The sequence below is a fragment of the Rahnella rivi genome, from assembly GCF_019049655.1.
GTDB lineage: Bacteria > Pseudomonadota > Gammaproteobacteria > Enterobacterales > Enterobacteriaceae > Rahnella > Rahnella rivi.
This window is the reverse complement of the sequence record NZ_JAFMOX010000041.1, coordinates 1-57,671: the sequence shown is the minus strand read 5'-3', so window position 1 is coordinate 57,671 and position 57,671 is coordinate 1. Positions and strand designations below refer to the sequence as shown.

The 57,671-nt window shown below is 53.7% G+C and carries 53 protein-coding genes (1 of these 53 running past the window's edge); 40 read left to right on the top strand and 13 right to left on the bottom strand.

Features of this window, described 5'->3' with window-relative positions:
* Positions 1-2,061: the 3' portion of an autotransporter outer membrane beta-barrel domain-containing protein gene (locus J1779_RS02105; RefSeq protein WP_217202727.1), read on the top strand. Its footprint begins 1,092 nt before the window's first position; only the last 2,061 of its 3,153 coding nucleotides appear in the window; its start codon lies off the left edge, out of view; it ends in the stop codon at positions 2,059-2,061.
* A gap of 116 nt (positions 2,062-2,177) precedes the next feature.
* Positions 2,178-3,095 carry a LysR family transcriptional regulator gene (locus J1779_RS02100; protein WP_217202726.1) on the top strand — a complete coding sequence of 306 codons (918 nt, stop codon included), beginning with the start codon at positions 2,178-2,180 and terminating at the stop codon, positions 3,093-3,095.
* Positions 3,096-3,139: 44 nt separating this feature from the next.
* On the opposite strand, the gene panM is transcribed toward J1779_RS02100, so the two are convergent.
* A complete protein-coding gene (gene panM, locus J1779_RS02095) occupies positions 3,140-3,541 on the bottom strand; it encodes an aspartate 1-decarboxylase autocleavage activator PanM (protein ID WP_217202725.1) in 402 nt (133 codons plus the stop codon).
* 404 nt (positions 3,542-3,945) lie between these two features.
* Here panM and J1779_RS02090 point away from each other — a divergent pair, with 404 nt between their 5' ends.
* From J1779_RS02090 to ugpQ, 14 genes are all read left to right on the top strand, one after another.
* Positions 3,946-5,058: a branched-chain amino acid ABC transporter substrate-binding protein gene (locus J1779_RS02090; protein WP_056772160.1), complete on the top strand. Its 1,113-nt coding sequence runs from the start codon at positions 3,946-3,948 to the stop codon at positions 5,056-5,058.
* Between the two features lie 239 nt (positions 5,059-5,297).
* The gene (livH, locus tag J1779_RS02085) at positions 5,298-6,224 is read left to right on the top strand and encodes a high-affinity branched-chain amino acid ABC transporter permease LivH (RefSeq protein WP_056772157.1); all 927 of its coding nucleotides are present in this window, start codon (positions 5,298-5,300) and stop codon (positions 6,222-6,224) included.
* Positions 6,221-7,510 (top strand): high-affinity branched-chain amino acid ABC transporter permease LivM, encoded by a 1,290-nt coding sequence (locus J1779_RS02080; protein ID WP_056772153.1) that lies wholly within the window; start codon positions 6,221-6,223, stop codon positions 7,508-7,510. The genes livH and J1779_RS02080 overlap by 4 nt, the downstream gene beginning before the upstream one ends.
* On the top strand, positions 7,507-8,277 hold the full coding sequence (livG, locus tag J1779_RS02075) for a high-affinity branched-chain amino acid ABC transporter ATP-binding protein LivG (protein WP_013577465.1): 771 nt from the start codon (positions 7,507-7,509) through the stop codon (positions 8,275-8,277). The genes J1779_RS02080 and livG overlap by 4 nt, the downstream gene beginning before the upstream one ends.
* A gap of 13 nt (positions 8,278-8,290) precedes the next feature.
* Positions 8,291-8,992, top strand: a complete 702-nt coding sequence (gene livF, locus J1779_RS02070) for a high-affinity branched-chain amino acid ABC transporter ATP-binding protein LivF (protein ID WP_136376388.1) — start codon at positions 8,291-8,293, stop codon at positions 8,990-8,992.
* A gap of 131 nt (positions 8,993-9,123) precedes the next feature.
* Positions 9,124-10,311, top strand: a complete 1,188-nt coding sequence (locus tag J1779_RS02065) for an aminotransferase-like domain-containing protein (RefSeq protein WP_217202724.1) — start codon at positions 9,124-9,126, stop codon at positions 10,309-10,311.
* Positions 10,312-10,651: 340 nt separating this feature from the next.
* On the top strand, positions 10,652-11,266 hold the full coding sequence (locus J1779_RS02060) for a hypothetical protein (RefSeq protein WP_238485032.1): 615 nt from the start codon (positions 10,652-10,654) through the stop codon (positions 11,264-11,266).
* On the top strand, positions 11,253-11,513 hold the full coding sequence (locus J1779_RS02055) for a hypothetical protein (RefSeq protein ID WP_183850402.1): 261 nt from the start codon (positions 11,253-11,255) through the stop codon (positions 11,511-11,513). The genes J1779_RS02060 and J1779_RS02055 overlap by 14 nt, the downstream gene beginning before the upstream one ends.
* A gap of 3 nt (positions 11,514-11,516) precedes the next feature.
* Entirely contained in the window at positions 11,517-11,996 is a 480-nt protein-coding gene (locus J1779_RS02050; RefSeq protein WP_217202722.1) for an Hcp family type VI secretion system effector, read from the top strand.
* Between the two features lie 202 nt (positions 11,997-12,198).
* Positions 12,199-13,512 carry a sn-glycerol-3-phosphate ABC transporter substrate-binding protein UgpB gene (ugpB, locus tag J1779_RS02045; protein WP_183850407.1) on the top strand — a complete coding sequence of 438 codons (1,314 nt, stop codon included), beginning with the start codon at positions 12,199-12,201 and terminating at the stop codon, positions 13,510-13,512.
* 166 nt (positions 13,513-13,678) lie between these two features.
* Complete coding sequence (gene ugpA / locus J1779_RS02040) at positions 13,679-14,566, top strand: sn-glycerol-3-phosphate ABC transporter permease UgpA (RefSeq protein ID WP_056772129.1); 888 nt, start codon at positions 13,679-13,681, stop codon at positions 14,564-14,566.
* Positions 14,563-15,408, top strand: coding sequence for a sn-glycerol-3-phosphate ABC transporter permease UgpE (gene ugpE, locus J1779_RS02035; RefSeq protein WP_122096543.1), 846 nt, complete (start codon positions 14,563-14,565; stop codon positions 15,406-15,408). The genes ugpA and ugpE overlap by 4 nt, the downstream gene beginning before the upstream one ends.
* Before the next feature lie 6 nt (positions 15,409-15,414).
* Complete coding sequence (locus tag J1779_RS02030; RefSeq protein ID WP_217202721.1) at positions 15,415-16,488, top strand: sn-glycerol-3-phosphate import ATP-binding protein UgpC; 1,074 nt, start codon at positions 15,415-15,417, stop codon at positions 16,486-16,488.
* A gap of 2 nt (positions 16,489-16,490) precedes the next feature.
* Complete coding sequence (gene ugpQ / locus J1779_RS02025) at positions 16,491-17,231, top strand: glycerophosphodiester phosphodiesterase (RefSeq protein WP_420804199.1); 741 nt, start codon at positions 16,491-16,493, stop codon at positions 17,229-17,231.
* A 54-nt stretch (positions 17,232-17,285) separates the two neighbouring features.
* Here ugpQ and J1779_RS02020 read toward each other — a convergent pair whose 3' ends face one another.
* Positions 17,286-17,960 carry a hypothetical protein gene (locus J1779_RS02020; RefSeq protein WP_217202719.1) on the bottom strand — a complete coding sequence of 225 codons (675 nt, stop codon included), beginning with the start codon at positions 17,958-17,960 and terminating at the stop codon, positions 17,286-17,288.
* Positions 17,961-18,207: 247 nt separating this feature from the next.
* A complete protein-coding gene (locus J1779_RS02015) occupies positions 18,208-18,510 on the bottom strand; it encodes a DUF2756 domain-containing protein (protein WP_056772401.1) in 303 nt (100 codons plus the stop codon).
* Positions 18,511-18,712: 202 nt separating this feature from the next.
* On the opposite strand from J1779_RS02015, the gene J1779_RS02010 reads away from it, so the two are divergent.
* Complete coding sequence (locus J1779_RS02010; RefSeq protein ID WP_217202718.1) at positions 18,713-19,612, top strand: carboxylate/amino acid/amine transporter; 900 nt, start codon at positions 18,713-18,715, stop codon at positions 19,610-19,612.
* Here the strand turns inward: J1779_RS02010 and metR are convergent.
* Entirely contained in the window at positions 19,518-20,453 is a 936-nt protein-coding gene (gene metR / locus J1779_RS02005) for an HTH-type transcriptional regulator MetR (RefSeq protein ID WP_056772115.1), read from the bottom strand. The two genes, J1779_RS02010 and metR, sit on opposite strands and share 95 nt — an antisense overlap.
* A gap of 104 nt (positions 20,454-20,557) precedes the next feature.
* On the opposite strand from metR, the gene metE reads away from it, so the two are divergent.
* The 3 genes from metE (at position 20,558) to J1779_RS01990 (ending at position 24,847) form a co-directional block, all read left to right on the top strand.
* Positions 20,558-22,837, top strand: a complete 2,280-nt coding sequence (gene metE / locus J1779_RS02000; RefSeq protein ID WP_217202717.1) for a 5-methyltetrahydropteroyltriglutamate--homocysteine S-methyltransferase — start codon at positions 20,558-20,560, stop codon at positions 22,835-22,837.
* Positions 22,838-23,060: 223 nt separating this feature from the next.
* On the top strand, positions 23,061-23,825 hold the full coding sequence (gene budC, locus J1779_RS01995; RefSeq protein ID WP_217202716.1) for a meso-2,3-butanediol dehydrogenase: 765 nt from the start codon (positions 23,061-23,063) through the stop codon (positions 23,823-23,825).
* Between the two features lie 158 nt (positions 23,826-23,983).
* Positions 23,984-24,847 carry an AraC family transcriptional regulator gene (locus J1779_RS01990; RefSeq protein WP_217202715.1) on the top strand — a complete coding sequence of 288 codons (864 nt, stop codon included), beginning with the start codon at positions 23,984-23,986 and terminating at the stop codon, positions 24,845-24,847.
* A gap of 39 nt (positions 24,848-24,886) precedes the next feature.
* Here the strand turns inward: J1779_RS01990 and J1779_RS01985 are convergent, their stop codons facing one another.
* The 5 genes from J1779_RS01985 to J1779_RS01965 are packed head-to-tail and all read right to left on the bottom strand — an operon-like array spanning position 24,887 to position 29,847.
* Complete coding sequence (locus J1779_RS01985) at positions 24,887-25,231, bottom strand: PTS fructose-like transporter subunit IIB (protein ID WP_056772102.1); 345 nt, start codon at positions 25,229-25,231, stop codon at positions 24,887-24,889.
* A gap of 23 nt (positions 25,232-25,254) precedes the next feature.
* The gene (locus tag J1779_RS01980; protein WP_217202714.1) at positions 25,255-26,142 is read right to left on the bottom strand and encodes a [formate-C-acetyltransferase]-activating enzyme; all 888 of its coding nucleotides are present in this window, start codon (positions 26,140-26,142) and stop codon (positions 25,255-25,257) included.
* Entirely contained in the window at positions 26,108-28,405 is a 2,298-nt protein-coding gene (locus tag J1779_RS01975) for a formate C-acetyltransferase (RefSeq protein ID WP_217202729.1), read from the bottom strand. Before J1779_RS01975 ends, J1779_RS01980 begins: the two co-directional genes overlap by 35 nt.
* Positions 28,406-28,421: 16 nt before the next feature.
* Positions 28,422-28,751 carry a PTS fructose-like transporter subunit IIB gene (locus J1779_RS01970; RefSeq protein WP_122096552.1) on the bottom strand — a complete coding sequence of 110 codons (330 nt, stop codon included), beginning with the start codon at positions 28,749-28,751 and terminating at the stop codon, positions 28,422-28,424.
* A gap of 16 nt (positions 28,752-28,767) precedes the next feature.
* Entirely contained in the window at positions 28,768-29,847 is a 1,080-nt protein-coding gene (locus tag J1779_RS01965; RefSeq protein ID WP_122096553.1) for a PTS fructose transporter subunit EIIC, read from the bottom strand.
* 369 nt (positions 29,848-30,216) lie between these two features.
* Between J1779_RS01965 and ptsP the strand changes: the two genes are divergently transcribed.
* Both ptsP and fsa read left to right on the top strand, forming a co-directional pair.
* Positions 30,217-32,721: a phosphoenolpyruvate--protein phosphotransferase gene (gene ptsP / locus J1779_RS01960; protein ID WP_217202713.1), complete on the top strand. Its 2,505-nt coding sequence runs from the start codon at positions 30,217-30,219 to the stop codon at positions 32,719-32,721.
* Between the two features lie 11 nt (positions 32,722-32,732).
* Positions 32,733-33,398, top strand: coding sequence for a fructose-6-phosphate aldolase (fsa, locus tag J1779_RS01955; RefSeq protein ID WP_122096554.1), 666 nt, complete (start codon positions 32,733-32,735; stop codon positions 33,396-33,398).
* 106 nt (positions 33,399-33,504) lie between these two features.
* On the opposite strand, the gene J1779_RS01950 is transcribed toward fsa, so the two are convergent.
* Entirely contained in the window at positions 33,505-34,332 is an 828-nt protein-coding gene (locus tag J1779_RS01950) for a dienelactone hydrolase family protein (protein ID WP_217202712.1), read from the bottom strand.
* 159 nt (positions 34,333-34,491) lie between these two features.
* Between J1779_RS01950 and katE the strand changes: the two genes are divergently transcribed.
* The 11 genes from katE to tatD all read left to right on the top strand — a co-directional run bounded on the left by katE (position 34,492) and on the right by tatD (position 45,949).
* On the top strand, positions 34,492-36,774 hold the full coding sequence (katE, locus tag J1779_RS01945) for a catalase HPII (RefSeq protein WP_238485028.1): 2,283 nt from the start codon (positions 34,492-34,494) through the stop codon (positions 36,772-36,774).
* A gap of 256 nt (positions 36,775-37,030) precedes the next feature.
* Positions 37,031-37,792 carry a uridine phosphorylase gene (gene udp, locus J1779_RS01940; protein WP_056772087.1) on the top strand — a complete coding sequence of 254 codons (762 nt, stop codon included), beginning with the start codon at positions 37,031-37,033 and terminating at the stop codon, positions 37,790-37,792.
* A 136-nt stretch (positions 37,793-37,928) separates the two neighbouring features.
* Entirely contained in the window at positions 37,929-38,477 is a 549-nt protein-coding gene (locus tag J1779_RS01935; protein WP_371414319.1) for a DedA family protein, read from the top strand.
* Positions 38,478-38,634: 157 nt separating this feature from the next.
* Entirely contained in the window at positions 38,635-40,155 is a 1,521-nt protein-coding gene (gene rmuC, locus J1779_RS01930; RefSeq protein WP_122096556.1) for a DNA recombination protein RmuC, read from the top strand.
* A gap of 153 nt (positions 40,156-40,308) precedes the next feature.
* Positions 40,309-41,064 carry a bifunctional demethylmenaquinone methyltransferase/2-methoxy-6-polyprenyl-1,4-benzoquinol methylase UbiE gene (gene ubiE, locus J1779_RS01925; RefSeq protein ID WP_056772081.1) on the top strand — a complete coding sequence of 252 codons (756 nt, stop codon included), beginning with the start codon at positions 40,309-40,311 and terminating at the stop codon, positions 41,062-41,064.
* Between the two features lie 13 nt (positions 41,065-41,077).
* Positions 41,078-41,686, top strand: a complete 609-nt coding sequence (gene ubiJ / locus J1779_RS01920) for a ubiquinone biosynthesis protein UbiJ (protein WP_056772390.1) — start codon at positions 41,078-41,080, stop codon at positions 41,684-41,686.
* A complete protein-coding gene (gene ubiB / locus J1779_RS01915) occupies positions 41,683-43,314 on the top strand; it encodes a ubiquinone biosynthesis regulatory protein kinase UbiB (protein ID WP_056772077.1) in 1,632 nt (543 codons plus the stop codon). Before ubiJ ends, ubiB begins: the two co-directional genes overlap by 4 nt.
* 72 nt (positions 43,315-43,386) lie before the next feature.
* Entirely contained in the window at positions 43,387-43,656 is a 270-nt protein-coding gene (gene tatA, locus J1779_RS01910) for a twin-arginine translocase TatA/TatE family subunit (protein ID WP_056772075.1), read from the top strand.
* A gap of 3 nt (positions 43,657-43,659) precedes the next feature.
* The gene (tatB, locus tag J1779_RS01905) at positions 43,660-44,322 is read left to right on the top strand and encodes a Sec-independent protein translocase protein TatB (RefSeq protein WP_136374944.1); all 663 of its coding nucleotides are present in this window, start codon (positions 43,660-43,662) and stop codon (positions 44,320-44,322) included.
* Positions 44,323-44,324: 2 nt separating this feature from the next.
* Positions 44,325-45,092, top strand: coding sequence for a Sec-independent protein translocase subunit TatC (tatC, locus tag J1779_RS01900; RefSeq protein WP_056772070.1), 768 nt, complete (start codon positions 44,325-44,327; stop codon positions 45,090-45,092).
* A gap of 68 nt (positions 45,093-45,160) precedes the next feature.
* A complete protein-coding gene (tatD, locus tag J1779_RS01895; protein ID WP_217202711.1) occupies positions 45,161-45,949 on the top strand; it encodes a 3'-5' ssDNA/RNA exonuclease TatD in 789 nt (262 codons plus the stop codon).
* Between the two features lie 66 nt (positions 45,950-46,015).
* Here tatD and rfaH read toward each other — a convergent pair whose 3' ends face one another.
* The gene (gene rfaH / locus J1779_RS01890) at positions 46,016-46,504 is read right to left on the bottom strand and encodes a transcription/translation regulatory transformer protein RfaH (protein WP_122096578.1); all 489 of its coding nucleotides are present in this window, start codon (positions 46,502-46,504) and stop codon (positions 46,016-46,018) included.
* A 174-nt stretch (positions 46,505-46,678) separates the two neighbouring features.
* Here rfaH and pepE point away from each other — a divergent pair, with 174 nt between their 5' ends.
* The 3 genes from pepE to fre all read left to right on the top strand — a co-directional run bounded on the left by pepE (position 46,679) and on the right by fre (position 49,812).
* Complete coding sequence (gene pepE / locus J1779_RS01885) at positions 46,679-47,404, top strand: dipeptidase PepE (protein ID WP_217202710.1); 726 nt, start codon at positions 46,679-46,681, stop codon at positions 47,402-47,404.
* 167 nt (positions 47,405-47,571) lie between these two features.
* Positions 47,572-49,062, top strand: coding sequence for a 4-hydroxy-3-polyprenylbenzoate decarboxylase (gene ubiD / locus J1779_RS01880; RefSeq protein WP_056772062.1), 1,491 nt, complete (start codon positions 47,572-47,574; stop codon positions 49,060-49,062).
* Positions 49,063-49,110: 48 nt separating this feature from the next.
* Positions 49,111-49,812, top strand: coding sequence for an NAD(P)H-flavin reductase (gene fre, locus J1779_RS01875; protein ID WP_217202709.1), 702 nt, complete (start codon positions 49,111-49,113; stop codon positions 49,810-49,812).
* 126 nt (positions 49,813-49,938) lie between these two features.
* Here fre and fadA read toward each other — a convergent pair whose 3' ends face one another.
* A complete protein-coding gene (gene fadA / locus J1779_RS01870) occupies positions 49,939-51,102 on the bottom strand; it encodes an acetyl-CoA C-acyltransferase FadA (protein WP_056772057.1) in 1,164 nt (387 codons plus the stop codon).
* Positions 51,103-51,113: 11 nt separating this feature from the next.
* Positions 51,114-53,306, bottom strand: a complete 2,193-nt coding sequence (gene fadB, locus J1779_RS01865) for a fatty acid oxidation complex subunit alpha FadB (RefSeq protein ID WP_217202708.1) — start codon at positions 53,304-53,306, stop codon at positions 51,114-51,116.
* Positions 53,307-53,495: 189 nt separating this feature from the next.
* Between fadB and pepQ the strand changes: the two genes are divergently transcribed.
* The 4 genes from pepQ to hemG are packed head-to-tail and all read left to right on the top strand — an operon-like array spanning position 53,496 to position 57,488.
* Entirely contained in the window at positions 53,496-54,827 is a 1,332-nt protein-coding gene (gene pepQ, locus J1779_RS01860; RefSeq protein ID WP_217202707.1) for a Xaa-Pro dipeptidase, read from the top strand.
* Positions 54,827-55,438 carry an IMPACT family protein gene (locus J1779_RS01855; protein WP_122096563.1) on the top strand — a complete coding sequence of 204 codons (612 nt, stop codon included), beginning with the start codon at positions 54,827-54,829 and terminating at the stop codon, positions 55,436-55,438. Before pepQ ends, J1779_RS01855 begins: the two co-directional genes overlap by 1 nt.
* Before the next feature lie 37 nt (positions 55,439-55,475).
* Entirely contained in the window at positions 55,476-56,927 is a 1,452-nt protein-coding gene (gene trkH, locus J1779_RS01850; protein ID WP_056772045.1) for a Trk system potassium transporter TrkH, read from the top strand.
* A gap of 21 nt (positions 56,928-56,948) precedes the next feature.
* Complete coding sequence (hemG, locus tag J1779_RS01845; protein WP_056772043.1) at positions 56,949-57,488, top strand: menaquinone-dependent protoporphyrinogen IX dehydrogenase; 540 nt, start codon at positions 56,949-56,951, stop codon at positions 57,486-57,488.
* Positions 57,489-57,671: the final 183 nt, after the last annotated feature.

Below are 57,671 nucleotides of genomic sequence, written 5' to 3'. Positions count from 1 at the left end.
AGCTCAGATATTTATAATTCAGGCACCATTTCTGTGCTCGGTGAGGATGGAAAGTATGCTTTTGCTGGTAAGGATAATGTGATAACCACCAGTCTCTTTATCCTGGGGGGGGATTCGGCACAAAGTACAGATACCTGGACCAATACATCAACCGGGGTGATTACCGCCAGAGGGGGAACATCGGTCCTTTCAGATTTCGGTGGCAACATTGTTTATTCTGACCCACAGGCATCAGGATCTGCTCATGATCAGGGGACCATCAATGCGGTCAATGATGGCCTGATCGATTTCTCTCTGCTTAATTCGGTTAGCGCTAAACCAGATCTCATCTCTCCGAACACCCTGGCCGCAGTTTCATTAGGTAACAGCGCCGGCACGGTCAATACCTTTGTCAACAATGGCACAATGACCGTCAGCGGCGGTAATGCGGTGGCAATGTATGGTCAAAATAATACGACGCTGGTCAACAACGGGACGATCAATCTTGGCGATTCCAGCCTTTCTATCGCGGAAAATGGTACCGGGCTTGTGGCCTTTAAAGCGGTGGGCGACAACGTCACGGCCTATAACCAGGGCACGGTGAATATCAATGCCGACGGTTCCTATGTGTTTGACCGCGCAGGCAGCGCCACGGCGCATCTGGTGAATACCGGTGAAGTGAATGTGCGTGCGGGTGTGACGTCGTATGGGTTGGTGAAAGGCGAAGCCGGTACTGTTGTCGATACTACCTCGGTTTACCGCAGCACGGTCAGCAACTATACCGTAGGCACCACTGCCGCCGGCACGTCAGGGACAATGACGGTCAGCCATGCTGATTTGAACGACGTTTCTGTGGATACCGGTTTTACCTCCGGCACCGCCGCCCAGACTCAAACCTTCGACAATGTCTTTGTGGGTGAAGATATTCAGGGCGCGGAAAACATACAGTCAACCAGCGTCGTCTGGTCCGCCAGCGCGCAGACTGATCAGAGTGGCAACGTTGATGTCACGATGAGCAAAAACAGTTATCAGGACGTGGTCAGCAGTGATGCCAGCGCGCAGAACATGGCCGCCACGCTCGATGCGAACTACACCAACAACGCGTTGTATAGCAGCCTCAATCTGCAAACCGCGTCGGAAGTCGATAAAGCGATGCGTCAGCTTTCCGGCGTGGATGCCACCACCGCTTTCAAAGAGGCGCGAGTGCTGAGCCAGCGTTTCAATATGCTGGCCGATAACGCCATCGTATTGCCGTCAGGTTTTGGTTTTAATCTGGTGGATAAAAACGATAAACGCAGCGAACTGGGCAACGATACCCGTTATGACATGATGGCCCTGAGTCAGAGTTTTGACCTCAGTGCAGGCCAGAAGATGCAAATGCAGTACGGTATTGCGCGTCTGGACGGTAACGGCATCGATGGCAAAAGCAAAGCGGGTGATAACGGGTTGACCGGCGGTTACAGCCAGTTCTTCGGCATCAATCACAGCGTAGATTTTGGCAGTCTGAAACTGACCAACGCCTTGCGCTACGACGTGCATCAGCTGGAAAGTAACCGCAGCATCCGTTATTCCGGTGTTAACCAGACCGCCAGTTCTGACAACAGCCAGCAGTACATGGAATGGCGCAGCCAGTTCAGCAGAGGGTTTGACGTGGCAGAAGGTTTGAATCTGACCCCTTCTGTGGGCATGAAACTTCGCCACACCAATAACGATGCTTACAGCGAAAGAGGCGCGGGTGATTTCAATCTGAATATGGATTCCAGCAACGAAACGGCAGTAGATGCTGTCATCGGCGTTCAGATGAAATATGCGGCATCGAATGGCTGGGCGATGAATGCCCTGCTGGAAGGCGGGCCGAATCTCAGTTATACCCAATCTGCGCAGAAAGCCTCTTTGCAGGGCGCGAACAATGCCAGCTTTACCATGAACGACGATCAGCAGGGTGGTGGCTTTAATGGTGTCGCCAAAATGGGGCTGAGTTATGGCGGCAAGGCCGGCAAACTTGCCTTCGATGCTTATCAATGGAAAGAAGATGATATTGTCGATAAAGGTTTGTCACTAGGCTATCAATATAACTTCTAAATCATTTTATTAGTTCTTCAAAGCGGCCGCGAGGCCGCTTTATTCATCTTCTGTTTTCATAAAATGACATTGGTCATGGCGCTTAAAAGAGAGTCATTACCTGGAATGGAGTTTTCATGAGCATCGATAATATTAATAAGCTATACAGGAAATTTGATATAAACCTGCTTCCTTTATTTGTTTTACTTTTTGAGTGTGGCAGTGTAAGCCAAACCGCATCGCGTCTGGGGGTATCCGCTTCGGCAGTGTCGCAATCATTAAATAAACTGAGGGGATATTTTTTTGATCCGCTCTTTGTTCGTGATTGCCAGACGATGATACCCACGGACACCGCCAGACATTTATATTTCTTAGTGCATGATGATATGGTGAAACTGATTGAGGATATTGATCAGCTCCTTGATGCCAACGCTATTAAGAAACTGGTGATCCGCTGTTCAGATTATCTTTGTGTCAGATTATTTTCCGATATCTCAGACGTAGTGATGTCACAACACCCTAAATATCAGGTCATTCACGATTCGGCCTTTGAGAGGCCAGAGTCTGCAATGTCTTTTTCTGGCATGACTGAAGTCATTCTTGGTTTCACACCCTGTCAGGACAGTTCTTACGAAAATGTAAAAATAATGGATGAGGAGCTGTGTTACATCTGCTCAGATAATCATCCCCGCGTAAAAGATGTCCTGACAGAGGAGAACTTTCAGAATGAAGAATATATTGTATTTTACCGGATGAAGAATAAAGAAGATGAAATTGAAGGGTTCATTCCTAAGTCGAGATTCTTCAGTCTGCTGGAATATAATTCATTTATCACCTTGCTGAAAACGGTGGAAAACAGCGAATGTATTTGCATTATACCAAAATGGGTTTTAGACCATTTTAAAGAGATATTCAGTATTAAATGTATTGATTCGGTCCAAAAACTCCTGCCTTTACCCGTCTATCTGAGTTATCAGAAATCGATGGCGTCAGACCAAACGATTAAAGATATTCTCCGGCATTTTTCAACGCAGGCATTTGCAGGCGTGCTCTGACCCACCTTCCATTCCCTTACCAGGGAAAGTGCCTGTACCGGGCTTCAGTGTTTGCTGGGCCCCTGCAGGTTTTTTATCCAGAAGCCATTTTCATAGTGAAAACCACACGCCGTCATAAAGGCATCCAGCACGGGTTCCGGCTCGACTTTCATCGTCCAGCTTTTCACCTGCGGCAATTGCGCCTGCAAATCTTCCATCAGATATAACCCGACACCGCGACGGCGCGTCACTTCACGCACCAGCAGATCGCTGAGTTCACCCTGACTGCCGTTTAGCCGGATTTTCACGGCACCCAGAATGCGTTCATTAAACACCGCCGCAAACAGCGCACGATCATTTTGCAGGCTGGCTTGCCAGTCGTTTTGCGTTTGCTCAGGCCAGATTTTTGCCAGATCGATCAGGTCTTGTGCGCTGAGGGAGGTGAGTCTTTGAATCGTTAATTTCATGATGCGGAAGGTCTGAAAAAAGGAGGCGTGTAGTGTAGCGGATCCTGCTAAAAACCGGGCGTAACTTTTTTTGTACAGTAACAGCGCGAAAACTTTTTTGGCGATCCCTGTATAAGCGATAAATGTTGGCTTTAATCAATAATGCCAGCGTTTACCACTGATTGTCTGACAGGGAACCGATTTAATGCCCAGATAAAATTCTGTTTACACCTCATATTTCTGATTGTGCTATTTGATTTGCAGAAGAAAATTCCTGTTTAATGATATGAATTATAAAGTCTTATTCGAAAATAAGACGAAATAAGCCGGTAACTCGTTATTACTTATACTAAATTTCTTAAGTGATGACGTTTTGAACAGGCAAAGAAAGCGCAAACCACAACACACATCAACGGGGTAATCGGATGAAAGTAACAAAGGGTAAGATCTGGCTGGCAGGGTGTATTGCATTGGCAATGAGTCAGGCCGCGTTTGCAAAAGATATTAAAGTCGCCATCGTGGGCGCGATGTCCGGTCCGGTTGCCCAGTATGGCGATATGGAATTTACTGGCGCGAAACAAGCCATCGCTGACATCAACGCCAAAGGCGGCGTAAAAGGCGACAAACTGGTTGGCGTCGAATATGACGATGCCTGTGACCCGAAACAAGCGGTCGCCGTGGCTAACAAAGTGATCAACGACGGTATCCGTTACGTGATCGGCCACCTGTGTTCCTCTTCCACTCAGCCCGCCTCCGACATCTATGAAGATGAAGGCGTGTTAATGATCACACCGGCAGCGACCAACGCTGACCTGACCACCCGTGGTTACAAAATGGTGATGCGCACCACCGGTCTGGATTCCGATCAGGGCCCGACCGCTGCGAAATACATCCTCGACACCATCAAACCAAAACGTATTGCCGTGGTGCATGACAAACAGCAATACGGCGAAGGCCTGGCCCGTTCCGTACAGGACGCGCTGAAAAAAGGCGGCGGCAACGTGGTGCTGTTTGAAGGCGTCACCGCAGGCGATAAAGACTTCTCCACCCTGGTGGCGCGTCTGAAGAAAGAAAACGTCGATTTCGTTTATTTCGGCGGTTACTACCCGGAAATGGGCCAGATCCTGCGTCAGTCAAAACAGGCCGGTCTGAACGCGAAATTCATGGGTCCGGAAGGCGTGGGCAACTCCTCACTGTCTAACATTGCCGGTGATGCCTCTGAAGGTATGCTGGTGACGTTGCCAAAACGTTATGACCAGGTTCCGGCCAACCAGCCAATCGTTGACGAACTGAAAGCCAAGAAACTGGATCCAACCGGTCCGTTCGTCTGGACGACTTACGCCGCATTGCAGGCGCTGACCACCGGTATGGAACGCAGCGGCAGCATGGAACCGGCTGATATTGCTAAAAACCTGAAATCTGCGTCAGTGGATACCGTCATGGGCCCGCTGAGCTGGGATGATAAAGGTGACCTGAAAGGATTCGAATTCGGTATTTTCGAATGGCATAAAGACGGCACGTCTACCCCAATTAAATAAATGCCCGGCATCCTTCAGGTTGCAGGGGGTTGGCTGCACTCGCTCACCCGAATCACTGACTCATGTCAGCGCATCGGGACTCGTTCGATTGCCGCCTGCCTGCAACCAGAATGATTTTGGCATTGCTATGCAGTAGTAGCAGAACAGCGCATTACTCTGCCCGGCGTCTGGTGTTATATGAGGCGCCGGGTTGCAGTCTCAGCACAAGTTTTCAAACCCTTGATTAATAAGGATAGGGTATGTCAGAGCAGTTCCTCTATTTCACTCAGCAGATGTTCAACGGCGTTACGTTGGGCAGCACCTATGCGCTGATCGCCATTGGTTACACCATGGTTTACGGCATTATCGGCATGATCAACTTCGCCCACGGCGAGGTGTATATGATCGGCAGTTATGTCTCCTTTATCGTAATCGCCGCCCTGATGATGATGGGTATCGACGCCAGCTGGTTGCTGATCGGTGCCGGTTTTATCGCCGCGATTGTGATTTCCAGTGCCTACGGCTGGAGTATTGAACGCGTGGCGTATAAGCCGGTGCGTAACTCCAAACGTCTTATTGCACTGATTTCTGCCATCGGGATGTCTATTTTTCTGCAAAACTACGTCAGCCTGACCCAGGGCTCGCGTGATCTCGCCTTACCGAGTCTGGTGACCGGCCAGTGGACACTGGGCGAAGCTAACGGCTTTGCGGCGACCATCAGCACCATGCAGCTGATCATCTGGATAGTGACTTTTGTTGCCATGCTGGCGCTGACGCTGTTCATCCGTTATTCACGCATGGGCCGCGCCTGTCGCGCCTGCGCGGAAGATCTCAAAATGGCCAGCCTGCTGGGGATCAGCACTGACCGCGTGATCTCACTGACTTTCGTCATCGGCGCATTAATGGCGGCGGTGGCGGGCGTTCTCCTCGGTCAGTTCTACGGCGTCATCAACCCGTACATCGGCTTTATGGCCGGGATGAAAGCCTTCACCGCGGCGGTTCTCGGCGGTATCGGCAGCATTCCGGGGGCGATGATCGGCGGCCTGATTTTAGGCGTGGCCGAAGCGCTGACCTCGGCGTATCTGAGCACCGAATACAAAGACGTGGTGTCCTTCGCGCTGCTGATCGTGGTGCTGCTGGTACTGCCGACCGGTATTCTCGGACGTCCGGAGGTTGAGAAAGTATGAAGCGCCTGAATCTGTTAAATGCGCTGGTTTCCGCTTTCGTCCTGCTGGTGCTGGCCGCGTTCATCATGGGATTGCAGCTGAGCCTCGATGGCACAAAACTGGTGGTCAACGGGGCCGGTGAAGTGCGCTGGACGTGGATTGCCATCGGTTGTGCGATTGTTTTTGTGTTCCAGCTGTTCCGCCCGATGGTCAGCAGCAGCCTGAAAAAAATCTCCGGGCCAGGCTGGGTGTTGCCAAGCTTTGACGGCTCGACGCCGAAACAAAAACTGCTGGCGCTGGTGCTGATTATCGCCGCCATCGCCTGGCCGTTTATCGTCTCACGCGGGACGGTGGATATCGCCACGCTGACGCTCATCTACATCATGCTCGGCCTCGGCCTGAACGTGGTGGTCGGGCTGTCCGGCCTGCTGGTGCTGGGTTACGGCGGCTTTTACGCCATCGGCGCTTACACCTACGCGCTGCTCAATCACTATTACGGTATCGGGTTCTGGGAAGCGTTACCGCTGGCCGGTCTGGTGTCGGCGGCATTTGGTTTCCTGCTCGGATTCCCGGTTCTGCGATTGCGGGGCGACTATCTGGCGATTGTGACCCTCGGCTTCGGCGAAATCGTCCGTATCCTGCTGCTCAACAATACCGAACTGACCGGCGGGCCGAACGGCATCAGCCAGATCCCCAAACCGACGCTGTTCGGGCTGGAATTCAGCCGCACACCGCGCGACGGCGGCTGGGACACCTTCAGCAACTTCTTTGGCGTGGCCTACGACCCGAGCGACCGCATCATCTTCCTGTACATGGTGGCGCTGCTGCTGGTGATCGCCACCTTGTTCATCATCAACCGTTTGCTGCGTATGCCGCTGGGCCGTGCGTGGGAAGCGTTGCGTGAAGATGAAATTGCCTGCCGGTCGCTCGGGCTGAACCCGACCCGCATCAAACTGACCGCGTTCACCATCAGCGCCGCGTTTGCCGGTTTTGCCGGTACGCTGTTCGCTGCGCGTCAGGGCTTTGTCAGCCCGGAATCCTTCACCTTTGCGGAATCCGCTTTCGTGCTGGCTATCGTGGTGCTCGGCGGCATGGGCTCGCAGTTCGCAGTGATTCTGGCGGCGATTCTGCTGGTGGTTTCCCGTGAGCTGATGCGTGATCTGAACGAATACAGCATGTTACTGCTCGGTGCGTTAATGGTGCTGATGATGATCTGGCGTCCGCAGGGCTTGCTGCCGATGAAACGTGTCCATCTCAAACTGAAGCTTTCTAAGAAACAAATCGCGGATCAGGGGGAACAGGCATGAGCACGCAACCTCTGTTAGCGGTTGAAGGTCTGATGATGCGTTTTGGCGGCCTGCTGGCGGTCAACAACGTGGCGCTGAACCTCAACCAGGGCGAAATTGTTTCGCTGATCGGCCCGAACGGCGCCGGTAAAACCACGGTGTTTAACTGCCTGACCGGTTTCTACAAGCCGAGCGGCGGCACCATTAAACTGCGCGACCAGCATCTTGAAGGGTTACCGGGGCAGAAAATCGCCCGCATGGGCGTGGTGCGCACTTTCCAGCACGTGCGTCTGTTCCGCGAAATGACTGTGATTGAAAACCTGCTGGTTGCCCAGCATCAGCACCTGAAAAGCGGTGTACTGGCGGGCTTGTTCAAAACGCCGGGATTCCGTCGCGCTGAAGCGGATGCACTGGATCGCGCTGCCGACTGGCTGGAACGTGTCGGGCTGCTCGAACTGGCCAACCGTCAGGCGGGGAATCTGGCGTACGGCCAGCAACGCCGTCTGGAGATTGTGCGCTGCATGGTGACGCGTCCGGAAATCCTGATGCTCGACGAACCGGCAGCCGGCCTGAACCCGCGGGAAACCGAAGAGCTGAACCAGCTGATTGCCGAGCTGCGTAACCAGCACAACGTGTCGGTGCTGCTGATTGAGCACGACATGAAACTGGTGATGGGCATTTCTGACCGCATCTACGTGGTGAATCAGGGCACGCCGCTGGCGCAGGGCACACCGGCTGAAATTCGTAACAATCCGGATGTGATCCGTGCGTATCTTGGCGAAGGGTAAGGGACAGAACACGATGTTGTCATTTAATCAGGTATCCGCCCATTACGGCAAAATTCAGGCGCTGCATGAAGTCAGTCTGAGTATTAATAAAGGGGAAATCGTCACGCTGATCGGCGCGAACGGCGCGGGTAAAACCACGCTGCTCGGCAGTTTGTGTGGCGAACCGCGTGCGACGAACGGCTCGATCATTTTCGAAGGGCAGGACATCACCCGGTGGCAGACCGCCAAAATCATGCGTGGCGATATCGCGATTGTGCCGGAAGGCCGCCGCGTGTTCTCCCGCATGACGGTGGAAGAGAATCTGGCGATGGGCGGTTTCTTTGCCACACGCGACCAGTTTCATGCCCGTCTGGAGCGCGTATTTACGCTGTTTCCGCGCCTGAAAGAGCGCCGTGTGCAGCGTTCCGGCACCATGTCCGGCGGTGAACAACAGATGCTGGCGATTGGCCGTGCGCTGATGAGCCAGCCGCGTTTGCTGCTGCTCGATGAACCGTCGCTGGGGCTGGCGCCGATCATCATCCAGCAGATTTTTGACACCATCCAGCAACTGCGCGAAGAGGGGATGACCATCTTCCTGGTCGAGCAAAACGCCAATCAGGCGCTCAAACTCGCCGACCGCGGTTATGTGCTGGAGAACGGCCATGTGGTCCTGGAAGATACCGGTGCGGCATTGCTGGCGAACGAAGCGGTGCGTGCGGCCTATCTCGGCGCATAAATTGGCTTCGGATTTCAAAAATCTGTGATAAATCTATAAAACCGCACGGCTGGCGCTTTGCGGTTTTTATTTTGTCGATAAATTAACAACTCTTACATTCTTATAACTTGGCTACTCATCAGGAACATTTCATGAACACAGAAGGTTTACTCGCCGCCCGCATGGTCAGGCTCAAAAGCTCAGCCATCCGGGAACTGCTTAAACACAGCAAAATGGAAGGCGTTATTTCACTGGCGGGCGGTATTCCTTCTTCGGCGCTGTTCGATTTCGACGGCCTGCGCGAAGCCACGCAGCAGGCGATCACTGAACAGCCTGAGCACGCTTTCCAGTACGGTCTGACGGAAGGCAGCCATACGCTGCGTGAGCGTATTGCTGAGCTTTGTGCAGAGCGTGGTGTGGTTGCCGGTGCTGACGATATCGTGGTCACCGCCGGTTCCCAGCAGGCGCTGGATCTGGTGATGCGTGCCGTCGTGAACCCGCATGATATTTTCGTGGTGGAACGCCCGACCTATCTGGCGGCGTTACAGACGCTGGAACTGGCCGAAGCGCAGATCCTCTCCGTTGGCTCCGACGGCGACGGCATGATTGTTGATGAACTGGCTGAACTGCTGAAAACCCGCAAAATTAAAGGCGTCTATCTGGTGCCGACATTCGGCAACCCGAGCGGTGTAACCCTGAGCCGCGCCCGTCGTGAGCAACTGGTGAAACTGGCGGCACAGCACGAATTCCTGATTGTAGAAGATGACCCGTACGGCGAACTGCGTTTCACCGATGAACGCCAGCCGACGTTGTTTGAGCTGTCGAAAGCGTTGTTCGGCCACGCCGAGAACATCATCTATACCTCGACCTTTTCTAAAATTCTGGCGCCGGGTCTGCGTCTGGGCTGGGTGATCATGCCAGACTGGTTGCTGCACAAAGTCGCCATCATTAAACAGGCGGCGGATCTGCACGCCAGCGCGCTGTCACAGTCAATTGCCGAATGCTATCTCGGCCTGGGGCGTTTGCCTGCCCAGATCGAAACCATTCGTGCGGCGTACAAAAAGAAATGTCAGGTCATGGCTGAGCTGCTCGAGCGTGAACTGGGCGACGTGCTGACCTTCGAATATCCGAAAGGCGGTATGTTCCTGTGGGCGCGTTTCCGCGAGCCGCGCAACTGCGCTGAATGGATGAAAAAGACGCTGGAGCAGGGCGTGGTCTTTGTGCCGGGCGAATTCTTCTATGCCGATAATCCGGATCACTCGACCTTCCGTCTTTCCTTCGCGACCGCAACCGAAGAACAAATGCACGAAGCGGTGGCCCGCCTGAAACGCGCGCTGTAATTTCTCTTTATCGTATTCCCTGAGGCGCATCAGTAACCTGATGCGCCTTATTTTTTTGCTTCATCGCGTGGGTGTCCGGAAAAGTGGGATAATCTAAGGGTAACCCCCCATCGGCATAGATAGCCAAAGTCAGTGGCTACTGGTTCATATCTCTCCCTAATATTCAGCGATATAACACACGTTTAATGAAGAAGAATTGGAATTTATAATATCTTGTCATTAAACCATTTATGTATTAATGTTTTTTTTCAACACGAAATCAGGGAAGTATATCGTGGCAGACACCGATAATATTTCAAGTGATATAGAAGATATTGCGTATAGAATTTCAGACATCATCATGTCCCCCGCCACAATTACCGGATTAATTAATGGCGCACTTAGCGTTCCTTTGGATATGGGTTATCTGGCCCTGGGGTATTTTGATACAGACTCCCGCTTTGCACATCAGACACAGCGTTTCCGAATGGCTGAAGCAATACATAATGACATATTGAATTACAAACATATAACACATGCGGTAGGGATTATATTTAACGAATTCGATAAATATACCTCAGTAAATAAACAAAATAATGCCTATCGTGGTGTCGTATCTTCAGTGGCAGGGCGTTTAATTACCGCGAAACTAATTGCGGTAATCGGTGCTGCTGTGCTTGCGAGAGTGTCATTTATCGGTACCCAAAGTGCCAAAAACTGGATTGGCAGGGTGACGATGATTTTACTGATAGGGGGAATGAGTGAGCGCTCAATAAGAAAGTCAGAAAGCCTTGCCATCGAAGTCCCGGAGATTTACAGACTCCTTCGCCCACAGGATTATGACCTTACTTACTTTCTTTTTGAACCTGCGGTTAAACCGTTCATTGATGCGGTGCACATAGGTGCGACGCGCGGGCAGCCTGAATTTGACAGGATAATCGATGCTGTAGGGCGAAAACTGCATGTCACACAATAAACCGCTTCTGGTTGTTGCAAAAGGCGCTGCGAAAGGGGTGATATTTGCCGTCGTCAAAGTATGGGATTTTTTTGAATCCGTGCTTTTTGTTGGCGGGTTAATCGGATGCCTTATGCTGCCAGTTGTATGGCCTATGAAATTTGTTTATGCCGCAGGATGGCTGGTTTTTTTCTTCTGTGTATCAAAGTACATCGGAAAAATAGAAGGCTATAGGAAGAAAAACAGAAACGTTAAATTAAGGAAATAAAAAATGTCTAATCCTGCTTATTTGTGGTTAACGGATGAAAATGGTTCTCCTATTATCGGAAACTGTGATGTTCACGGGCGTATTGGCTCTATTGAAGTAAAATCACTTTCACATCATCTGACAGTTCCGACGGACAGGAATACGGGGAAATTAACAGGCACGCGTATTCATACGCCGATCCTATTCCAAAAGGAATTTGATCGCACAACCCCCATACTTTACCGTGCGATTAGTCAGGGACTCACGCTTAAATCCGCTGAATTAAAGATGTATCACACAGCAGATGCTGGTGCAGAAGCGGAGTATTTCAACATTCGCATGGAAAATGTGAAAATCACCGGCATTACTCCGAGCCTTCATCCAGATTCGGGAACAGGAACGCATCTGGAAAATATTGAAATTCGCTATGAGTCAATTCAATGGAAATATGTCGACGGAAACATAATATTTAAAGACAGCTGGAATGAACGCACCGTTGCATAACGCTAATAAGATAAGCCGTCCTGAAGACGGTTTATCATTACGCTTAACCGCCATGAACCTCATTTTCTGCCATCTGCCTGTCATCACCGCTTAACTTCCTCGTAACCTTATTGTCATTTTTCCGTGTCATTTTACCTCCCGACTCTACCCGGCATACTTCAGGCTGCACTTGCAGCACACCAGCAGAATTCAGGAGACAGGCATGTTCATCAACCTCAAAAAAACGGTTATCGGCACCGCGCTGGCGCTGGCTTTCAGCGCCAATGCTTTCGCTGTGACAGAAATTCCTTTCTGGCATTCAATGGATGGCGAGTTAGGGAAAGAAGTGAACTCACTGGCTGACCGTTTTAACCAGACGCACCCTGATGTCAAAATCGTGCCTGTTTACAAAGGCAAATATGACGAAAGCCTGGCTGCGGGTATCGCCGCGTACCGTACCGGTAATGCACCGGCGATTTTGCAGGTGTACGAAGTGGGTACCGCGACCATGATGGCCAGCAAAGCCATCAAGCCGGTCTACGAAGTGTTCAGCGATGCCGGTCTTAAGCAGGATGTGTCTCAGTTCGTGCCGACCGTTTCCGGTTACTACTCCGATTCCAAAGGCCGCCTGCTGTCCCAGCCTTTCAACAGCTCCACGCCGGTGCTGTATTACAACAAAGACGCGTTCAAGAAAGCCGGTCTGAACCCGGATCAGCCACCAAAAACCTGGCAGGACATGGCCGCCTACACCGAGAAATTGCGTGAAGCGGGCATGAAATGCGGATATGCCAGCGGCTGGCAGGGTTGGATCCAGATTGAAAACTTCAGCGCCTGGCACGGCCTGCCGATCGCCACCAAAAACAACGGTTTCGATGGCACTGACGCGGTTCTGGAATTCAACAAACCTGAACAAATCAAACATATCCAGATGCTGGAAGACATGAACAAAAAAGGTGATTTCACCTATTTTGGTCGTAAAGATGAATCCACCGCCAAGTTCTACAACGGCGATTGCGCGATGACCACCGCGTCTTCCGGTTCACTGGCTGACATCCGTCAGTATTCCAAATTCAACTACGGCGTAGGCATGATGCCTTACGACGCAGACATCAAAGGCGCACCACAAAACGCCATCATCGGCGGCGCAAGCCTGTGGGTGATGAACGGCAAAGACAAAGACACCTACAAAGGCGTCGCCGAATTCCTGCAATTCCTGACCACGCCGGCCATCGCTGCCGAATGGCATCAGAAAACCGGTTATCTGCCGGTGACCACCGCCGCGTATGAGCTGACCAAAAAAGAAGGCTTCTACGAGAAGAATCCAGGTTCTGACGTCGCTACCCGCCAGATGCTGAACAAACCACCGTTACCGTTCACTAAAGGCCTGCGTCTGGGCAACATGCCGCAGATCCGTACCATTGTGGATGAAGAACTGGAAAGCGTGTGGAGCGGTAAAAAAACGGCGAAAGAAGCACTGGATACCGCAGTACAGCGCGGGAACTTACTGCTGCGTCGCTTCGAAGCTTCTACTAAGTAAGTCGGCTACTGTGCATTGCCCGTCTGGATTGGGCAGTGCCTGCTCTCGTCATGGACGTTGTGTCCGCGCCGGGAGCTGTGCGCTGTCCGCACCCGGTCTGGCTTCGCTCGCTACGCCTCCTCCGGCGTAGCCTGCCTTTTGTCATCGCATTAACGAGTAAACCATCATGAGTTCACACCGTCCCGGTTTTGGTTGCAGCTGGTTGCCCTACGCACTGGTGCTGCCGCAGCTGTTAATCACCGCGATATTCTTCCTGTGGCCTGCCGGTCAGGCGCTGTGGTATTCGGTGCAGACGCTGGATCCTTTCGGCTTATCCAGTACCTTCGCCGGTCTGACAAACTTCACGCAGCTTTTTCAGGATCCGTACTATCTCGAATCTTTCTACACCACGCTGAAATTCAGCTTTATGGTGGCCTTTATCGGACTGGCCGTTTCGCTGTTTTTCGCGGCGCTGGTCGATCACGTGGTGCGCGGCAGCCGGATTTATCAGACGCTGATGATCCTGCCTTACGCCGTGGCGCCTGCCGTGGCCGCCGTCTTGTGGATGTTTTTATTCAGCCCCGGTCTGGGTCTGATCACCCATTTCTTAGGCTCGATTGGCTACAACTGGAACCACGCACAAAACAGCGGTCAGGCGATGTTCCTGGTGGTGCTGGCGTCGGTCTGGAAGCAAATCAGCTACAACTTCCTGTTCTTCCTGGCGGCGTTGCAGTCGATCCCTAAATCGCTGGTGGAAGCGGCGGCGATCGACGGCGCAGGCCCGGTACGACGTTTCTTCAATCTGGTGCTGCCGCTGATTTCGCCGGTGAGTTTCTTCCTGCTGGTGGTCAATCTGGTGTACGCCTTCTTCGATACCTTCCCGGTCATTGATGCCGCGACGGCCGGTGGCCCGGTGCAGGCGACCACCACGCTGATTTATAAAGTCTATCGCGAAGGTTTCTCCGGCCTGGATCTGTCCAGCTCTGCCGCGCAGTCCGTGATTCTGATGCTGCTGGTTTGCGGCCTGACGTTCATTCAGTTCCGCTTTGTCGAGCGTAAGGTGCGTTACCAATGATTGAAAACCGCAGAGGGCTGGATATCTTCAGCCACATCATGCTGCTGCTCGGCGTGCTGGTGATTTTGTTTCCGCTGTACGTCGCCTTTGTGGCGGCATCGCTGGATAACAAACAGATTTTTGAGGTGCCGATGACGCTGATCCCAGGCAGTCATTTATGGGAAAACATCAGCACCATCTGGACGCAGGGCGTCGGCAATAACAGCCCGGCGTTTGGCCGTTTGCTGGTCAACAGTTTTGTGATGGCAATCGTTATCACCGTCGGCAAGATTTCCGTCTCGATGCTGTCGGCGTTCGCCATTGTCTACTTCCGTTTTCCACTGCGTAACCTGTTCTTCTGGCTGATTTTCATGACGCTGATGCTGCCGGTGGAAGTGCGTATTTTCCCGACCGTGCAGGTGATCGCCAATCTGCATATGCTCGACAGTTACACCGGCCTGACGCTGCCGCTGATGGCGTCGGCGACCGCCACCTTCCTGTTCCGTCAGTTCTTTATGACCTTGCCGGATGAGCTGCTGGAAGCCGCGCGCATCGACGGCGCAGGCGCCATGCGCTTTTTCTGGGACATCGTTTTGCCGCTGTCGAAAACCAATCTCGCGGCGCTGTTCGTTATCACCTTCATCTATGGCTGGAACCAGTATCTGTGGCCGATCCTGATCACCAGCGATGCCTCGATGGGCACGGCGGTGGCGGGGATCAAAAGCATGATCTCCTCCGGCGACGGCTCGACCCAATGGAATCAGGTGATGGCGGCCATGATCCTGACCTTATTACCACCGCTGGCGGTGGTGCTCCTGATGCAGCGCTGGTTTGTGCGCGGCCTGGTAGACAGTGAGAAGTAAACCGAAATGGCAAATTTGAAATTACAGGCAGTGACCAAGTCTTACGACGGCAAAAACCAGATCATCCAGAGTATCGATCTGGACGTCGCCGACGGTGAATTTATCGTGATGGTCGGGCCTTCCGGCTGCGGAAAATCGACCCTGCTGCGGATGGTGGCGGGGCTTGAGCGCACGACATCCGGCGATATCTACATTAACGACCAGCGCGTCACCGAGCTGGAACCGAAAGATCGCGGTATCGCGATGGTGTTCCAGAACTACGCGTTGTATCCGCACATGACCGTGTTCGACAACATGGCGTATGGCCTGAAAATTCGCGGCTTCGGCAAAGCGCAGATCCTTGCCCGCGTTGAAGAAGCCGCACGCATCCTCGAGCTCGGCCCGCTGCTTAAACGCAAGCCGCGTGAGCTTTCCGGCGGCCAGCGTCAGCGTGTGGCAATGGGGCGCGCTATCGTGCGCGAACCGGCGGTATTCCTGTTCGACGAACCCCTCTCCAACCTCGACGCCAAACTGCGCGTGCAGATGCGCCTTGAACTGCAACAGCTTCACCGCCGTCTGCGCACCACCAGTTTGTACGTCACCCACGATCAGGTCGAAGCCATGACGCTGGCGGAACGCGTGATCGTGATGAACAAAGGCATTGCGGAACAAATCGGTACGCCGTCGGAAGTGTATCGCCGTCCGGCCAGCCTGTTTGTTGCCAGCTTTATCGGCTCACCGGCCATGAATCTGCTGCCCGGCCAGCTGACCAGCGACGGCACGTCGCTGGTGATGGAAGACGGTTTTGAGTTACCGCTGCCGGTTCCGCGCCCGGAATGGGGTGGCCGGGAGCTGACCGTTGGTGTTCGTCCTGAGCACATTCAGCTGACCGACGATCAGCAAAAAGGGATCCCGATGGTGCTTAACACGCTGGAACTGCTGGGCGCAGATAATCTGGCGCACGGCAAACTGGCGGGCAGCGGCGTTGTGGTGCGTTTATCGCATGAAGTGTTTCCGACGGCAGGCTCGCTGTTGCGCTTGGATTTCCCGGTGAAAGCGTTACACTTTTTCGATACTCAAACCGGATTACGGATGGAATGAACATGAAAGCCTGGCCTTACCCTCGCATTGTGGCGCACCGTGGCGGCGGCGCACTGGCACCGGAAAATACGCTGGCAGCCATCGACGTTGGCGCAAAATACGGCCACACCATGATCGAGTTTGACGCCAAACTGGCGCAGGGCGGGGAAATCTTCCTGCTGCACGACGATACGCTCAACCGCACCAGCAATGGCTGGGGCGTGGCGGGGGAGCTGCCGTGGGAAAAACTGCAACAGCTTGACGCGGGCGACTGGTACGGTGCCGCGTTTAAAGGCGAGAAATTGCCGTTGCTGGCCGAGGTGGCCGAACGCTGTGCGCGCCACAATATGATGGTGAATATCGAGATCAAACCGACCACCGGAACCAATGAGAAAACCGGCACCGGGGTGGCGCTGGCCGCCCGCGAACTGTGGAAAGATCAGGCCGTTGCGCCGCTGCTTTCCTCGTTCGAATTCGACGCGCTGGTCGCGGCCAAAAAAGCCGCACCGGAATTGCCGCGCGGTTTGCTGATTGACGAATGGCACGAAAACTGGAAAGCGCTGACCGATGAACTGGAATGCGTTTCCCTGCATCTCAACCATAAATTGCTTAACGAAGAGCGGGTCAGGGCGATCAAAGACGCCGGGCTGCATATTCTGGTTTACACCGTGAATAACCCGGAGCGCGCCCGCGAATTATTGCGCTGGGGCGTGGATTGCATCTGCACGGATAAGATTGATGTGATCGGGCCGGATTTTGTCTGATAACAAAAAATAAGGCGCGTTCATCGCGCCTTATTCATTTCACCGCAATAATTATCAGTGCTTCAGCAGGCGTGGAAGTTGGTTATCCAGTTCCAGCAGGCAGGAATCCATATATTTTTCGGTGGTTTTGGTGACCAGCGCATAGTTATTTGCCTGCCAGTCAGCAAGCGAAGCGGTCACGACAGTCGGCGTACATTCTGCAATAACCCAGGCGGAGAACATATTCGCATCTTCAGGTTTCTTGTAGAACTTAATGGTATAGCGCAGTTCATAATCAGAATTAGCGCTGGAGAGATCTTTATAAACCAGCAACCACTGTGCAGCCACAATATTCAGATTGTTTTTATACTGATAGCCGTTGCCGTTTTTTTCCAGCCATTTTGCGATGAGAGGCTTGGCTCTTGGCGTGAGGTAGTTTTTCGTGGGTTCTGGCAGGGCTTTGATCTCCGATCCTTTCAGGTTTTCCTTACTGAAGGAATTTACGGCAATTCCTCCGGCAAGCACGGATGTCAGAACATTCAGCCCCACGCCTGCCGCTGTGTAAGAGGGCGTCACTTCACGTAAATACATATCGGGCGAGCGGTTGTTATTCATATCTGCTGAAGCAAAACCAGAGTACAAGCCAACACTGCTGCCATTAGCGGCAGTGATTTTTTCAGATTGAGTCGTGGCACACGCGGATAATAATAAGCTTGCAGCGACGACGACAATCCCTGTTGAAACTTTCATGCAACAATTTCCCTTTTAGCTTTATAAAAATCTATCAATGCATCTTCAGGTATTAACCCTGTTTTATTCATTGTGTTGTTTCTGGGGCAGAACGACGTTATTCCTGTCGGCCAGGAAGATTAAAGCATTAATAAAAATATTAGGGAAGGCGTGATTTATTTAATGCGGTAATATTACCGGAGGTAAATAGTCGGGGAAGGCGAACGGCTTTTAAAAAACTAAGAGGCACTGAGTGCCTCCGGTCATATTACGGTGTCTGATTTAACTTCTGGTTTAACGTCTGGTTATTCTGCTGGATCTGCAACCGTTGCTGATTGCTCTGGATTTGCGATTTCAGCTTAAGCTGTTGCTGCTGCTGACTGCTGCGTAAATCCTGCTCCTGCTGGCGTTTCTGCATTTGCTGATTGTTCTGCTGCTGTTGTTGCATACGCTGTTGCGACGGGTTGGTCAGCAGGGGATCGTTAGCGTTGGGCACTTTGTCGGCGGCGCCCGCAGTGTGAACGGCAAGCAGCAATGGCAGTACGGCAATAATTCCATATAAGCGTTTCATCGGTTCATCCTCCATTTCCAGTCATCCGTTAAGTGTATGCCATCACACCCGACAGCGTGTCATTTGAGGGCACGTTTCCCTCAAAGCGTGGCATGCGTCTCGTTTGCTCTATAATTAAACAGACGTAAACCATCTTCACGCTTCGCGGTTTCCTTCATTCCGCTACAATCATCCATCTTTATCATTTTAGGGCTCAACTGCCGTGCCTTTACTCATTATCACCACCATTTTGTGGGCCTTTTCCTTCAGCCTGATTGGCGTCTATCTCGCCGGACAGGTCGACAGCGTATTCGCCGTGCTGGTCCGTTTAGGGCTGGCGGCGCTGGTTTTCCTGCCGTTTTTAAGCTGGAAAGGCCATCAGCTCACCACCATCTTGCTGTACATGGCCGTGGGCGCGATGCAGCTTGGCATCATGTATCTCATCAGCTTTGAGGCGTATCTGTACCTTTCGGTGCCGGAATTCCTGCTGTTTACCGTGATGACGCCGCTGTACGTCACGCTGATTTATGACCTGATCAGCGGGCGCAAAATCCGCATCGGCTATGCGCTCAGCGCGCTGCTGGCGGTGGCGGGTGCGGCGATTATCCGTTACGACCACATCAGTGAACATTTCATCATCGGCCTGCTGTTGGTGCAGGCGGCGAACATTTGTTTTGCCATCGGGCAGGTGGGCTATAAACGTCTGATGGAAACCCGTCCGGTGCCGCAGCACACGGCGTTTTCCTGGTTTTATATCGGTGCGCTGTTGTGCGCCGTTGTGGCGTGGTTCCTGTGGGGCAATCCGCAAAAACTGCCGACCACGGACCTGCAATGGGGCATTCTGGTGTGGCTGGGGATCGGCGCATCGGGGCTTGGGTATTTCATGTGGAACTACGGTGCGACGCAGGTTGATGCGGGAACACTTGGGATTATGAACAACTTTCACGTCCCGGCCGGGCTGCTGGTTAATCTGGCGATCTGGCAACAGCAGCCGCACTGGCCGAGCTTTATCGTGGGAGCCGCAGTGATTATGTCCTCACTGTGGGTACACCGGCGTTGGGTCGTGCCGCGTCGCGAACAAACGGCAGATGATCGCACGCGTGCTGCCGCGCCGAACGAATAAAGGCTTCGGTCACCGGCTGGCGCTGTTCGCCGTCACGCACGGCAGCGTACAGCCGGCTCCATAAGCCATCGCCCAGGGTTTTGGTCACGACCAGACCCTGGCGCTCAAAACTTTCCACCACCCAGTGGGGCAGCGCCGCAATCCCCATTCTCGCCGACACCATCTGAATCAATAACAACGTGTTATCGACATTTTTCAGTGCCGGACTGACGCCCGCCGGTTGCAGGAAATGCCGCCAGATATCCAGACGCTGCCGCTGCACGGGATAAATCATCAGCGTTTCACTGCTGAGGTCTTCCGGCGTGATGACCGGTTTCGCCGCCAGCGGATGATCCGGTGCCAGCACCAGACGCACTTCAAAATCAAACATCGGGGAATAATGCAGACCGCTGCGCGGCAGGATGTCGGAGGTTAAGACGATATCCAGCTCGCCCTGTTGCAGCGCGGGCTGCGGGTCGAAAGTCACGCCGGATTTGAAATCCATCATCACCTGCGGCCAGTTCTGATGGAAGTTATCCAGCGCGGGCGTCAGCCACTGAATACAGCTGTGACACTCAATCGCAATGCGTAACGACGCCTGATGCGGTTCATTGCATGCCTGCAACGCCTGCTGGATTTGCGGCAGCACCTGTTCCGCCAGATTCAGCATGATTTCGCCCTGCGGCGTGAACCGTAAAGGCTGACTTTTTCGCACGAACAACCTGAAACCGAGACGTTGCTCAAGGTCACTGAACTGGTGCGACAGGGCCGATTGGGTCTGATGAAGCTGTGAGGCGGCGGCGGCCAGTGACCCGGTGTTGCGCAGTGCTTGCAACGTTCGCAGGTGTTTCAGTTCGATCATGAGAGTCCTTCACTGTGTCATGAATAATTTGCGCTTGTGGAATATACACTACCTGCGGATTATGGATGTGTAAACATCTGGATGGCTAAACAGGAATTAAAAAGATGACGATACTGAATCACACTCTGGGTTTTCCACGCGTTGGTCTGCGTCGTGAACTTAAAAAAGCACAAGAAAGCTACTGGGCAGGCAATTCCACTCAGGAAGAACTGCTGGCCACCGGCCGCGAACTGCGCGCCCGTCACTGGAAACAACAAACTGAAGCTGGCGTGGATGTGGTGCCGGTGGGCGATTTCGCCTGGTACGATCACGTTCTGACCACCAGCCTGCTGCTGGGTAACGTGCCGGCACGTCACCAGAACGCCGACGGCTCTGTTGACCTCGATACTTTATTCCGTCTTGGCCGTGGCCGCGCACCGACCGGTAAACCGGCTGCCGCTGCGGAAATGACCAAATGGTTTAACACCAACTATCACTACATGGTGCCGGAGTTTGTGAAAGGGCAGAAATTCAAACTGACCTGGACACAACTGCTGGAAGAAGTGGACGAAGCGCTGGCGCTCGGCCACAAAGTGAAACCTGTTCTGCTGGGGCCGCTGACTTATCTGTGGCTCGGCAAAGTGAAGGGCGAACAGTTCAACCGCCTTTCCCTGGTCAACGACATTCTGCCGGTGTACCAGAAGGTGCTGGCGGAGCTGGCAAAACGCGACATCGAATGGGTGCAGATCGACGAACCGGCGCTGGTGCTTGAACTGCCGCAGGAATGGCTGGATGCCTGCAAACCGGCCTACACCGCGCTGGAACAGAGCAAAATCAAACTGCTGCTGACCACTTATTTCGACAGCGTCGGGCATAACCTCGACACCATCCGCCAGCTGCCGGTGCAGGGTCTGCACATTGACGCCGTTGCCGGTCGCGATGACCTGCAAACTGTGTTCAACGCGCTGCCTGAAGACTGGCTGATTTCTCTGGGGGTGATCAATGGCCGTAACGTCTGGCGTGCGGATCTGAGCACCTGGTTTGACCGTCTGAAACCGCTGGTGGCAGGCCGTAATGTCTGGATCGGCAGCTCCTGTTCACTGCTGCACAGCCCGATCGATTTAAGTGTCGAAAGCCGTCTGGATGAGGAAGTGAAAAGCTGGTTCGCGTTTGCCCTGCAAAAATGTGCCGAGCTGGCGTTGCTGACCTCCGCGCTGAACAATCCCACAGAGGAAGCGCAGCAGAAACTGGCACAATACAGCGCGCCCATCCGCGCCCGCCGTGAGTCCGCCCGTGTGAACAATACGGCAGTCACTCAGCGCGTGGCCGCGATCACCGGCGCCGATATTGAGCGACAGAACGTTTATACCCAACGTGCCAAAGCCCAGCGTGCCCGTTTCAATTTGCCTGCATGGCCGACCACCACCATCGGTTCTTTCCCGCAAACCACCGAAATCCGCGGCCTGCGTCTGGACTTCAAACAAGGCCGTCTGGATAACACCAAATACCGCACCGGTATCAGCGAGCACATTAAGCAGGCCATCAAAGAGCAGGAACGTCTGGGTATCGACGTGCTGGTTCACGGTGAAGCTGAACGTAATGACATGGTTGAATACTTCGGTGAGCATCTGGACGGCTTTGTGTTCACGCAAAACGGCTGGGTACAGAGCTACGGTTCCCGCTGCGTGAAACCGCCGGTGATTATCGGCGACGTCAGTCGTCCCGAAGCGATCACCGTTGAGTGGGCGAAATACGCCCAGTCCCTGACCGAAAAACCGGTCAAAGGCATGCTAACCGGCCCGCTCACCATTCTCTGCTGGTCCTTCCCGCGTGAAGATATCAGCCGTGAAACCATCGCCAAACAAATCGCGCTGGCGCTGCGTGACGAAGTGGAAGATCTGGAAAAAGCCGGTATCGGCATCATTCAGATTGATGAACCGGCGCTGCGCGAAGGCCTGCCATTGCGTCAGTCCGAGTGGAAGGCGTACCTGCGCTGGGCGGTGGATGCGTTCAAACTCAATGCCGCGGTTGCCCGTGATGACACCCAGATCCACACCCACATGTGTTACTGCGAATTCAACGACATCATGGATTCCATCGCCGCGCTGGATGCTGACGTAATCACCATCGAAACTTCGCGTTCTGATATGGATTTGCTGGAGTCATTCAAAGACTTCGAATACCCGAACGAAATCGGGCCGGGCGTCTATGACATTCACTCGCCGAATGTCCCAAGCGTGGAATGGATTGAAGATCTGCTGCGAAAAGCTGCGGACCGCATTCCGGCAGAGCGTCTGTGGGTCAACCCGGATTGCGGGCTGAAAACCCGGGGCTGGCCTGAAACCCGCGAATCACTGGAAAACATGGTCAAAGCCGCCAAACGTCTGCGCGCTGAGAAAGCCTGAAATAAAGAGTTGTTGTGTTGTTGCTGAAACAGTTGGGGCACTCCGGTGCCCCTTTTTTTTGGCGCTCATTCGTACTTTGTTACGACTCTCTCAGGCGGCGTCATACGGTGGCTGCGGGCTGATTAGCGGCCATTTTGGCGGCTCGTTTCCGCGCGAGGTGGCGTTGTCCGCTAGGCTTAAAGGACGTTTCATTCATTTCAAACATTTCAAACAGGGAGAGAACATGAAACGATTTACAGACAAAGTGGTTGTCGTGACCGGCGCGGGTTCAGGTATGGGGGCGGCAACGGCCCGGCGTTTTGCTGATGAAGGCGCGATAGTCGTGCTGGTTGGCCGAACCAAAGAGAAACTGGAGAAAGTCGCGAGCACGCTGAGCAGCACGCAATATTATATTCATCTGGCAGATGTTTCTTCGGCGCAGGACGTCGAGCGAATGGCGGCGGTCATCGGGGATAAATTTGGCCGCGTGGATGTGCTGGTGAATGGCGCAGGCGTGGTCGTCCAGGGGAAAGTGACCGAGGCAAGTCTCGAGGACTGGCAAAAAATTCTGGCCATCGACCTGAGCGGTGTTTTCTACTGCACGCGTTTCTTTATGCCCGCGCTGATAAAAAGCAAAGGCAACATCGTGAACATCTCATCCGTGTCTGGCATGGGCGGCGACTGGGGCATGAGCTTCTACAACGCGGCCAAAGGCGGCGTGACCAACTTCACCCGTTCGGTTGCTATGGATCACGGCAAAGACGGTGTGCGTGTCAACGCGGTTTGCCCGTCGCTGACCTTTACCGAGATGGCGGCAGGGATAAAAGACAATCAGCCTCTGCTGGATAAGTTTGCAGAACGCATCCCGCTTGGCCGTGGCGCTGAGCCGGAAGAAATCGCTGACGTGATCGCGTTTCTCGCCAGCCACGATGCCCGGTTTGTGACCGGCGTAAATCTGCCGGTGGATGGCGGCCTCAGTGCCTCTAACGGCCAGCCTCCGCAGGCATAACCGGCTGTGTCCGGTTCACCGGCGTGCGTCGACGGCCGCCGGTGAACCCTTTTCCCGTCAATGTTTTCCCGTCATTGTTCGCAAATCTGCGACTTCTTTTTCTTCCTTCCACGCAGGTTGGTTATCATGGTGTGATTCTGCAAACAGGTAGCACGACCATGACTCATCCTCTTTTTTCTGTTTTATCTCCGGTACTTGAAGCCACCAATGGCATCCGCCAGGTTTATTATGCGGGCAACCAGCATCCGGTTCCTGCGCTGGCCTATCAGGTCGATTTTCCGCGTCTCGAGCTGATTCTGGACGGCGAACAGGTAATGGAATGGGAGGACGAACAGGGGATGACTCAGGCGACGCTCTTGCAGGCGGGCGATGTGTTATATGTTCCGGCGAAAGGCTGGAACAGCCCCCGGTGGCAGATGCCGGTGCGCACGCTGAGTATTTTATTTGGCAAACAGCAACTGGGTTTTAGCCTGCTCCACTGGAATGGCGCAGGTTTTGATTCCAGCGAAAAGGGCAATATCGGCAGACGCGGCCCGCGCGTCGGGGCATTTATGTTGCAGGCGCTGAACGAGCTGGCGTGGCACAGAAGCGATCAGCAAACCGCGAAATTTTTGGTGAAAGGGCTGCTGAGCCATACGTTAGATCTGTTCAGCTCTTCGGTACAAACGGCATCGCGCAGCCAGGCTCTGTTCAGTGCCATCCGCCAGCATATCGAAGTCTATTTTCGCGAGCCGCTGACCCGCGATTCTGTCGCTAAATCTTTCTACATCTCGCCCAATTATTTATCGCATTTATTCCAAAAAAGCGGCGGCATCGGGCTGAATGAATATCTGAATTATGTCCGGCTGGAACAGGCGAAAAATCTGCTGAAAGGCTACGACATGAAGGTGAAAGAAGTGGCGCATGCCTGCGGATTTACCGACAGTAACTACTTTTGCCGTCAGTTTAAGAAAAGCACCGAACGTTCCCCGTCGGAATATCGTCGGCAATATCGCAGCCAGTTTGAGCAGGAACAGGCGTGATGTGTTTTGCGGTTTGCGGGCACCCTGGCGAAGGCAAGGTTACGGCAGGATGATGTGTGTACCCTGTGGCGAGGTGGCTATTTTCTTTACGGCAGTCATCACTTTTTCGGGTGTGCGTAAAAAGGTATGCATGCCTGTCTGAACGCAACGGCTGTGGGCAAAACGCTCGCGGTTTTCCAGTTGGATCTCGGTGATTAACAGAACAATATCGGCCTGAGCGATATCACTTTCTGACAGCATGTTTTCAATGCCCAGTGCGCCCTGCGTTTCCACTTTCACCTGCCATTTTTCCTGTGCGCTGAGCTTCTCAAGACGCTCTGCCGCCATATAAGTGTGCGCCACACCGCTGATACATGCGGTTACTGCAACCAGTTTGAGCGACATCGTATTTCCTCTGATCAAAAGTTTTACCCACCGAGCGTCACGTTATAACCGTATTTTTCGGCCATCGCATAAAACGGCGCAATAGTTGCGGCATCCGGCACCTTTGTTTGATGCATTGAATAGGTTTTATCCAGTAACGGATATTTCGCTTCACCGTATTTGTGGAAGGGTAAAAGGTGGATTTCAGTTAATTTGAAAGGCTTCAGGAAATCCAATATTTGTCGCATATTTTCAGGCGTTAACGTGAAGCCTGGGATCAGCGGAATCCGTGGAAGCAGCTTCACGCCGCGTTGTGTCAGCGCGGTGAAATTCTGCAACACTCTTGGCTGGTTCATATTGAGCACTGATCTTGCCAGCGCGGGATCCATCATTTTGAAATCATACAACACCTGATCGCAGTGATCGGTAAGCGCAAGCAGATGATCCAGCGGCGCATCGCCCGCCGTTTCGATCGCCGTCGAAATGCCCAAAGCCTGCAACTGCCGGAGTAACTGACCGGCAAAAGCATATTGCATCAACACCTCGCCACCTGACAGCGTGACACCGCCGCCCGACGAACGGAAAAAAATCTCATCTTTGAGCAGACGCGTCATTAACGCCGGCAGCGTAATGTCTTCGCCGACATATTCCATTGCGCCACTCGGGCATTCGTTCGGATCCTGCAAACAGGTGCGGCAGTTCAGGCATTTCGCCTGCCGTTTGATGACCTGAATACGTGGCGACATTGATTCAGGGTTGGCGCACCACGGGCAGCGGTGCGGGCAGCCTTTGAAGAAAACCAGGGTACGAATACCCTGGCCGTCATTGAGCGAAAAGCGCTGAATATTGAAAATGCGCCCGCGCCTTTCCGGCTCATTCAACACAGGGATCTGCATATCATAACTGGTGTGCGGTACGGCCGATAATGTCATCCTGAATCTCCCTCGACAGTTCGACAAAGAACGCGCTGTAACCCGCCACCCTGACGACCAGCCCGGCAAAATCCTGCGGACGCTTTTGCGCTTCACGCAGTTGTTCAGCGTTCACCACGTTGAACTGTATATGCTGTAGTTTCAGTCGGGTAAAGGCGCCAAGGAAATCCGCCAGTTTGTTCAGCCCCTGCTGACCTTCCAGCGTGGATGGCGTGAATTTCACATTCAGCAACGTCCCGTTAGACAGCAGAGTGTTATCGAGTTTGCTGACCGATTTCAGGACGGCGGTCGGCCCTTGGTGATCTTGTCCCAGCATCGGGGAAAGGCCGCCGTCGGCAAGTTGCTCACCGGCGAACCGTCCATCGGGCGTTGCACCGACCACGGCACCCAGCGGCACATGTGCTGACACCGTGTAAGAACCCGGAGTGAACTGGCCGCCACGCGGGTTGCGGTATTGCTCGACCTCTTTGCAGTAATAACGCAGTAAGTCGGCACTGATTAAATCCACTTCATCAACGTCGTTGCCATATTTCTCGAAGCGGTTGATGAGCCGGGCGCGGATGGCGCGGCCCTCTTCACTGGCAAAGTTCTCTTTCAGCGAAGCCAGTAGCTCATCAAACGTCAGACGTTGCTGGTCAAACACCATGCCTTTGAGCGCGTGCAGGGAATCGCTGAGATTCGCGATACCAATGCCCTGAACCCCCGAGAAGTTGTAGCGCGCACCGCCCTCAGTAATGTCTTTACCGCTGTTCAGACAGCCTTCGATAAACGAAGACAGCAGGGGAACCGGTGCCCAGTCACGGTGGCCGATGTCACAGATATTGCTGCCCTGCGCCATCAGCCGGACGTAATGGCTGATTTTCTGGCGGATCTGCTCCACAAGTTCGGGATAAGTCATTGCCGCATTGCCTTCATTTTCGTGCAGCGTCAGTTCCATGACTTTCAGCAGGTTAAACATCGCGATGTCATGCAGGCCGTATGTTTTTCCCGGAATCGATAATTCGACACAGCCCACCACGGCGTAATCCCGCGCGTCTTCAAGCGACACACCGCGGTTAAGGAAGGCAGGCACCACGACTTCATCATTAAAAATTTGCGGAATACCGGTCCCCATTCGGATGGTTTCGGCGGTTTTCAACAGGAACGGGCGGTCAATCAGTTCATTGACCCGAACCCCGAGATTCGGCTGCGGCAGGCAAACATTCTGGTAGGCATCCAGACAGAGGAACGACAGCACATTGACGGCGCTGCGGCCGGTTTCTGTCAGGCCACCGAGTAAAATGGTGTAACCGGTCGGGAAACCGGCGAAGTAACGGGCGCTGGAGGCGGAGCGTAACAGTACGATGTCATTGCATTTCACCCACAGACTTTCCAGCAACTCTTTAAGAAACGCCGGGGATTCGCCGTGTGAAAGGGAATGCTGGTAGAACGGCAGCATGTACTGATCGAAGCGGCCAAGTGACAATGAACTGGCGTTGGATTCGTACTGCAAAATGATATTCATGTACCAGAACAGCTGGCAGGCCTGATAGAAATCCTGCGGCTTATTGCCGGAAATATGGCGCGAGACGTGAGCGATACGCACCAGTTCCTGTTTTCTTGTGTCGTCCTGACAGCTTTCCGCCATCTCTTCAGCCAGTGCGGCGTAGCGCAAAATATGCCGTTGCGCGGCCTTAAGCAGAATCAGCGCCGCTTGATAAAAGGCGTTATCCGGCGCCTGATCATTGAGCTGCACAAGTTCAGCCACTAAATTGTCCAGACCCGAATTAAGCAGGCGCGGGTAATCAATAATGATGTGCCCCTGGCCTTTATCGGTCTGATTAATACTGAAAATCTGGGTCCGGGTGGCCGCCGTGACCTCTTCCGGCATCTGGCTGTTGATGAAGTCTTTCATTGAGCGCGATTCCCAGTAAGGGAAAAGCTGCCCGCGATAGATCTGTTTATCTTCCCCGGAAATAGTGAAACGGTCCTGCGGACGGGTGGAAAACGCGTCCAGCTCTTTGAGCAGCCAGTAAGGGTCCATTTCAGGAGAGATGATCCCCGCACGCGGTTTGACCGTTCGGTTACCGGCAATCAGCTCGTCTTCACGCAGGGCAATCTCAACGTTATCCATAATGTATGCCGTGGCTTTAGCACGGCGCACAAGAGTCAGTTCGCCCTCCGTGCTGCGGTGACTTTCGGTATACAGCAGGGCACGTTCCAGCGAGATTTCACGCGGGCTGGCGAACAGTGCGGCTTTTAGTCGTTCGGTGCGGGACGTCATCATATTCTCCTTGTGATCAATCCGTGACGGCAGCTTTAGTCAGGTGTGCTGCGATTTTTTCCATAATGGCGTCAGCGCGTTTTACTGCGTCACTGATGCCTACGCGAACGGTGACTTTGCCTTTAAAGCGCTCTTCAAATTTGATGCCAATATCTTTGGTCAGGATCACGATGTCGGCGGCAGCGACGTCTTCGGCGGTCAGTTCGTTCTCCAGACCGATTGAGCCCTGAGTTTCCACTTTGCATTCCCAGCCTTTGGCTTTCGCTGCGCGTTCGATGGCCTCTGCTGCCATGTAGGTATGGGCAACGCCGGAAGGGCAGGCGGTAACAGCAATAATTTTGGTCATAGTTAATTCCCTGATGTCAGTTAATTTCGAAGTCTAAGTCCAGGTCAGATTCCTGATGTGTCTTGTTGGATTGCTTTTTGGCCGCCAGATATTTCAGCAGATTGAGACAAAGGGCGGTGACGACCATGCCGACCAGCAGCGCGCCGATGTAAGCAAATTTGCCCTGAACGACAGGCAGCACGATCAGCCCGCCCCATCCCGCGTAGCACTCTGCGCCGAGCAGGGCGGCGGTCACCGCGGCACAGGCAGAACCGAACATGATGGAAGGAATAACGCGCAGCGGGTCGGCAGCGGCGAAAGGAATCGCGCCTTCAGTGATGCCGACGCAACCCATCAGCATGGCCGCTTTGCCGGCTTCACGCTCCTCGGTGGAATAATACTTACGGCCAATCAGCGTTGCGAAACCTACACCGAGCGGAGGTGTAGCGATGGCAACCGCCGCAATGGCGACCACCGTATACACACCCTGCGCCACGCAAATCAGCATAAAGGCGTAGGCAACTTTGTTGACCGGCCCGCCCATATCGAAAGCCAGCATCAGGCCCATAATGATGGCGAGTACCACAATGCTGCCCTGCTGCATGCCTTGCAGCCAGTGGGTGAGCGAGGTGGTCAACAGCCCGACAGGTTCGCCCAGCCCCCACATCATGATCCCCGCCGTCAGCAACGTACCGACGATCGGGATCACGAAGATCGGCATCACTGAGCGCAGGATCTTAGGAACCGGGATCTTCTTGAGATAGAAAACAATGATGCCGCCCAGCAGGCCCGCAATGATTGCGCCGAAAAAACCTGCACCAAAAGAGGCGCCGACCCAGGCACCGATGGCCGCAGGAGCCAGTGCAGAGCGATCGGCAATGGAATACCCGATGTAGGCAGCCAGAAAGGGCACCATCAGGGTTAAACCGGCGACGCCGATATCAAACAGCTTTTTGAGATTGGGATCGGTCAGAGGGTCCGGAACGGCGCCTTTACCGTACAGCATGACGGAGATGGCCAGTAAAATGCCCCCCGCGACGACAAAGGGGATCATGTGGGAGACGCCAGTCATCAGGTGCTGACGGGTATTTTTTAGAATATTGAGCAAGTCTTTCATGATTGGCTCCGGAAACGGCTGGTGTCGGGCTTAACGATCGCAAATATCAGGGCTGATTAACGAAAAAAGCCCAGATACTGAAAGGGTATCGACGACAACAATAGGCTGACGACCGTGGCGCTAATAGTGGACAAAATTGTGTTTTACTGGACTTTTGTAATGTTCGATTGAAAATGCGAGCAGGTTCAAATAACCCGAATAAACCTCAGAATCCTCAACCCCTGTACACTGTGAGCTGCCTCGCAAAAAAGCTCATACATTACATTTATCCAGTGTTTGCCATTTTTGTCTGGTAGCCAGCGGGCGCTTGCGGCTCTTATTCTGCAACAGCCGGTAAATTTCACCGGAATCTGGGATGAGGATTCAGAAATGACCAAGAAGTTGAGCTTCACCTGCGTACTGGTAAATGGGGTTCACGCCCGTCCGGCGAGCCATATAGAAACGTTGTGCAATGGATTTACCGCAGCGTTTCAGTGGCATAACACCCGTACCGGCCGCACCGCTGACGGTAAAAGCGTGCTGTCGTTGATCGGCGCAGATATTTTGCTTGGTGATGAATGCCACATCACGGTCGAGGGAGCGGATGAAGACGCCGCCCTGGCCGCTCTCACGCATTTTATTGAACACACATTTCCACTGTGCGATGAAGCCCTTCCTGAACACCCGGAAAATGCAGAGCTCGAACCGCTTCCTGAATCCTTAGCGCATCTCTCGCCGGTGGTTTACCGCGCCCGTTCGGTCAGTGAAGGCTGTGCATCGGGCAGGCTGATTACCCTCTCAAACGTGAATCTGACGGCGCTTACCGATTTGCCTGAGTCACAGGGTAAGGATAAAGAACAAAGTCAGCTTTCCGCCGGGCTGGCGCAGCTTGAAAAATCCATTGAATTACAGCTGATGGAGGGCAGCGGCACCCTCACCGCCGTGCTGGAGGCTCATCGCTCTCTGCTGCGTGATAACAGCCTGCGCGATGCGCTGCTGGGCCATGTCATGGAAGGTAAGAGCTGCGCGCAAAGTATTGTGGATACCGCCGCACATTTCAGTGCGCAACTGGCACAATCTTCCAGCGCCTACTTACGTGAGCGCGAACTGGATATTCGTGATGTCAGTTTCCAGTTGCTGCAACACATTTACGGAGAAGCGCGTTTCGCTCCCCAGCAAACCCTCAGCGAAGCCAGCATTTGTCTGGCCGACGAACTGACGCCAAGTCAGTTTCTCGAACTGGATAAAAAATATCTCAAAGGCCTGCTGCTTGGCAGCGGCGGCAGCACGTCTCACACCGTCATTCTGGCGCGGTCGTTCAATATCCCTGCGCTGGTGGGCGTCGATCCCGAGCCTTTGCAGGCGTATCTGGGACAGGAAGTGCAGATCGACGGCGATCTGGGGTTGATCGCCTGTGCGCTGACGGAACCTGTGCAGCGCTACTATCGTCAGGAGCGGGCGGTGCATCAGGTACTGCGCCAGCAGCAGAGTGAGTATCTTGATAAGCCGGGTTACACCGCTGACGGCGTTCGTCTGGAAGTGGCGGCAAATATTGCGCACTCGGTTGAAGCCAGCGCGGCCTTTGGCAACGGCGCCGAAGCCGTCGGGCTATTCCGTACAGAAATGCTGTATATGGATCGCGCCAGTGCGCCCTCTGAAGATGAGTTGTACAACATATACTGTCAGGCGACGGAAGCGGCTAACGGCAAAACCATTATCGTGCGTACGATGGATATCGGCGGTGATAAGCCGGTTAATTACCTGAACATTCCCGCTGAAAACAACCCCTTCCTTGGCTATCGCGCCGTGCGTATCTATCAGGAGTTTTTACCGCTGTTTCACACGCAACTGCGCTCGATCCTGCGTGCTTCGGCGCACGGATCGTTGAAAATCATGATCCCGATGATCTCATCAATGGAAGAGATTTTGTGGATCAAAGATCGTCTGGCGGAAGCCAAACAGTCGCTGCGCAGCGAGCAAATCCCGTTTGATGAAAAAATTCAGCTGGGGATCATGCTGGAAGTCCCTTCGGTGATGTTCATCATCGATCAATGCTGCGAAGAGATTGATTTCTTTAGTATCGGCAGTAACGACCTGACGCAATATTTGCTGGCGGTTGACCGCGACAATGCCAAAGTGACCCGCCATTACAACAGTCTGAATCCGGCGTTTCTGCGTGGCCTCGATCATGTGGTGCGTGAAGTCCATCGCCACGGTAAATGGATTGGCCTGTGCGGTGAACTGGGGGCAAAAGGCTCTGTGCTGCCGTTACTGGTCGGTCTGGGGCTGGATGAAATCAGTATGAACGCGCCGTCAGTTCCGGTGACCAAAGCGCGGCTGGCAAAACTCGACAGCCGCGAATGCCGCCTGCTGCTTAACCGCGCCATGCAGTGCCGTACCTCGCTGGAGGTTGAACACCTGCTGGCGCAGTTCCGCATGACCGCGAACGACGCGCCGCTTATCACGACAGAATGTGTGGCGCTGAACAGCGACTGGCGCAGCAAGGAAGAAGTGATCAAAGGCATGGTTGATAACCTGATGCTGGCAGGCCGATGCCGCTACCCGCGCAAGCTTGCCGCAGACGTCTGGGCCCGTGAAGCGGTATTTTCGACAGGACTCGGTTTTGGTTTTGCTATCCCGCACACCAAATCTGAGCACATCGAACAGTCGACCATCAGCGTGGCAAAACTCAAGGCACCGGTGCAGTGGGGCGATGAAGAAGCGCAGTTTGTGATCATGCTGACGCTGAATAAACACGCTGCCGGTGACCAGCACATGCGGATTTTCTCTAAACTGGCGCGCCGGATTATGCATGACAGTTTCCGGGATGCGTTGATGCATTCGACCACGGCCGCGCACATTGAAGCGTTGCTGAAACAAGAGCTTGAACTCTGACAGGAGATGGCATGGAACTCTATCTGGACACCGCGGATATAAGCGCAGTCAAACGTTTATCCCGTATTTTACCGCTGCAGGGCGTTACCACTAACCCGAGCATAATCGCTAAAGCGCGCACCTCCTTGTGGGAGGTCTTACCGGCGCTGCGTGACGCGCTCGGTGGCGAAGGAAAACTGTTCGCTCAGGTACTGGCGAATCAGGCCGACCGAATGGTGGAAGAGGCGGAGTTACTGCATTCCCGCGTGCCGGGGCTGATTGTGAAGGTGCCGGTCACTGCCGAAGGGCTGGCGGCGATTAAAATTCTGCGTACCCGTAAAATTCCGACGCTGGGAACGGCCGTGTACGGCGCAGGGCAGGGGCTGCTTTCCGCCCTCGCCGGTGCAGAATATGTCGCCCCCTATGTCAACCGGCTGGACGCTCAGGGCGGTGATGGCATTGCGATGGTGACGGAGTTGCAGCAATTACTGACGCTTCATGCGCCGCAGGCCAAAGTGCTGGCGGCCAGCTTCAAAACGCCGCGTCAGGCGCTGGCGTGTCTGCTGGCGGGCTGCCAGTCGATCACCCTTCCGGTGGATGTGGCGGAGCAGTTTATCAGCGCACCGGCGGTTCAGGCGGCAGTTGTGGCGTTTGAAGAAGACTGGCAGGGCGCGTTCGGTGTGAAAACGCTAAGCTGAGTTGCTCAGCATCTGAGACAGCATTTCGCGTAAAAAAGCCCGACAGGTCAACCTGCCGGGCTTTTTATCATTTTTTAACGGCTGAGAAATCTACTTCACACCGGTCTTATTTCACGCCGTACTGTGCAAAGAAATCCAGCATCCGCTTCCAGCCATCGGCGGCGGCTTCAGCGTTGTAGCTCGGGCGGTAATCGGCGTTAAACGCGTGTCCGGCGTCCGGATAGACAACGATTTCCGCATTGGCATTGGCTGCGCGGATGGCCTGACGCATGGTTTCAATCGTCTCCAGAGGAATGCTGGAGTCTTCCCCGCCATATAACCCCAGAACCGGTGCATCCAGCGCCGCAGCGCGATCTACCGGCTGCATCGGGCTGGTCAGCGTTTTGTCACCGACCAGTTTGCCGTACCACGCCACACCCGCTTTCAGCTGCGGATTATGCGCCGCGTACAACCAGGTTATACGGCCGCCCCAGCAGAAACCGGTAATGCCTAATTTTGTGATATCTCCTCCGTGCTGAGAGGCCCAGTGTGCCGCGTGGTCGAGATCGGAAAGCACTTGCTGATCCGGCACTTTGCTCACCAGTTTGGCAAACAACTCGCTGATTTCAGTGTAATCACGCGGATCGCCCTGACGGAAATAGAGCTCCGGCGCGATAGCCAGATAGCCCTGTTTCGCCAGCCGGCGGCAGACATCCTGAATATGCTCGTGCACACCAAAAATCTCCTGCACCACCAGAACGATAGGCAGCTTACCGGTGAAATTTTCCGGACGGGCGAGATAGGCGGGCAGGTCTTCTCCCTGCGAGGGAATGGTGGTCTGGCCGGCGTGCAGGCCATCGGTATCAGTGTGAACGGTGGTTTCAGCCACCGGCGTTACGGCCGGTGCAAAGCTGGTCGGAGCCTGTTTCAGGGGGAGGATTTCGTCGTTTTTCATTGGAGTCTCCATACAGAAAATTTGCGCGATGGATTAAAACTATAGCCGGAAAGCCGCAACAGCAAGGCAGATGAGATGTTCTATAGTTAAAAGTTAGTGAGGAAAAATGTCACGGAAGACCTAAAGAACGCCTTAAACGTCTAGCTGGAGTCTTGTTCAATGTCGAAATTACCTTCAAAAGTGTCCAAAAAGAGTGAGTCAAAACCGGTAAGCCGCGCCCCCGCCACGGGCATTAAATCCACAAAACCCGGCCTGGGTGATCTGGCACCTGCCGACAGTGCTTATCAGCCATCGCCACAACCGACGCCACCGGGCAAAGAGCCCACGGCCTCCGGCAGCGCGAAAAGCCCGCAAAATACCAATGCCAAACTCGATGCGCTGGAGCGGCATCGTAAAAATGGTGAGAAGCAGCCGCTGACCACCAATCAGGGGACGAAAATCTCTGATGATCAAAACTCGCTGAAAGCCGGAAGCCGTGGTCCGACGCTTCTGGAAGATTTTATTCTTCGCGAGAAAATCACGCATTTTGACCACGAGCGCATTCCCGAACGTATCGTTCATGCCCGTGGCGCTGCGGCACATGGCTATTTTCAGCCGTACCGCAGTATGAAATCTGTCACCAAAGCCAGTTTCCTCTCTGATCCGAAAAAACAAACCCCCGTGTTTGTGCGTTTTTCTACCGTGCAGGGATCACGCGGCTCTGCGGATTCTGTCCGCGATATTCGCGGCTGGGCCACCAAGTTTTATACCGATGAAGGCATTTACGATCTGGTCGGCAATAACACGCCGGTATTCTTCATTCAGGATGCCCACAAGTTCCCGGACTTTGTGCATGCGGTGAAACCTGAACCCCACAACGAAATCCCGCAGGGTGCCAGCGCGCACGATTCCTTCTGGGATTACGTCTCGCTGCAACCTGAAACGCTGCATAACGTATTCTGGGCAATGTCCGATCGGGGGATCCCGCGCAGCTATCGCACGATGGAAGGCTTCGGGATCCACACTTTCCGTTTTGTGAATGCGAAGGGAAAATCCACGTTTGTCCGTTTCCACTGGAAGCCACTGGCAGGTAAAGCGTCGTTGCTGTGGGATGAAGCGCAAAAACTGGCCGGTAAAGATGCGGATTTCCATCGCCGTGACTTATGGGAAGCCATTGAAGCCGGTGATTATCCTGAGTATGAGTTGGGTGTTCAGCTGATCCCGGAAGAAGACGAATTCAAATATGATTTTGATTTGCTCGACCCGACCAAACTGATCCCGGAAAAACTGGTGCCGGTGCAGCTTATTGGCAAGATGGTGCTAAACCGTAATCCGGACAATTACTTTGCCGAAACCGAGCAGGTCGCCTTCCACCCCGGCCACGTCGTACCGGGCATTGATTTCACTAATGATCCGTTGTTGCAGGGGCGGCTTTTTTCGTATACCGATACGCAAATCAGCCGTCTGGGCGGGCCAAATTTCCACGAAATTCCGATTAACCGGCCAACCTGTCCGTACCACAATTTCCAGCGTGACGGCATGCACCGCCAGGATGTTGATACCAATCCGGCGAACTATGAGCCGAATTCCATTAACAATAACTGGCCGAGAGAAACCCCACCGGCAGCATCGGGCGGCGGGTTTGAAAGCTATCCTGAACGCATTGATGCGGAAAAAGTCCGCCAGCGCAGTGAATCGTTTGCCGAGTTTTATGCGCAGCCGCGCCTGTTCTGGCTAAGTCAGACGCCGGTGGAGCAGGAGCACATCGCAGGCGCTTTCTCGTTTGAGTTATCCAAAGTTGTGCGGCCTTACATCCGCGAACGTGTTGTTGATTTGCTGGCCCGCGTCGATCAGTCTCTGGCCCAACAAGTGGCGAAAAATGTCGGCATTACGCTTTCGCCGGACACGCTGAAAATCAAACCGCCAAAACCGGTAAATGGTCTGGAAAGCGATCCTTCTCTCAGCCTGTATGCCAGTGGCAAAGGCGTGATTAAAGGGCGTCAGGTTGCGCTGTTATTAGGTGACGGTGTCAATGCAGCGGATGTGCTGGAAACCTTGCAGGCGCTTCAGGCCGTTGGCGTTCACCCTAAACTGCTGGCCAGCCATTTAGGCACGGTCACGGCCGATGATGGTTCGACATTGCCGATTGATGCAACGTTTGCCGGTTCGCCGTCGATCACGGTTGACGCAGTGATTGTGCCGCACGGGCATATCGACGCATTGCTGATGAGTGGGGATGCGCGGCATTACGTCCTTGAAGCCTATAAGCATCTGAAAGTTATTGGCCTGAGCGGTGATGCGCGACGCTTCAAATCATTGCTGGGGCTTAAAGATGATGTGGCGGAAGAGGGGATCATTGAAGGCGAAAAAGCGGAAGGTGCCTTGCTGAAAGCCTTTGTGAAAAACTTAGCGAAACACCGGATCTGGTCACGCAGCGCTGCGGCAGATTCTGTTCCTGCCTGACAGGTTAACCCGCACCCGGCAGGCAGAGCCTTGTTATAAGGCAATGCCTGCTTTTTTATGCCTGCCACGAAAACAGACCGTTTAAAAATTCGTCTTTTTCGCTGTTATTTGTGACTGGCATCACAAATTAAATGTATGCGTTATTCTTGTTGTTACATCATAGTGACGGCCATCACGAAATAACGTCACAATGTTCAGTACAGTTGCCGGGTGTTCCTCCTGCCAATTTATGACCTTACACACAGAGGAGTTTGTTATGTCTCAGCCTGAAGTTTTCCATCTTGGCCTGGCCAAAAAAGATTTAAACGGCGCGACGCTGGCGATTGTACCCGGCGACCCTGAGCGCGTTGAGAAGATTGCCAAACTGATGGAGAACCCGGTTCGCCTGGCTTCCCACCGCGAATTTACCTCATGGCGCGCTGAGCTTGACGGCAAATCTGTGATTGTCTGCTCAACCGGTATCGGGGGTCCTTCCACCTCTATCGCGGTTGAGGAGCTGGCACAGCTCGGCATCCGTACCTTCCTGCGCGTCGGTACTACCGGTGCCATCCAGCCACACATCAGTGTGGGCGACGTGCTGGTCACCACCGCCGCCGTTCGCCTTGATGGCGCGAGCCTGCACTTTGCACCGATGGAATTCCCGGCAGTGGCCGATTTCGCCTGTACCACTGCGCTGGTTGCTGCGGCTGAATCTGTGGGTGCACAAACTCACATCGGCGTGACCGCTTCTTCTGACACCTTCTACCCAGGCCAGGAGCGTTATGATACTTACTCTGGCCGCGTGGTTCGTCGCTTTAAAGAATCGATGAAAGAGTGGCAGGAAATGGGCGTCATGAACTATGAAATGGAATCTGCCACCCTGCTGACCATGTGTGCAAGCCAGGGCCTGCGTGCAGGTATGGTTGCCGGTGTCATTGTGAACCGTACGCAGCAGGAAATTCCTGATGCAGAAACCATGAAAAAGACAGAAAGCCACGCGGTTAAGATCGTGGTAGAAGCCGCCCGCCGCCTGGTCTGATTTTACCGTTCTCAAACAAGATATCACCCCGATGGGCTGCCTCTGGCGGCCCATTTTTTTGCCCATTGCCGATGATCTGTTAAGGTCATGTTAATAGTGAATCTGGAATACTGTCTTTCATTCCGCCTCCGCTTTCATGAAAAAAGGAACTGCATTTTTGACTGTTAACGACATTCTTGATTACACCACCACTTTCATCCGCGCTCATCAGGTATGGGCTGCGCCGATTGTTTTCTTTCTGGCGTTCGGTGAGTCGCTCGCTTTCCTGTCATTGCTGCTTCCGGCAACCTTCATTTTGCTCGGGCTCGGCGCACTGATTGGCGAAACCGGTATTCCTTTCTGGCCCATTTGGGCGGCAGCGGCAGCCGGGGCGTTCTTCGGCGACTGGCTCTCCTACTGGGTCGGTTCCCATTATCAGGATCGCGTTGGCAATTTCTGGCCATTCTCACGCCATCCGCAAATGTTAGTTCGCGGCCATGCCTTTTTTGATAAATGGGGCATGCCGGGTGCATTCATCGGCCGTTTCTTTGGCCCGCTTCGCGCCGTGGTTCCACTGGTCGCCGGGATTTGTGGTATGCCACAAAAGTATTTCCAGATTGCCAACGTCAGCTCGGCGTTGATCTGGGCCTTCGGCATTCTTGCGCCGGGTGCGTTTGGTATCCAATGGCTGAGCCGCTGGTTGTAAATCCTGCGCTCTGCCTTTGGCCGTCGCAAGGGGGGAAATGCAGAGAAATTCCATTCTGGAAGGCATCCCGCAAAGGCGCGATGCAACAGAAAATAGACTGGACATCCATACAGCCTGCTATTACCGTGACCGCAGGTGATTTGAAGAGGGAAAACGTGTGGATATCAGCATTCTGACTGCCCTGGGCGCGGGGTTAATCGGCTTAGTTGTGGGCTGGCTGGTGGCCAGTTTACGTCAGCAACAACAGCAAACTGAGTTCGAGACTCAGCGCCGTCTTCTGGAGCAATCGCTGGAACAGGTGAGAGCAGAAAACGAAACGGTCAAAAGTGACCGGCAGTTCTCATTGCAGCAAATCCGGGAAGCAGAACTGGAACTGCGCAAGCTTCATAGCCTGCAGGCGGCCAGTCAGGAAAAATTGCAGTTGCTGGCGCACTGGCAAAACGAGTGCGAGCAATTGAATCAGGAGCTGCGTGCGCAGCGTGAAATCAACAGCGCGCAGGAAGCCGAGTTGCGCGAGGTTTCCACCCGTCTGGATGAAACCCGCATGGCCGCCGAAGATAAACAGCGCCTGCTGATCAACAGCGAGCAGCGTCTGAGCAGCCAGTTCGAAAATCTCGCGAACCGCATCTTCGAGCAGAACGGCCGCCGCGCTGATGAACAGAACAAACAGAGCCTCGATAAACTTTTGCTGCCGTTGCGCGAGCAGCTGGATGGTTTCCGCCGTCAGGTGCAGGACAGCTTTGGTCAGGAAGCGCGGGAACGGCATACGCTGGCGCACGAAATCCGTAATCTGCAGCAGCTGAATGTTGAGATGGCGCGTGAAGCCGTCAATCTGACCAAAGCGCTGAAAGGTGATAACAAAACCCAGGGCAACTGGGGCGAAGTGGTACTCAGCCGTGTGCTTGAAGCCTCCGGGTTGCGTGAGGGGCATGAGTATCAGACGCAGGTCAGCGTGCAGGTAGACAGTAACAGCCGGATGCAACCTGACGTTGTGGTGCGTTTGCCGCAGAACAAAGACGTCGTGATTGACGCCAAAATGACGCTGGTGGCTTATGAGCGTTACTTCAACAGTGAAGATGATGGCGAACGGGAAGTGGCGCTTAACGAGCATATCGCGTCGGTTCGCGGGCATATCCGTTTGCTGGGGCGCAAAGATTATCAGCAGCTTCCCGGCTTGCGCAGCCTCGATTATGTCCTGATGTTTATCCCCGTCGAGCCAGCGTTTCTGCTGGCCATCGACCGGGAGCCCGAATTGATCAGCGAAGCACTCCGGCACAACATTATGCTTGTCAGCCCGACGACGCTGCTGGTGGCATTACGTACCATCAGCAATTTGTGGCGCTACGAGCATCAAAGCCAGAACGCAAAACGTATCGCCGATCGCGCGGCGCGCCTGTATGACAAACTGCGCCTTTTCGTCGACGATATGGAATCGATGGGGCAAAGTCTGGACAAAGCGCAGGGCAGTTATCGCTCTGCGATGAATAAACTCTCGCAAGGGCGTGGTAATCTCATCGGGCAGGTGGAAAGTTTTCGCGCACTGGGCGTTGAAGTTAAACGGCCAATCAGCCCCTCTCTGGCTGAGATAGCCAGAGCGGAAAACGAGCCTGAGGATACCGCATCTCTGCCCGAGACTTCTGATGCGCAAGAAGAACAGACGTTGAACCCGCATGAGTGATCATGCTTAGGCACCGGGCACTCGTTTTGACCGATTTTATGATTCAAATGATGAATCTTTGCAATATGTTGAATCAGCATCGGTGATGGGGCTTTCTAACGGGTTCTGATACACTTCTCCCCAAGAGTTCGACTGAAAAAGCAGGCAAATAAAATGGAAAAGCAGACGCAGGAAACTACGCATTTCGGTTTTCGCACGGTAGCTAAAGATGACAAGCAGGGAATGGTGGCAGATGTCTTCCATTCCGTTGCGGCAAAATATGACCTGATGAATGACCTGATGTCTTTCGGTATTCATCGTATCTGGAAACGCTTCACCATTGATTGCAGCGGTGTCCGCCGTGGTCAGCGCGTACTGGATCTGGCAGGCGGTACCGGTGATCTGACCGCGAAGTTCTCCCGACTGGTCGGCGAGACGGGCGAAGTTGTTCTGGCGGATATCAATGATTCCATGCTGAAAATGGGACGCGAAAAACTGCGTAACCTCGGCATTGTGGGTAACGTCAGCTACGTTCAGGCTAACGCCGAAGCCCTGCCTTTCCCTGATAATTACTTCGATTGCATCACCATTTCTTTCGGTTTGCGTAACGTGACCGAAAAAGAGAAAGCGTTGCGTTCGATGTTCCGCGTGCTTAAGCCGGGTGGCCGTTTACTGGTGCTGGAATTCTCCAAACCTCAGCTGAAACCGCTGAGCAAAGCCTATGACACCTATTCCTTCCACATTTTGCCGCGCATTGGCGAACTGGTTGCACAAGATGCCGAAAGCTATCGTTATCTCGCTGAATCTATCCGCATGCACCCCGATCAGGAAACGCTGAAGGGCATGATGGGCGACGCCGGTTTTGAGAATGTGATTTATCACAATCTCACCGGGGGCATTGTGGCGCTGCACCGGGGTTTCAAATTCTGATATGAGTATGCCGATGTTGTTAACGCCGCTACTGACTGCCGCTATCGAGACGCCGCTTAATTACCTGCTTTTCAGAGACCGCAGCATGAAGGCGGCGCGCACGCGTCTGGCAGGTAAAGTTCTGCGTGTTGAATTGCAGGAACTGAGTACCCCGCTGACGTTTGTCTTCAGTGAGCAAAAAATTGATGTCCTCGGGCAATGGGATGGCGTGGCAGATTGCACCGTCACCTCAACACTCTCCGTGTTGCATAAGCTGCGCGATCGCCAGCAGTTATCGCCACTCATGCGCAGTGGTGAGCTGGTGGTTGAAGGCGATATTTCTGTGGTGCAGCAACTGGTTGCGTTGCTGGATATGGCCGAGTGGGAACCAGCGGAATTCCTGGCACCTTATATCGGTGATATTGCTGCTCAGGGCGTTAGCCAGGCGGTGCAGGGCGGTTTCCGTTTCCTGCAAAAAGGGCTTAAACATCAGCAAAACTACGTCGCGCAGACGCTGACTGAAGAGTGGAAAATGGCTCCCGGTCCGCTGGAAGTGGTGTGGTTTAGTGATGAAGTCTCCGCATTGGCAGGCGAGCTGGATACACTGGAGAAACGTATCGAAAAACTGGAGGGCAAACCGTGACGCCAAGGGAAATGCGACGTTTATATCTGATTATCCGCATGTTTCTCATCTACGGCCTTGACGAACTCATCCCTAAAATCCGTTTGACGTTGCCGCTGCGCATGGGCCGTTATCTGTTTTTCTGGTTACCAAATCGTCATAAAGAAAAGCCGCTGGGTGAGCGTATGCGTCTTGCGCTGGAAGAATTAGGTCCGGTTTGGATCAAGTTCGGCCAGATGATGTCTACACGTCGCGATCTTTTCCCGCCTCATATTGCCGACCAGCTTGCTCTGCTTCAGGATCACGTTCCTCCTTTTGATGGCGCGCTGGCACGTAAGCAGATTGATACCGCGTTGGGCGGCCCGCTGGAAAACTGGTTCGATGAATTTGACCAGACGCCGCTGGCTTCCGCCTCGATTGCTCAGGTGCATACCGCGGTGCTCAAAGAGAATGGCAAACCTGTCGTTCTGAAGGTGATCCGCCCGGATATTTTACCGACCATCAAAGCAGATATCCGTCTGATGTCGCGCCTTGCCGGTTGGGTGCCGCTTCTGCTGCCGGATGGTCGCCGTTTGCGTCCGCGTGAAGTGGTTCGCGAATATGAAAAAACGTTGCTTGATGAGCTGAACCTGCTGCGTGAAGCGGCCAATGCCATTCAGCTGCGTCGTAATTTTGAAGGCAGCCCGATGCTGTATGTGCCGGAAGTGTATCCGGACTACTGCAGCGAGCGTCTGATGGTGATGGAACGCATCTACGGAATTCCTGTTTCGGATGTTGAGGCGCTGAAAAAACAGGGCACCAACATGAAATTACTGGCGGAGCGTGGTGTTCAGGTCTTCTTTACCCAGGTTTTTCGCGACAGTTTCTTCCATGCTGACATGCATCCCGGTAACATTTTCGTCAGCTACGAAACGCCTGAAGATCCTTGCTACATAGGTATCGATTGCGGCATAGTTGGTTCGTTGAACAAAGAAGATAAGCGCTATCTGGCTGAAAATTTCATCGCTTTCTTCAATCGCGATTATCGCAAAGTGGCTGAACTGCATGTTGATTCCGGTTGGGTTCCGCGCGATACCAATGTTGAAGACTTTGAATTTGCTATCCGGACAGTATGCGAGCCGATTTTTGAAAAGCCGCTTGCAGAGATTTCCTTCGGTAACGTGTTGTTAAATCTGTTTAATACCGCGCGCCGCTTTAATATGGAAGTCCAGCCTCAACTGGTGTTGCTGCAAAAAACACTGTTGTATGTAGAAGGTCTGGGGCGTCAGCTTTATCCGCAGCTGGATTTGTGGACAACGGCGAAACCTTTCCTGGAAAGCTGGGTACGTGATCAGGTAGGTCTGCCGGCAATGATCCGCGCACTGAAAGAGCGCGCGCCATTCTGGGTTGAGAAACTGCCTGAATTACCCGATCTGGTTTATCAGAGCCTGCAACAGCACAAGCTGTTGCAGTACAACATCGAAAAGCTTTCCTCCCAAATGCACAACCAGAACTCCCGTCAGGGTCAGTCTCGTTATCTTTTGGGGATAGGGGCGACGTTGTTATTAAGCGGCACCCTTTTGCTTTTAGGCAACGTCGAGATTTATCCGGCTTGCCTGATGACCGCGGGCGCGGTTTCCTGGCTGATTGGCTGGCGACGCGCCAGCTAAAACATGTTTTAAAATTGAATGCCGTTTGCGGACGGCAATGAATGTCGTTCCTTCCTATTTGAGGTGAAAATAATGGGTGGTATTAGTATTACTAAGATCCTGATTCTCGTTGTGATTGTGGTACTGCTGTTCGGTACTAAGAAACTGCGTGGTCTGGGTGCTGATCTGGGGGCTTCCATCAAAGGCTTCAAAAAAGCCATGAGTGAAGATGATAGCCAGTCAAAAGCAAATAAAGACGCTGACATTACGCCAACTGATGCTGATTTCGCTGCCAGGTCTATCGAGGGCAAGCCGGACGCTAAAGCAGAAGACACCAAGAGCCAAAACAAAGAGCAGGTATAAACCGTGTTCGATATTGGATTTAGTGAACTGCTGCTGGTATTGGTGATTGGCCTGGTTGTTCTCGGGCCGGAGCGTTTACCTGTAGCAGTCAGAACAGTAGCAGGCTGGATCCGCACGCTTCGGGCGATGGCCGCGTCAGTACAAAGCGAGCTGTCGCAGGAGCTGAAACTTCAGGAATTGCAGGATAGCCTGAAGAAAGCCGAAGAGGCGGGTCTGAAGAATCTCACGCCGGAAATCAAAGCCTCCATGGATGAGCTGAAAGAAGCGGCTGAATCCATGAAGCAATCTATCAATTCAGGGCTCAATCCTGCCGATAAAGCGATGGAAGAAGCGAAAGCGGAAGGTAACACCATCCACAATCCTGTGATCGATGATGCCGAAGCCCACCATGATGCCGGTATTTCGCCGGCCACGGCTGACAACGTGGCCTCTGCACCGGCTGCTGCGCCACTGAGTGCGGTGGATGCGGCTCTGGCTTCAAATAAGACGGCCCATGCTGCGGCAGCACAGGCTGAAGTGCAGGCAGCGGCGGCACAATCGCCTGTCGCTGACCCTTCCGTTGCCTCTGCGCCCGTGACCAAACCGGTTGCCGTTGACGCACCGGTGGCTGAACCTTCTGCGCCGGAAACACCGGTTTCACTCACTAAACCGACAGGCGAGCGCTAAACATGGCTGTTGAAGATACTCAACCGCTTATCAGCCATCTGATTGAGCTGCGTAAGCGTCTACTGAACGCCATTGTCTGTATTTTAGTGGTGTTTTTATGTCTGGTTTATTTTGCCAATGACATCTATCAGCTGGTGGCTTCACCGTTGATTGAGCAAATGCCTTTGGGTGCGAGCATGATTGCTACTGACGTAGCATCACCGTTCTTTACGCCAATCAAGCTGACCATGATTGTCTCGGTATTTGTTTCCGCGCCGTTCATTTTGTATCAGGTGTGGGCATTCGTGGCTCCCGCGCTGTACAAGCATGAACGCCGTCTGATGATGCCGTTATTGTTCTCCAGTTCTGCATTATTTTACCTCGGCGTGGCTTTTGCTTACTTCGTGGTGTTTCCGCTGGCGTTTGCTTTTTTTGCGAAAACCGCACCGGCTGGCGTGCAGATTGCGACTGACATCAACAACTATCTCGATTTCGTGATGGCGTTGTTCATGGCGTTTGGCGTCTCATTTGAAGTGCCGATTGCCATCGTTTTACTGTGCTGGAGTGGTGTGACGACACCGGAAGACCTGAAAAAGAAACGTCCGTATGTGCTGGTCGGGGCGTTTGTGGTCGGGATGTTGTTAACGCCGCCGGATGTCTTCTCTCAGACGCTGCTGGCTATCCCGATGTATCTGCTGTTTGAAATCGGCGTGTTCTTTGCCCGTTTCTACGTAGGCGGACGTCGTCGCGCTGATGTCGATAAAGAGAACGATCCGGATCAGGCTGAGTAAGTCTCTTTGATTATTTCGTTATAAAACAGAAACCGCCCAGCAGGGCGGTTTCTGTTTCAGGACAATGTATGTTTGAAATTGGCATAAACCTCACCAGTAATCAGTTTGATAAAGATCGCCCGCAGGTGGTGGAAAGAGCACGAGCCGCCGGTCTGAGCGGTATGTTGATCACAGGTACGTCTGCGCAGGAAAGTGGTGAGGCGCAGAACATGGCGGCTGAATACCCTGACTTCTGCTGGTCTACGGCGGGTGTGCATCCACATCAGGCCAGTGAATGGAATGCGCAGGTGGAAGCTGACATCCGTGAGCTGGCCGGATTAGCGAATGTTGTGGCGGTCGGTGAATGCGGACTGGATTTCAATCGCAATTTTTCTCCTGCCTTGCAGCAGGAATCAGCGTTTACCGCACAGCTTGCGCTGGCATCAGAATTGCAGTTACCGGTGTTTTTACATTGTCGTGATGCCGGGGAACGTTTCGCAGCATTACTCAAGCCCTGGCTTGCGGATTTACCGGGCGGTGTCGTTCACTGCTTTACCGGTACGCGGCATGAACTTGAACTGTATTTGTCTCTCGGCCTGTCGATAGGAATTACGGGGTGGGTCTGCGATGAGCGGCGCGGGCTGGAGTTGCGTGAAATGCTGCCGCTGATCCCGGCTGAGCGCTTAATGCTGGAAACCGATGCGCCCTATTTATTGCCAAGAGATATGGAAAACAAACCGAAGAACCGACGCAATGAACCGGCGTTCTTACCGCACATTGTTCATCAGGTCGCGCAGTGGCGCGGGGAAGACCCGCAGTGGCTGGCGGATATCACCGATGATAACGCGCGCAAAATGTTTGCCCTGCCAGCGCGCTGAATGTTTCACATAAAAAAGCACCGTTTAACGGTGCTTTTTTGCAGGGCACAGACAGAGAAAATGCGCTCAGAGTTTCTGGAAATGCGTATTGTCTATGCTCTGGCGGACAGGCTGATTAATCAGATTCAGCATCAGCAGCGAACGGGCTTCGCCGTCAGGCTCGGTATAAATGGCTTCGATGCCCTCGAAAATCCCTTCAGTGATCAAAACGATATCGCCTTCATACGGCGTTTCAGGATCGCGAATGTCAATCGTCGGCGGTTCCATCAGTTGTTTGATCACCTGAGGTTGCACGGTCGCCAGTTTTGGCCCGAAGCGGATGAAATGGCTGACACCACGCGTTGCGCTGATCGTCGTCGTGTGGATCCGTTCAGGGTCAAACTCGATGAACATGTAGTTCGGGAACATAGGTTCGCTGACGGGCGTGCGGCGTCCGCGCACCATCTTTTCCAGGGTGATCATGGGCGTCAGGCAGTTTACTTGCTGGCGCTCAAGATGTTCTTTGGCGCGGAGCAACTGGCCGCGTTTGCAATAGAGTAAGTACCAGGATTCCATAGTTTCCCACATTAAAACGTTGATTCCGGCAGCATAACAAAAGCTGCCCCTGAGATACAGGCAGTGAGATTCTGTGCAGACGTTTGCTGATTGTCGGTCTGTTATCTTTTATTATCGAAGAAAAGTGCACACTTATCCCTTTATCTTCCTCTTATTACAGTCAGGAGAAGCGTCATGGAGCTGTTCTTACTGAGCAACGGTAAGCTTTCCGGTGAATCTGAATTACTGGGCTATGCAAAAGATCGTATCCAGGCGGTGCTGAAATCCCGCGGGATCACCTCCGCCGTACTGATCCCCTACGCACTGATCCGCAGCGATTATGATGAGCGCGCCGGTGCGCTGGCGGATGTGCTGGGCATTGATGTCACCAGCATTCATCACGCAGATAATCCGGCACACGCTATTGCCAGTGCGCAATGTATTTTGGTCAGCGGCGGCAATACCTGGATGCTCAACCAGATGCTGCATGAGAAGGGACTGATCGTCCCTGTTCAGCGCGCTGTGCGTGAACGCAATGTGCCATATATCGGCTGGAGCGCGGGTTGTAACGTGGCAACGCCAAGTATTCGTACCACCAATGATATGCCAGTCCGCAATTCAGTGGTGCTGCCCTCTCTTGGTCTGTTCCCGGTACAAATCAATCCGCATTACATCGATGCACACCTGAGTGGCCACATGGGTGAAACCCGTGACGAGCGCATTGCCGAATTTTGCGCGGTGAATCCGTCTGAGGCGGTCATTGCGCTGCGTGAAGGCAGTTTGTTGCAGGTATCCGGCAATGAGCTGAGTTATTTCAGCGCCAGAAATCAGGGCTTCAAAGTGTTCCGGCATAGTCATGAGATTCAGGAATATCATGACACCCAGGCGTTGAGCGCATGGGTACCCTTTACCTGTTTGTGATTGGATCATCGGCAGACGATTTGCGCACCGTCAGACCAACAGCGTTGGTTTCTGGCGGTTACACTGGTTTTTCATTATCGGCGTTTACCTGCTGATAACAAAAAGGCAGCAACAACTCCGGAGAGGCTCTATAATGCTCTCCTTCAACCCGGCGACTCAGAATCAGCATGAAATACCGTGATTTACGTGACTTCCTCTCGTTACTCGAAAAGAGAGGCCAACTGAAACGCATTACTCAGTCTGTCGATCCCTACCTGGAAATGACCGAAATTGCTGACCGTACTTTGCGTGCGGGCGGCCCGGCGTTGTTGTTTGAAAATCCAAAAGGGTACGACATGCCGGTGCTGTGTAATTTATTCGGCACACCTGAGCGTGTGGCGATGGGCATGGGCAAAGAGGATGTCAGTGCGTTACGTGAAGTCGGTGAGTTGCTGGCGTTTCTGAAAGAGCCTGAGCCGCCACGCGGTTTGCGTGATTTATACGATAAGGCGCCGAAGTTTAAGCAGGTGCTGAACATGCCGACGAAAGTGCTGCATTCCGCACCTTGTCAGCAGGAGATTTGGGAAGGCGACGAGGTGGATATCACCCGCATTCCGGTGATGCAGTGCTGGCCGGAAGATGCCGCACCGTTGATCACCTGGGGCCTGACTGTCACCCGTGGGCCGGAAAAACCCCGTCAGAATCTGGGCATTTATCGCCAGCAGGTTCTCGGGAAAAACAAAGTCATCATGCGCTGGTTATCCCATCGCGGCGGTGCGCTTGATTTCCAGGAGTGGTGCCAGAAGAATCCCGGCCAGCGTTTCCCGGTTTCTGTGGCATTGGGTGCAGATCCCGCCACCATTCTGGGCGCGGTGACGCCGGTGCCGGATTCGTTGTCTGAATACGCGTTCGCCGGTTTGCTGCGCGGTAATAAAACCGAAGTGGTGAAGTGTATTTCCAACGATCTCGAAGTCCCTGCCAGTGCGGAAATCGTGCTCGAAGGGTATATCGAGCCGGGCGAGATGGCGCCGGAAGGCCCGTATGGTGACCATACCGGCTACTATAATGAAGTAGACAGCTTCCCGGTCTTCACGATCACGCATATGACGCAGCGGAAAGATCCCATCTATCATTCGACCTATACCGGCCGTCCGCCGGATGAGCCCGCGGTGCTGGGCGTGGCGCTGAATGAAGTCTTTGTGCCGATTCTGAAGAAACAATTCCCGGAAATTGTTGATTTTTATCTGCCGCCGGAGGGTTGCTCCTACCGTATGGCTGTCGTTACCATGAAGAAACAGTACCCTGGTCATGCAAAGCGCGTGATGATGGGTGTCTGGTCATTCCTGCGTCAGTTCATGTACACCAAGTTTGTGATTGTGTGCGATGACGATGTGAATGCCCGTGACTGGAACGACGTGATTTGGGCGATTACCACCAGAATGGATCCCGCACGGGATACGGTTTTGGTCGAAAATACGCCGATCGATTATCTCGATTTTGCCTCGCCTGTATCGGGCCTCGGTTCGAAAATGGGGATGGATGCGACCAACAAATGGCCGGGTGAAACACAGCGTGAGTGGGGGCGTCCGATAGTGAAGGATCCTGCCGTCACCGCCCGTATCGATGCCATCTGGGATGAGCTCGCTATTTTTAATGATAAAGACGATGCGAAAAAATAATCGACTCTTTGTCCCACGCTTTGCTTTGATGACCCACAGAGGGAACGCATGACAACTTTGAGCTGTAAAGTGACCTCCGTTGAGGCGATTACCGATACGGTGTATCGGGTCCGGTTGTTGCCGGAAGCGCCTTTTTCTTTCCGCGCGGGTCAGTATCTGATGGTCGTGATGGACGAGCGCGATAAGCGTCCGTTCTCTCTGGCCTCCACGCCTGCTGAACACAACGTGATTGAGTTGCACATCGGCGCCTCCGAACTGAATCTGTACGCGATGGCGGTGATGGATCGCATTCTGAAAGAACAGGCGATTACCGTGGATATTCCTCACGGCGATGCCTGGCTGCGCGAAGAAGGCCAGCGTCCGCTGGTGTTGATTGCGGGCGGCACCGGTTTTTCTTATGTGCGTTCCATTCTGGTCACCGCGCTTGAGCAACAGCCTCATCGCGATATTTCCATTTACTGGGGCGGGCGCGAGCTGAAGCATCTGTACGATTTGGGCGAGCTGGAAGCACTGAGCATTCATCACCCGAATCTGAAAGTGATCCCGGTGGTGGAACAGCCTGAAGACGGCTGGCAGGGCAGAAGCGGTACCGTTCTGAGCGCGGTGTTGCAGGATTTCACCTCGCTGGCGGAGCACGATATTTATATCGCAGGCCGTTTTGAGATGGCAAAAATCGCCCGCGAGCGCTTTGTCGCAGAGCGCGGCGCGCTGGAAGATCGACTGTTTGGTGATGCGTTCTCTTTCATTTGATGTGACGCCACCGTCGTGAAAAAGCCCGCCCCTGACAGGCGGGAAAACGGCAACTAAAACGGGCAGATAAGATTCATAAAAGCGGACAATCTGTCCGCTTTTTGTTTATGCAGAAAAGAGTAAAACTCAGACGCGTTCGAAAACAGTCGCGATGCCCTGACCCAAGCCGATGCACATGGTCGCAACGCCAAACTGTACGTCGCGGCGTTCCATCAGGTTCAGCAGCGTCGTTGAGATACGTGAACCGGAGCAGCCAAGCGGATGACCGAGTGCAATCGCGCCGCCGTTCAGGTTGACGCGCTCTTCCATGGTTTCCAGCAGCCCCAAATCTTTCACGCAGGGTAAGGCTTGTGCCGCGAAGGCTTCGTTCAGTTCGAACAGGCCGATATCCTGCACGCTCAGTCCGGCGCGTTTCAGTGCCAGGCGCGTCGCCGGGACCGGGCCGTAACCCATAATCGACGGATCGCAGCCGACCACCGCCATCGCACGAATTCGCGCGCGGGCTTTCAGGCCCAGAGATTTGGCATGCGATTCACTCATCAGCAGCATCGCCGATGCGCCGTCGGAGAGGGCAGAGGATGTGCCCGCAGTGACGGTGCCGTTGACCGGGTCAAACGCCGGACGCAGCGCCGCCAGCGTAGCGACGGTAGTTTCCGGGCGGATCACCTCGTCAAAATCATAACGGGTCAGCACGCCTTCTGCGTTATGGCCTTCGGTCGGGACGATTTCATTCGCAAAGTGTCCGGCGAGCGTGGCCGCGTGGGCGCGATGATGCGAACGTGCTGCAAACTCATCCTGCATTTCACGGCTGATCTGGTGCATTTTCGCCAGCATTTCAGCGGTCAGCCCCATCATTCCCGCCGCTTTCGCCACGGTTTTGCTCAGACCCGGATGGAAATCCACGCCGTGATTCATCGGCACGTGACCCATATGTTCCACACCGCCAATCAGGCTGACCTGTGCGTCGCCGACCATAATGGCGCGCGCGGCGTCGTGCAGTGCCTGCATGGAAGAACCGCACAGACGGTTAACCGTGGTCGCCGGGACGCTGTGTGGAATTTCCGCCAGCAGCGCCGCATTGCGGGCGATGTTGAAGCCCTGTTCCAGCGTCTGCTGCACGCAGCCCCAGTAAATATCATCAATATCTTTGGCGTTCAGCGCCGGATTTCGGGCCAGCACGGCGCGCATCAGATGCGCGGAGAGATCTTCAGCCCTGACGTGGCGAAATGCGCCGCCCTTTGAACGGCCCATCGGCGTGCGGACTGCGTCAACAATGACTACGTTTTCCATGATTTCGGTCCTTATGCCTGATTGCCGGTGCTGATGTTTTCCAGCGCAGCCGCAACCGGGTAGTAACTTTCATTGGTTTGCGCTTTGGCGCGAAGCCCGTCCGGTGCCTGATACATTGGCCCCAGGTGCGCGTAATGTTCGGTCATTTTCAGATACTCAGCCGTGCCAAGCGTGTCCAGATAACGGAACGGGCCGCCGTGGAACGGAGGGAAACCGATGCCGTATACCAGCGCCATATCGGCTTCGGCCGGGCTGGCAATAATGCCTTCTTCGAAGCAGCGCACCACTTCGTTAATCATCGGGATCATCATGCGGGCAATGATGTCCTGCGGTGAGAATTCTGCATGTGCCGGTTTCAGATTATCGGCCAGCAGGCTGACAGCCTGTTCGTCGACGTCTTTACGCGGCTTGCCTTTGCTGTCTTCACTGTAGCGGTAGAAGCCCAGCTGATTTTTCTGGCCGAAACGGCGGTTATCGAACAGCACGTCGATGGCGTCACGGTAGTTTCGCGCCATACGCTGCGGGAATCCGGCGGCCATAACGGCCTGCGCGTGATGCGCGGTGTCGATGCCCACGACGTCCAGCAGATATGCCGGGCCCATCGGCCAGCCGAACTGTTTTTCCATCACTTTGTCGATCTGGCGGAAATCTGCCCCGTCACGCAGCAGTAAACTGAAACCGGAGAAATACGGGAACAGCACGCGGTTAACGAAGAAGCCCGGGCAGTCGTTCACCACGATCGGCGTTTTACCCATTGCCAGCGCGTAAGAGACAATGCGTGAAAGGGTTTTGTCTGAGGTTTTCGCGCCACGCACAATTTCAACCAGCGGCATACGATGCACCGGATTGAAGAAGTGCATGCCGCAGAAGTTTTCCGGGCGTTTCAGTGAAGAAGCCAGCTGGTCGATCGGAATGGTTGAGGTGTTGGAAGCCAGCACGGTATCGGCGTCGAGCAGCGATTCCGCTTCCGCCAGCACCGCAGCTTTCACTTTCGGATTCTCCACGACGGCTTCGACCACGACGCTGGCGCGTTCGATTCCGCTGTAATCCAGCGTCGGATGAATGGTCGACAGCACGTTGGCCATTTTCAGACCGTCGAGTTTGCCGCGCTCCAGCTGTTTATTCAGCAACTTGGCCGCTTCGTTCATGCCGAGCGTCAGGGACTGGTCGCTGATGTCTTTCATCACAACCGGTACGCCTTTCAGGGCAGACTGATACGCAATCCCGCCACCCATAATGCCCGCCCCCAGCACCGCAGCCTGCTTTGGTTTTTCGCTGCCTTGCGCCAGTTTTTTGGCTTTCGCTTTGACGAACTGATCGTTGAGGAAAATGCTGACCAGCGCGCGGGCTTCTTTAGATTGCGCGAGGGGAACGAAACTGGCTGTTTCCAGTTTCAGCGCATCGTCACGGCCCAGACGTGCGGCGGCTTCAATGGTTTTCACCGCGGTCATCGGCGCAGGGTAATGTTTCCCCGCGTTCTGCATGACCATGCTTTTGGCGACGCTGAAACTCATCGTCGCTTCAATCTGGCTGAGTTTCAGCGGCAGACGTTTGGGTTCGCGACGGCTTTGCCATTCCAGTTTGCCGGCCACGGCATTTTTCAGCATGGTGATCCCGGCGTCGCGCAGTGTGTCGGCGTCGACCACCGCATCCACCAGCCCGATTTTCAGGGCTTCTTTCCCGCTGATATTTTTACCGGCGGCGATAATTTCCAGTGCGCTGTCAGTGCCAATCAGGCGCGGCAGACGCACGGAACCGCCAAAACCCGGCATGATCCCTAAGCTGGTTTCCGGCAGGCCAATGCGCGCATCCGCAGTACTGATACGAAAATCCGTCGCCAGCACGCATTCACAGCCGCCGCCCAGGGCATATCCGCTGATGGCGGAAAGTGTGGGTACCGGTAAATCTTCCAGCCGGTTAAAAATGCTGTTGGCGAAATTCAGCCACTCATGCAGTTTCTCCGCGGGCGCGTTGAACAGGGATAAAAATTCAGTGATATCTGCCCCGACAATAAATGCCGGTTTTGCAGAACTCAGCAGTAAACCTTTCAGGTCCGACTGCTTCTCGAGCACTGCGATCGCCTCGCCCAGGCTGGCAACCGTTTGGGTATCGAGCTTATTTACGGAGCCCGGAGCATCGAAGACCAGCTCGGCGATCCCGTCGTCGAGCCAGTGCAGGTGTAATGTTTCGCCTTGGTAAAGCATGTGTCTCTCCTGAATCATCTGTGATGATCTGGTATGACCAGATGCTTTCGAGTGTGGTTATTATGTTAATAATTTGCAAATGAGATGTGTTTTATTTGCAGGCAAGATCACAAACCTTCCGGGACTATGGCAGCCGTAAGGCTGTGGTAAGATGCTGCATCGTCTTTCCGGTGAAATAAGGACAGTTGGATGGAATCGCTTTCTACGCTTTATAAAGAACATATCGCCACGTTGCAGTCGCGTGCCCGCGAAATTCTGCAACGTTCTCAGCTTGATGCGTTACTGATTCACTCCGGTGAACTGATAACGACCTTCCTTGATGATCACAGTTATCCGTTCAAAGTGAACCCGCAATTCAAAGCCTGGGTGCCGGTCACCAAAGTGCCAAATTGCTGGTTATGGGTGGATGGCGTGAATGCGCCTAAGTTGTGGTTCTATTCGCCGGTTGACTACTGGCACAGCCACGAGCCGCTGCCGGAGTCATTCTGGACCAAAGAAATCGCGATTACGCCGCTGGCCAATGCCGACGAGATCAAAGGCCAGTTGCCGGTGGATCTTAAGCGCGTGGGTTACATCGGTTCGAGCCAGGATCGCGCTATCAGCCTGGGCGTGCCTGCTGCCAACGTGAACTCGAAAGCGGTGCTGGATTTCCTGCATTATCATCGCTCGTATAAAACCGGCTATGAACTGGCCTGTATGCGTGAAGCGCAGAAAGTGGCGGTCAGCGGTCATCGTGCGGCGAAAGAAGCGTTCCTTTCCGGCATGAGTGAGTTCGACATCAACCTGGCGTATCTCACCGCCACCGGCCACCGTGATACCGATGTGCCGTACGACAATATTGTTGCGCTCAATGAACATGCGTCGGTACTTCACTACACCACGCTTGATAACCAGCCGCCTGCCGACATGCGCAGCTTCCTGCTGGATGCCGGTGCGGAATACAACGGTTACGCTGCTGATCTGACCCGTACCTACGCCGGGAAGCCGGACAGCGATTTCGCCGCACTGGTGAAAGACCTCAATACTGAGGAGCTGGCTTTAATTGACACGATCAAGGCCGGTGTGCGCTACACCGACTATCATGTTCAGATGCATCACCGTATCGCCAAATTGCTGAAAGCGCACAAGCTGGTGGTTGATATCAGCGAAGATGCCATGGTGGAACAGAACCTGACCGGGCCTTTCCTGCCACATGGTCTTGGGCATCCGCTGGGTTTACAGGTGCATGACGTTGCCGGTTTCATGCAGGATGATAAGGGCACCCATCAGGCCGCCCCTTCGCAATATCCTTTCCTGCGTTGTACCCGCGTGATTGAGCCGGGTATGGTGCTGACCATTGAACCGGGTCTGTATTTCATCGATTCGCTGCTGGCACCGTTGCGCGAGGGGCAATTCAGTAAGCACTTCGCCTGGGATCGCATTGAAGCGCTGAAGCCTTTTGGCGGGATCCGTATCGAGGACAACATTGTTATCCACGATAATCGCATCGAAAACATGACCCGTGACCTGAAGCTGGCCTGATGCAGCCGTATCGGGTTCCCGCTGAGTCAGTCAGTTTCAGCGAGGAAATAAAGAAAAGCCGCTTCATTACCCTACTGGCACGAACAGAAGGCGTTGAAGCGGCCAAAGCGTTTATTCAGGATATCCGCCATCAGCATCCGGCAGCGCGTCATCATTGCTGGGCGTTTGTGGCTGGCGCGCCGGATGATTCTCAGCAACTGGGATTTTCTGATGACGGCGAACCTGCAGGTACAGCGGGTAAACCGATCCTCAGCCAACTGATGGGAAGCGGTGTCGGGGAGATCACCGCCGTCGTCGTGCGCTATTATGGCGGTATTATGCTGGGCACCGGCGGGCTGGTGAAAGCCTATGGTGGCGGCGTTCAGCAAGCTTTAAAACAACTTACCGTGCAACAAAAAGTTCCGCTGGCAGAATACGCGGTGCAGTGTGATTACAGCCAGTTACAGCTGGTGGAAACGCTGCTTTCGCAAGTCGGCGGACATATCTTACGCAGTGAGTATGGCGCTGCTGTCGATCTCGTTCTGGCGCTGCCTGCTGCAGAGGCAACAGCAACCGTCAGTCACTTATTCGATATCAGCCGTGGCACGCTCATCCTGCGTCCGGTTTCATAATTTTTTCTATGGTTAATTCGCTGAGGAACGCACCAGCATGCATTTTCGTGCCATAACACGCATCGTCGGGGTGCTCGTCATCCTGTTCTCCGGAACGATGATTATTCCCGGCCTGGTCGCCCTGATTTACCGCGACGGCGCAGGACGTGCGTTCAGCCAGACGTTTTTTGTCGCCCTGACGATTGGTTTATTCCTCTGGCTTCCCAACCGAAAGCAGAAAAGTGAGCTGAAGCCGCGCGAGGGTTTCCTGATCGTGGTGCTGTTCTGGACGGTGCTGGGCAGCGTCGGGGCATTGCCCTTTCTGTTTTCCGAGCGGCCGAATCTGTCGCTGACCGACGCTTTCTTTGAATCCTTCTCTGGCCTGACAACGACGGGCGCGACGACGCTGGTGGGGCTGGACTCATTACCTAAAGCCATTTTGTTCTACCGACAGATGCTGCAATGGTTTGGCGGTATGGGGATCATTGTGCTCGCGGTGGCGATTCTGCCGATATTGGGCGTCGGCGGGATGCAGCTGTACCGTGCTGAAATGCCGGGACCGCTGAAAGATAACAAGATGCGGCCACGTATTGCGGAAACGGCGAAAACCCTTTGGCTGATTTACGTACTTCTGACTATTGCCTGTGCATTATCGCTGTGGGGCGCGGGGATGTCCGCGTTTGATGCTATCGGGCATAGCTTCTCGACGATCGCTATCGGCGGCTTTTCAACCCATGACGCCAGTATTGGATATTTTCACAGCGGCACCATCAACAGCATTATCGCTGTGTTCCTGCTGATATCCGGTTGTAACTACGGCCTGCATTTTGCGGTACTCAGCGGACGTAATCTCAAAGTGTACTGGCGTGACCCGGAATTCCGGATGTTCATCGGGGTGCAATTTACGCTGGTGGTCATCTGTACGCTGGTTCTGTGGATCCACAATGTTTACGGCTCAGGTCTGGAAACCATTAATCAGGCCTTCTTCCAGGTGGTTTCCATGGCAACCACTGCGGGGTACACCACCGACAGTATTTCGAAATGGCCGCTGTTTTTGCCTCTTCTATTATTGTGCTCTGCGTTTATCGGAGGTTGTGCTGGTTCAACCGGTGGCGGTCTGAAGGTTATCCGTATCCTGCTGCTTTACTTACAGGGGACGCGCGAGCTGAAAAGGTTGGTCCACCCCAATGCGGTTTACACCATCAAGCTGGGTAACCGTGCGCTGCCTGAACGCATCATCGAAGCCGTGTGGGGATTCTTTTCCGCTTACGCGCTGGTATTTATAGTCAGCATGCTGGCGATTGTCGCGACGGGGGTCGATAACTTCTCGGCGTTTGCTGCGGTCACGGCCACGCTCAATAACCTGGGGCCGGGTCTGGGCGTTGTCGCCGATAATTTTGCATCCATGAACTCTGTGGCGAAATGGATCCTGATCGTCACCATGTTGTTTGGCCGTCTCGAGGTCTTCACACTATTAGTCCTGTTCACGCCGACGTTCTGGCGCGAATAAGTTTATGAAAGGGAAACAAGAATGAAAGCGTTGATACTTTACTCAAGTCGTGACGGGCAGACCCATGCCATCTCTTCTTATATAGCCAGTGTGCTTAAAGAGAAGTGCAACTGTGATGTCATCGATCTGGCACACGCTGAGCATGTGGATTTGAAAAGCTACGACCAGGTGATGATTGGCGCTTCTATACGTTACGGCCACTTCAATCCGGTGCTGGATAAATTCGTTAAAAAACATGCCGACACCTTGAATCAAATGCCGTCTGCATTCTTTGGCGTGAATCTCACCGCCCGTAAGCCTGAGAAGCGCAGCCCGCAAACCAATGCCTATGTGCGTAAGTTTCTGCTGGCCTCTCCGTGGGAACCGGCAATTTGTGGCGTTTTCGCCGGAGCATTACGTTATCCACGATATCGCTGGTTCGATAAGGTCATGATCCAACTTATTATGCGTATGACCGGTGGGGAAACGGATACCCGTAAAGAAGTGGAGTACACCGACTGGCAGCAGGTTGCCAAATTCGCTGAGGATTTTGGGCAAATATCGTATAAAAAATCGCTGTAATGCGGTCTTTATCAACGTTTAGACCAAAAAAAAAGCACTCAGAAATTTTTTTGAAATTAGGGGTTGCGGCCTTCTGAGAACTCCCTATAATGCGCCTCCACTGACCGGGAACAACGACTGAGAAGTCGCTCGGACAGGAAGAGAAAAAGATGAAAGTTCGAATGAATAATCTCTTGACTCTTC

Bases quoted from the DNA above. Each gene is read 5' to 3' on its own strand.
- J1779_RS02080 (WP_056772153.1), top strand. From the start codon at position 6,221: ATGAAGCGCCTGAATCTGTTAAATGCGCTGGTTTCCGCTTTCGTCCTG.
- J1779_RS01985 (WP_056772102.1), bottom strand. From the start codon at position 25,231: ATGTCGCTCAAACTGGTTGCAGTAACCGCATGTATCAGCGGTGTGGCG.
- J1779_RS01990 (WP_217202715.1), top strand. From the start codon at position 23,984: ATGACTCATCCTCTTTTTTCTGTTTTATCTCCGGTACTTGAAGCCACC.
- J1779_RS01980 (WP_217202714.1), bottom strand. From the start codon at position 26,142: ATGACATTATCGGCCGTACCGCACACCAGTTATGATATGCAGATCCCT.
- pepE (WP_217202710.1), top strand. From the start codon at position 46,679: ATGGAGCTGTTCTTACTGAGCAACGGTAAGCTTTCCGGTGAATCTGAA.
- metE (WP_217202717.1), top strand. From the start codon at position 20,558: ATGACGATACTGAATCACACTCTGGGTTTTCCACGCGTTGGTCTGCGT.
- hemG (WP_056772043.1), top strand. From the start codon at position 56,949: ATGAAAGCGTTGATACTTTACTCAAGTCGTGACGGGCAGACCCATGCC.
- ptsP (WP_217202713.1), top strand. From the start codon at position 30,217: ATGACCAAGAAGTTGAGCTTCACCTGCGTACTGGTAAATGGGGTTCAC.
- J1779_RS02015 (WP_056772401.1), bottom strand. From the start codon at position 18,510: ATGAAACGCTTATATGGAATTATTGCCGTACTGCCATTGCTGCTTGCC.
- fadA (WP_056772057.1), bottom strand. From the start codon at position 51,102: ATGGAAAACGTAGTCATTGTTGACGCAGTCCGCACGCCGATGGGCCGT.
- J1779_RS01970 (WP_122096552.1), bottom strand. From the start codon at position 28,751: ATGACCAAAATTATTGCTGTTACCGCCTGCCCTTCCGGCGTTGCCCAT.
- J1779_RS01975 (WP_217202729.1), bottom strand. From the start codon at position 28,405: ATGACGTCCCGCACCGAACGACTAAAAGCCGCACTGTTCGCCAGCCCG.
- fadB (WP_217202708.1), bottom strand. From the start codon at position 53,306: ATGCTTTACCAAGGCGAAACATTACACCTGCACTGGCTCGACGACGGG.
- fre (WP_217202709.1), top strand. From the start codon at position 49,111: ATGACAACTTTGAGCTGTAAAGTGACCTCCGTTGAGGCGATTACCGAT.
- trkH (WP_056772045.1), top strand. From the start codon at position 55,476: ATGCATTTTCGTGCCATAACACGCATCGTCGGGGTGCTCGTCATCCTG.
- ubiJ (WP_056772390.1), top strand. From the start codon at position 41,078: ATGTTGTTAACGCCGCTACTGACTGCCGCTATCGAGACGCCGCTTAAT.
- fsa (WP_122096554.1), top strand. From the start codon at position 32,733: ATGGAACTCTATCTGGACACCGCGGATATAAGCGCAGTCAAACGTTTA.
- J1779_RS01935 (WP_371414319.1), top strand. From the start codon at position 37,929: ATGAAAAAAGGAACTGCATTTTTGACTGTTAACGACATTCTTGATTAC.
- J1779_RS02090 (WP_056772160.1), top strand. From the start codon at position 3,946: ATGAAAGTAACAAAGGGTAAGATCTGGCTGGCAGGGTGTATTGCATTG.
- tatA (WP_056772075.1), top strand. From the start codon at position 43,387: ATGGGTGGTATTAGTATTACTAAGATCCTGATTCTCGTTGTGATTGTG.
- metR (WP_056772115.1), bottom strand. From the start codon at position 20,453: ATGATCGAACTGAAACACCTGCGAACGTTGCAAGCACTGCGCAACACC.
- pepQ (WP_217202707.1), top strand. From the start codon at position 53,496: ATGGAATCGCTTTCTACGCTTTATAAAGAACATATCGCCACGTTGCAG.
- panM (WP_217202725.1), bottom strand. From the start codon at position 3,541: ATGAAATTAACGATTCAAAGACTCACCTCCCTCAGCGCACAAGACCTG.
- ugpE (WP_122096543.1), top strand. From the start codon at position 14,563: ATGATTGAAAACCGCAGAGGGCTGGATATCTTCAGCCACATCATGCTG.
- livF (WP_136376388.1), top strand. From the start codon at position 8,291: ATGTTGTCATTTAATCAGGTATCCGCCCATTACGGCAAAATTCAGGCG.
- J1779_RS01950 (WP_217202712.1), bottom strand. From the start codon at position 34,332: ATGAAAAACGACGAAATCCTCCCCCTGAAACAGGCTCCGACCAGCTTT.
- udp (WP_056772087.1), top strand. From the start codon at position 37,031: ATGTCTCAGCCTGAAGTTTTCCATCTTGGCCTGGCCAAAAAAGATTTA.
- tatD (WP_217202711.1), top strand. From the start codon at position 45,161: ATGTTTGAAATTGGCATAAACCTCACCAGTAATCAGTTTGATAAAGAT.
- livG (WP_013577465.1), top strand. From the start codon at position 7,507: ATGAGCACGCAACCTCTGTTAGCGGTTGAAGGTCTGATGATGCGTTTT.
- J1779_RS02030 (WP_217202721.1), top strand. From the start codon at position 15,415: ATGGCAAATTTGAAATTACAGGCAGTGACCAAGTCTTACGACGGCAAA.
- J1779_RS02020 (WP_217202719.1), bottom strand. From the start codon at position 17,960: ATGAAAGTTTCAACAGGGATTGTCGTCGTCGCTGCAAGCTTATTATTA.
- rfaH (WP_122096578.1), bottom strand. From the start codon at position 46,504: ATGGAATCCTGGTACTTACTCTATTGCAAACGCGGCCAGTTGCTCCGC.
- ugpB (WP_183850407.1), top strand. From the start codon at position 12,199: ATGTTCATCAACCTCAAAAAAACGGTTATCGGCACCGCGCTGGCGCTG.
- J1779_RS02060 (WP_238485032.1), top strand. From the start codon at position 10,652: ATGTCCCCCGCCACAATTACCGGATTAATTAATGGCGCACTTAGCGTT.
- livH (WP_056772157.1), top strand. From the start codon at position 5,298: ATGTCAGAGCAGTTCCTCTATTTCACTCAGCAGATGTTCAACGGCGTT.
- budC (WP_217202716.1), top strand. From the start codon at position 23,061: ATGAAACGATTTACAGACAAAGTGGTTGTCGTGACCGGCGCGGGTTCA.
- ugpA (WP_056772129.1), top strand. From the start codon at position 13,679: ATGAGTTCACACCGTCCCGGTTTTGGTTGCAGCTGGTTGCCCTACGCA.
- ubiE (WP_056772081.1), top strand. From the start codon at position 40,309: ATGGAAAAGCAGACGCAGGAAACTACGCATTTCGGTTTTCGCACGGTA.
- J1779_RS01855 (WP_122096563.1), top strand. From the start codon at position 54,827: ATGCAGCCGTATCGGGTTCCCGCTGAGTCAGTCAGTTTCAGCGAGGAA.
- ubiD (WP_056772062.1), top strand. From the start codon at position 47,572: ATGAAATACCGTGATTTACGTGACTTCCTCTCGTTACTCGAAAAGAGA.
- J1779_RS02055 (WP_183850402.1), top strand. From the start codon at position 11,253: ATGTCACACAATAAACCGCTTCTGGTTGTTGCAAAAGGCGCTGCGAAA.
- ugpQ (WP_420804199.1), top strand. From the start codon at position 16,491: ATGAAAGCCTGGCCTTACCCTCGCATTGTGGCGCACCGTGGCGGCGGC.
- J1779_RS02100 (WP_217202726.1), top strand. From the start codon at position 2,178: ATGAGCATCGATAATATTAATAAGCTATACAGGAAATTTGATATAAAC.
- tatC (WP_056772070.1), top strand. From the start codon at position 44,325: ATGGCTGTTGAAGATACTCAACCGCTTATCAGCCATCTGATTGAGCTG.
- J1779_RS01965 (WP_122096553.1), bottom strand. From the start codon at position 29,847: ATGAAAGACTTGCTCAATATTCTAAAAAATACCCGTCAGCACCTGATG.
- J1779_RS02050 (WP_217202722.1), top strand. From the start codon at position 11,517: ATGTCTAATCCTGCTTATTTGTGGTTAACGGATGAAAATGGTTCTCCT.
- katE (WP_238485028.1), top strand. From the start codon at position 34,492: ATGTCGAAATTACCTTCAAAAGTGTCCAAAAAGAGTGAGTCAAAACCG.
- J1779_RS02065 (WP_217202724.1), top strand. From the start codon at position 9,124: ATGAACACAGAAGGTTTACTCGCCGCCCGCATGGTCAGGCTCAAAAGC.